This window comes from Nonomuraea sp. NPDC049129 (assembly GCF_040648495.1).
Classification (GTDB): domain Bacteria; phylum Actinomycetota; class Actinomycetes; order Streptosporangiales; family Streptosporangiaceae; genus Nonomuraea.
The window spans coordinates 112,125-169,624 of record NZ_JBEZDU010000004.1 but is presented as its reverse complement, the minus strand read 5'-3'; the positions used below and the strand labels follow the sequence as shown (position 1 = coordinate 169,624).

The 57,500-nt window shown below is 69.5% G+C and carries 51 protein-coding genes and 1 pseudogene (2 of these 52 cut by a window edge); 27 read left to right on the top strand and 25 right to left on the bottom strand.

Annotated features, from left to right (window positions below):
• Both AB0B64_RS13660 and AB0B64_RS13655 read left to right on the top strand, forming a co-directional pair.
• Positions 1 to 397: the end of a HAMP domain-containing protein gene (locus AB0B64_RS13660; RefSeq protein WP_358177211.1), read on the top strand. 3,866 nt of this gene lie to the left of the window's left edge; 397 of the gene's 4,263 nt are visible here — the last part of the coding sequence; the start codon falls outside the window, past its left edge; its stop codon occupies positions 395 to 397.
• 45 nt (positions 398 to 442) lie between these two features.
• The gene (locus tag AB0B64_RS13655; protein WP_358177208.1) at positions 443 to 2,809 is read left to right on the top strand and encodes a SpoIIE family protein phosphatase; all 2,367 of its coding nucleotides are present in this window, start codon (positions 443 to 445) and stop codon (positions 2,807 to 2,809) included.
• A 78-nt stretch (positions 2,810 to 2,887) separates the two neighbouring features.
• On the opposite strand, the gene AB0B64_RS13650 is transcribed toward AB0B64_RS13655, so the two are convergent.
• Complete coding sequence (locus AB0B64_RS13650; RefSeq protein ID WP_357941879.1) at positions 2,888 to 3,679, bottom strand: SigB/SigF/SigG family RNA polymerase sigma factor; 792 nt, start codon at positions 3,677 to 3,679, stop codon at positions 2,888 to 2,890.
• A 178-nt stretch (positions 3,680 to 3,857) separates the two neighbouring features.
• A complete protein-coding gene (locus AB0B64_RS13645; protein ID WP_358177205.1) occupies positions 3,858 to 4,634 on the bottom strand; it encodes a phosphotransferase in 777 nt (258 codons plus the stop codon).
• 227 nt (positions 4,635 to 4,861) lie between these two features.
• Between AB0B64_RS13645 and AB0B64_RS13640 the strand changes: the two genes are divergently transcribed.
• From AB0B64_RS13640 to AB0B64_RS13625, 4 genes are all read left to right on the top strand, one after another.
• On the top strand, positions 4,862 to 5,374 hold the full coding sequence (locus AB0B64_RS13640; protein ID WP_357941875.1) for a hypothetical protein: 513 nt from the start codon (positions 4,862 to 4,864) through the stop codon (positions 5,372 to 5,374).
• Positions 5,375 to 5,444: 70 nt separating this feature from the next.
• The gene (locus AB0B64_RS13635) at positions 5,445 to 6,239 is read left to right on the top strand and encodes a hypothetical protein (RefSeq protein ID WP_358177203.1); all 795 of its coding nucleotides are present in this window, start codon (positions 5,445 to 5,447) and stop codon (positions 6,237 to 6,239) included.
• A complete protein-coding gene (locus tag AB0B64_RS13630) occupies positions 6,236 to 6,634 on the top strand; it encodes a YbaB/EbfC family nucleoid-associated protein (RefSeq protein ID WP_358177200.1) in 399 nt (132 codons plus the stop codon). The genes AB0B64_RS13635 and AB0B64_RS13630 overlap by 4 nt, the downstream gene beginning before the upstream one ends.
• Before the next feature lie 3 nt (positions 6,635 to 6,637).
• A complete protein-coding gene (locus AB0B64_RS13625) occupies positions 6,638 to 6,952 on the top strand; it encodes a YbaB/EbfC family nucleoid-associated protein (protein WP_358177197.1) in 315 nt (104 codons plus the stop codon).
• A 61-nt stretch (positions 6,953 to 7,013) separates the two neighbouring features.
• On the opposite strand, the gene AB0B64_RS13620 is transcribed toward AB0B64_RS13625, so the two are convergent.
• Positions 7,014 to 7,487, bottom strand: a complete 474-nt coding sequence (locus AB0B64_RS13620; RefSeq protein ID WP_357941866.1) for an Rrf2 family transcriptional regulator — start codon at positions 7,485 to 7,487, stop codon at positions 7,014 to 7,016.
• Positions 7,488 to 7,571: 84 nt separating this feature from the next.
• On the opposite strand from AB0B64_RS13620, the gene AB0B64_RS13615 reads away from it, so the two are divergent.
• Complete coding sequence (locus tag AB0B64_RS13615) at positions 7,572 to 8,315, top strand: NAD(P)H-binding protein (protein WP_358177194.1); 744 nt, start codon at positions 7,572 to 7,574, stop codon at positions 8,313 to 8,315.
• Here AB0B64_RS13615 and AB0B64_RS13610 read toward each other — a convergent pair.
• Together AB0B64_RS13610 and AB0B64_RS13605 are read right to left on the bottom strand one after the other, a co-directional pair.
• Entirely contained in the window at positions 8,312 to 9,217 is a 906-nt protein-coding gene (locus AB0B64_RS13610; RefSeq protein WP_358177191.1) for a hypothetical protein, read from the bottom strand. The genes AB0B64_RS13615 and AB0B64_RS13610 overlap by 4 nt on opposite strands.
• Before the next feature lie 54 nt (positions 9,218 to 9,271).
• Positions 9,272 to 9,967 (bottom strand): SDR family NAD(P)-dependent oxidoreductase, encoded by a 696-nt coding sequence (locus AB0B64_RS13605; RefSeq protein WP_357941860.1) that lies wholly within the window; start codon positions 9,965 to 9,967, stop codon positions 9,272 to 9,274.
• A gap of 101 nt (positions 9,968 to 10,068) precedes the next feature.
• On the opposite strand from AB0B64_RS13605, the gene AB0B64_RS13600 reads away from it, so the two are divergent.
• Positions 10,069 to 10,911, top strand: a complete 843-nt coding sequence (locus tag AB0B64_RS13600; protein ID WP_358177188.1) for a helix-turn-helix transcriptional regulator — start codon at positions 10,069 to 10,071, stop codon at positions 10,909 to 10,911.
• Between the two features lie 216 nt (positions 10,912 to 11,127).
• On the top strand, positions 11,128 to 12,102 hold the full coding sequence (locus tag AB0B64_RS13595) for a rhomboid family intramembrane serine protease (RefSeq protein WP_358177185.1): 975 nt from the start codon (positions 11,128 to 11,130) through the stop codon (positions 12,100 to 12,102).
• A 60-nt stretch (positions 12,103 to 12,162) separates the two neighbouring features.
• On the opposite strand, the gene AB0B64_RS13590 is transcribed toward AB0B64_RS13595, so the two are convergent.
• Positions 12,163 to 12,372, bottom strand: coding sequence for a DUF397 domain-containing protein (locus AB0B64_RS13590; RefSeq protein WP_358177182.1), 210 nt, complete (start codon positions 12,370 to 12,372; stop codon positions 12,163 to 12,165).
• On the bottom strand, positions 12,362 to 13,309 hold the full coding sequence (locus AB0B64_RS13585; protein WP_358177180.1) for a DUF5753 domain-containing protein: 948 nt from the start codon (positions 13,307 to 13,309) through the stop codon (positions 12,362 to 12,364). The genes AB0B64_RS13590 and AB0B64_RS13585 overlap by 11 nt, the downstream gene beginning before the upstream one ends.
• Positions 13,310 to 13,342: 33 nt before the next feature.
• Here AB0B64_RS13585 and AB0B64_RS13580 point away from each other — a divergent pair, with 33 nt between their 5' ends.
• The 3 genes from AB0B64_RS13580 (at position 13,343) to AB0B64_RS13570 (ending at position 15,215) form a co-directional block, all read left to right on the top strand.
• Positions 13,343 to 13,756, top strand: a complete 414-nt coding sequence (locus AB0B64_RS13580) for an ATP-binding protein (protein ID WP_357941848.1) — start codon at positions 13,343 to 13,345, stop codon at positions 13,754 to 13,756.
• Positions 13,757 to 13,984: 228 nt separating this feature from the next.
• Positions 13,985 to 14,743: an SDR family oxidoreductase gene (locus AB0B64_RS13575; protein ID WP_358177177.1), complete on the top strand. Its 759-nt coding sequence runs from the start codon at positions 13,985 to 13,987 to the stop codon at positions 14,741 to 14,743.
• 16 nt (positions 14,744 to 14,759) lie between these two features.
• Positions 14,760 to 15,215 (top strand): MerR family transcriptional regulator, encoded by a 456-nt coding sequence (locus AB0B64_RS13570; protein ID WP_357941844.1) that lies wholly within the window; start codon positions 14,760 to 14,762, stop codon positions 15,213 to 15,215.
• On the opposite strand, the gene AB0B64_RS13565 is transcribed toward AB0B64_RS13570, so the two are convergent.
• The 3 genes from AB0B64_RS13565 to AB0B64_RS13555 all read right to left on the bottom strand — a co-directional run bounded on the left by AB0B64_RS13565 (position 15,200) and on the right by AB0B64_RS13555 (position 18,210).
• Positions 15,200 to 16,309: a hypothetical protein gene (locus tag AB0B64_RS13565; RefSeq protein WP_358177174.1), complete on the bottom strand. Its 1,110-nt coding sequence runs from the start codon at positions 16,307 to 16,309 to the stop codon at positions 15,200 to 15,202. The two genes, AB0B64_RS13570 and AB0B64_RS13565, sit on opposite strands and share 16 nt — an antisense overlap.
• A gap of 149 nt (positions 16,310 to 16,458) precedes the next feature.
• On the bottom strand, positions 16,459 to 16,782 hold the full coding sequence (locus AB0B64_RS13560; RefSeq protein WP_357943098.1) for a peptidase inhibitor family I36 protein: 324 nt from the start codon (positions 16,780 to 16,782) through the stop codon (positions 16,459 to 16,461).
• A 180-nt stretch (positions 16,783 to 16,962) separates the two neighbouring features.
• The gene (locus AB0B64_RS13555; protein WP_358177171.1) at positions 16,963 to 18,210 is read right to left on the bottom strand and encodes a hypothetical protein; all 1,248 of its coding nucleotides are present in this window, start codon (positions 18,208 to 18,210) and stop codon (positions 16,963 to 16,965) included.
• A 121-nt stretch (positions 18,211 to 18,331) separates the two neighbouring features.
• Between AB0B64_RS13555 and AB0B64_RS13550 the strand changes: the two genes are divergently transcribed.
• Positions 18,332 to 18,826, top strand: coding sequence for a DUF1772 domain-containing protein (locus tag AB0B64_RS13550; protein WP_357941838.1), 495 nt, complete (start codon positions 18,332 to 18,334; stop codon positions 18,824 to 18,826).
• 78 nt (positions 18,827 to 18,904) lie between these two features.
• The gene (locus tag AB0B64_RS13545; RefSeq protein WP_358177168.1) at positions 18,905 to 19,846 is read left to right on the top strand and encodes a hypothetical protein; all 942 of its coding nucleotides are present in this window, start codon (positions 18,905 to 18,907) and stop codon (positions 19,844 to 19,846) included.
• Between the two features lie 60 nt (positions 19,847 to 19,906).
• Here AB0B64_RS13545 and AB0B64_RS13540 read toward each other — a convergent pair whose 3' ends face one another.
• Positions 19,907 to 21,247, bottom strand: coding sequence for a 6-phospho-beta-glucosidase (locus AB0B64_RS13540; RefSeq protein ID WP_358177165.1), 1,341 nt, complete (start codon positions 21,245 to 21,247; stop codon positions 19,907 to 19,909).
• Between the two features lie 10 nt (positions 21,248 to 21,257).
• Positions 21,258 to 22,016: a DeoR/GlpR family DNA-binding transcription regulator gene (locus tag AB0B64_RS13535; protein WP_357941832.1), complete on the bottom strand. Its 759-nt coding sequence runs from the start codon at positions 22,014 to 22,016 to the stop codon at positions 21,258 to 21,260.
• Positions 22,017 to 22,147: 131 nt separating this feature from the next.
• On the opposite strand from AB0B64_RS13535, the gene AB0B64_RS13530 reads away from it, so the two are divergent.
• From AB0B64_RS13530 to AB0B64_RS13510, 5 genes are read left to right on the top strand one after another with little or no spacing between them, the layout of a single operon-like run.
• On the top strand, positions 22,148 to 23,401 hold the full coding sequence (locus AB0B64_RS13530; protein ID WP_357941830.1) for a PfkB family carbohydrate kinase: 1,254 nt from the start codon (positions 22,148 to 22,150) through the stop codon (positions 23,399 to 23,401).
• Positions 23,402 to 23,405: 4 nt separating this feature from the next.
• Positions 23,406 to 24,776: an extracellular solute-binding protein gene (locus AB0B64_RS13525; RefSeq protein WP_358177162.1), complete on the top strand. Its 1,371-nt coding sequence runs from the start codon at positions 23,406 to 23,408 to the stop codon at positions 24,774 to 24,776.
• Entirely contained in the window at positions 24,773 to 25,657 is an 885-nt protein-coding gene (locus AB0B64_RS13520; RefSeq protein WP_358177159.1) for a sugar ABC transporter permease, read from the top strand. Before AB0B64_RS13525 ends, AB0B64_RS13520 begins: the two co-directional genes overlap by 4 nt.
• Positions 25,654 to 26,481 carry a carbohydrate ABC transporter permease gene (locus AB0B64_RS13515; RefSeq protein ID WP_357941824.1) on the top strand — a complete coding sequence of 276 codons (828 nt, stop codon included), beginning with the start codon at positions 25,654 to 25,656 and terminating at the stop codon, positions 26,479 to 26,481. The genes AB0B64_RS13520 and AB0B64_RS13515 overlap by 4 nt, the downstream gene beginning before the upstream one ends.
• A 16-nt stretch (positions 26,482 to 26,497) precedes the next feature.
• Positions 26,498 to 29,179, top strand: coding sequence for a sugar-binding protein (locus AB0B64_RS13510; RefSeq protein ID WP_358177156.1), 2,682 nt, complete (start codon positions 26,498 to 26,500; stop codon positions 29,177 to 29,179).
• An 88-nt stretch (positions 29,180 to 29,267) separates the two neighbouring features.
• Here the strand turns inward: AB0B64_RS13510 and AB0B64_RS13505 are convergent, their stop codons facing one another.
• A complete protein-coding gene (locus tag AB0B64_RS13505) occupies positions 29,268 to 29,888 on the bottom strand; it encodes a hypothetical protein (protein ID WP_357941819.1) in 621 nt (206 codons plus the stop codon).
• Positions 29,889 to 30,310: 422 nt separating this feature from the next.
• Here AB0B64_RS13505 and AB0B64_RS13500 point away from each other — a divergent pair, with 422 nt between their 5' ends.
• Positions 30,311 to 32,008, top strand: a complete 1,698-nt coding sequence (locus AB0B64_RS13500) for a hypothetical protein (RefSeq protein WP_358177153.1) — start codon at positions 30,311 to 30,313, stop codon at positions 32,006 to 32,008.
• A gap of 13 nt (positions 32,009 to 32,021) precedes the next feature.
• Positions 32,022 to 32,363 carry a hypothetical protein gene (locus AB0B64_RS13495; RefSeq protein WP_358177150.1) on the top strand — a complete coding sequence of 114 codons (342 nt, stop codon included), beginning with the start codon at positions 32,022 to 32,024 and terminating at the stop codon, positions 32,361 to 32,363.
• Positions 32,364 to 32,479: 116 nt separating this feature from the next.
• Here AB0B64_RS13495 and AB0B64_RS13490 read toward each other — a convergent pair whose 3' ends face one another.
• From AB0B64_RS13490 to AB0B64_RS13480, 3 genes and pseudogenes are all read right to left on the bottom strand, one after another.
• Positions 32,480 to 33,676, bottom strand: coding sequence for a cellulase family glycosylhydrolase (locus AB0B64_RS13490; RefSeq protein ID WP_357943096.1), 1,197 nt, complete (start codon positions 33,674 to 33,676; stop codon positions 32,480 to 32,482).
• A gap of 66 nt (positions 33,677 to 33,742) precedes the next feature.
• Positions 33,743 to 34,594: pseudogene (locus tag AB0B64_RS13485) on the bottom strand (CBM35 domain-containing protein); the annotation flags it as partial.
• A 266-nt stretch (positions 34,595 to 34,860) separates the two neighbouring features.
• Complete coding sequence (locus tag AB0B64_RS13480) at positions 34,861 to 35,400, bottom strand: hypothetical protein (protein WP_358177148.1); 540 nt, start codon at positions 35,398 to 35,400, stop codon at positions 34,861 to 34,863.
• Between the two features lie 306 nt (positions 35,401 to 35,706).
• Here AB0B64_RS13480 and AB0B64_RS13475 point away from each other — a divergent pair, with 306 nt between their 5' ends.
• A complete protein-coding gene (locus AB0B64_RS13475; protein WP_358177146.1) occupies positions 35,707 to 38,616 on the top strand; it encodes a BTAD domain-containing putative transcriptional regulator in 2,910 nt (969 codons plus the stop codon).
• Here AB0B64_RS13475 and AB0B64_RS13470 read toward each other — a convergent pair.
• Positions 38,605 to 40,884 carry a hypothetical protein gene (locus tag AB0B64_RS13470; protein ID WP_358177143.1) on the bottom strand — a complete coding sequence of 760 codons (2,280 nt, stop codon included), beginning with the start codon at positions 40,882 to 40,884 and terminating at the stop codon, positions 38,605 to 38,607. The two genes, AB0B64_RS13475 and AB0B64_RS13470, sit on opposite strands and share 12 nt — an antisense overlap.
• A gap of 289 nt (positions 40,885 to 41,173) precedes the next feature.
• On the opposite strand from AB0B64_RS13470, the gene AB0B64_RS13465 reads away from it, so the two are divergent.
• Entirely contained in the window at positions 41,174 to 41,971 is a 798-nt protein-coding gene (locus AB0B64_RS13465; RefSeq protein WP_358177140.1) for a hypothetical protein, read from the top strand.
• 81 nt (positions 41,972 to 42,052) lie between these two features.
• Here the strand turns inward: AB0B64_RS13465 and AB0B64_RS13460 are convergent, their stop codons facing one another.
• The 4 genes from AB0B64_RS13460 to AB0B64_RS13445 form a co-directional block, all read right to left on the bottom strand.
• Positions 42,053 to 43,666, bottom strand: coding sequence for an AbfB domain-containing protein (locus AB0B64_RS13460; protein ID WP_358177138.1), 1,614 nt, complete (start codon positions 43,664 to 43,666; stop codon positions 42,053 to 42,055).
• Between the two features lie 68 nt (positions 43,667 to 43,734).
• A complete protein-coding gene (locus AB0B64_RS13455) occupies positions 43,735 to 45,477 on the bottom strand; it encodes a sigma-70 family RNA polymerase sigma factor (RefSeq protein WP_357941803.1) in 1,743 nt (580 codons plus the stop codon).
• 201 nt (positions 45,478 to 45,678) lie between these two features.
• Positions 45,679 to 46,338 (bottom strand): response regulator transcription factor, encoded by a 660-nt coding sequence (locus AB0B64_RS13450; RefSeq protein WP_357941801.1) that lies wholly within the window; start codon positions 46,336 to 46,338, stop codon positions 45,679 to 45,681.
• Complete coding sequence (locus AB0B64_RS13445) at positions 46,335 to 47,576, bottom strand: histidine kinase (RefSeq protein ID WP_357941799.1); 1,242 nt, start codon at positions 47,574 to 47,576, stop codon at positions 46,335 to 46,337. The genes AB0B64_RS13450 and AB0B64_RS13445 overlap by 4 nt, the downstream gene beginning before the upstream one ends.
• A 184-nt stretch (positions 47,577 to 47,760) precedes the next feature.
• On the opposite strand from AB0B64_RS13445, the gene AB0B64_RS13440 reads away from it, so the two are divergent.
• The 4 genes from AB0B64_RS13440 (at position 47,761) to AB0B64_RS13425 (ending at position 53,892) form a co-directional block, all read left to right on the top strand.
• A complete protein-coding gene (locus tag AB0B64_RS13440) occupies positions 47,761 to 48,468 on the top strand; it encodes a hypothetical protein (RefSeq protein WP_357941797.1) in 708 nt (235 codons plus the stop codon).
• A gap of 137 nt (positions 48,469 to 48,605) precedes the next feature.
• On the top strand, positions 48,606 to 49,631 hold the full coding sequence (locus AB0B64_RS13435; protein ID WP_357941795.1) for a permease: 1,026 nt from the start codon (positions 48,606 to 48,608) through the stop codon (positions 49,629 to 49,631).
• On the top strand, positions 49,628 to 50,332 hold the full coding sequence (locus AB0B64_RS13430) for a TIGR03943 family protein (protein ID WP_357941793.1): 705 nt from the start codon (positions 49,628 to 49,630) through the stop codon (positions 50,330 to 50,332). Before AB0B64_RS13435 ends, AB0B64_RS13430 begins: the two co-directional genes overlap by 4 nt.
• A gap of 218 nt (positions 50,333 to 50,550) precedes the next feature.
• A complete protein-coding gene (locus AB0B64_RS13425; RefSeq protein WP_358177135.1) occupies positions 50,551 to 53,892 on the top strand; it encodes a S8 family serine peptidase in 3,342 nt (1,113 codons plus the stop codon).
• Between the two features lie 166 nt (positions 53,893 to 54,058).
• Here the strand turns inward: AB0B64_RS13425 and AB0B64_RS13420 are convergent, their stop codons facing one another.
• From AB0B64_RS13420 to AB0B64_RS13405, 4 genes are all read right to left on the bottom strand, one after another.
• Positions 54,059 to 54,994: a methyltransferase gene (locus AB0B64_RS13420; protein WP_358177132.1), complete on the bottom strand. Its 936-nt coding sequence runs from the start codon at positions 54,992 to 54,994 to the stop codon at positions 54,059 to 54,061.
• A gap of 108 nt (positions 54,995 to 55,102) precedes the next feature.
• On the bottom strand, positions 55,103 to 55,882 hold the full coding sequence (locus AB0B64_RS13415) for an ABC transporter permease (protein WP_358177129.1): 780 nt from the start codon (positions 55,880 to 55,882) through the stop codon (positions 55,103 to 55,105).
• Positions 55,879 to 56,652: an ABC transporter permease subunit gene (locus tag AB0B64_RS13410; protein WP_358177126.1), complete on the bottom strand. Its 774-nt coding sequence runs from the start codon at positions 56,650 to 56,652 to the stop codon at positions 55,879 to 55,881. The genes AB0B64_RS13415 and AB0B64_RS13410 overlap by 4 nt, the downstream gene beginning before the upstream one ends.
• Positions 56,649 to 57,500, bottom strand: the 3' portion of a protein-coding gene (locus AB0B64_RS13405) for an ABC transporter substrate-binding protein (protein ID WP_357941783.1). The gene runs 135 nt beyond the window's last position; 852 of the gene's 987 nt are visible here — the last part of the coding sequence; the start codon falls outside the window, past its right edge; it ends in the stop codon at positions 56,649 to 56,651. Before AB0B64_RS13405 ends, AB0B64_RS13410 begins: the two co-directional genes overlap by 4 nt.

Here is a 57,500-nt window from a genome sequence, read left to right as displayed (position 1 = left end):
CGGGCGGGAGGTCGACGACACGCTGGCCGGGCGTACGGTGCTGGTGGTCGACGACGACGCCAGGAACCTGTTCGCGCTCACCAGCATGCTGGAGATTCACGGCATGAACGTGCTGCACGCGGAGAACGGCCGCAAGGGCATCGACATGCTCATCGCCCACCCGGAGACCGACCTCATCCTGATGGACGTGATGATGCCGGAGATGGATGGCTATGCCGCCACGGAGGCGATCCGGGCCATGCCTCAATACGTCGGCCTGCCCATCATCGCGGTGACGGCCAAGGCCATGCCGGGCGACCAGGAGAAGTCGCTCGCGGCGGGAGCGAGCGACTACGTCACCAAGCCGGTCGACTCCGACCATCTCATCGAGGTGATCCAGCGCTGGATGACCTCCTAGCGCAGTCCCCCGGGCAAGCCCGTGTCCATCCCCAGGAGTCCCACCTTGCAACCAGCACAGCAGCCCGGCACCGCCCATGCGGAGGCTTCAGCCGATGACGCGAACGTCGGGCGGCTGGCCGCCACGATCGAACGGCTGCGCAAGGAGATCCAGGACGCCCACCTGGCCGCCGACGGACGCGCCCTGATCGAGCTGGCCAAGGGCGTCCTGGTCGAGCGGCTGCGCTGCGGCCCCGCCCAAGCCGCCCGCCAGCTCACCACGCTCGCCGAGCAGGCCGGGATGTCGCAGCTGGAGCTGGCCTCGGTCATCATCGACCAGGCGGCGCAGGACCGCATCAGCGAGACGGCCGGCGAGTTCCTGCGCTTGGCGACGACGGACCACGACCGTGCGCGCCACTCCGTCTCCCTGCGGCTGCGCGCCGCCGAGAGCGGCGCGCTCGGCGCGAGCGACACCCAGGCGGTCGCCGGGTCGCTCCTGGAGCACGCGCTGGTGCCGCTCGGCGCGACGACGGTCGCCGTGTGGGCCGCCGGTCCCGACGCCTCGCTCAGCCTGGCCGGCTACGCGGGGCTCAGCGCCGAGGAGGCCATGCGGTGGCGGTACGTCCCTCCGGGGGTGGCCACCCCGGCTCGTCAGGCTCTCTCGGAGCGCCGGACCGTCTGGTTCCCGGCCCTGCGCGAGGCCGGGCTGCCCACCATCGGACACCGGCCGGCGGCCGAGGGCGGGCGGGTGACGGTGCCCGCCGGTACGGGCGGCCGCATCCTGGGTGTCCTGGAGATCGGCTGGCCGCATGACCTGGAGCCGCAGCCGCCGCAGATAGAGCGGCAGATCGAGGCGCTGGCGGACCTGTGCGCCCATACCCTGGACACGTTCGCGCCGGACGGGCCCGTGTCGCCCGACCCGGCCTTCTCCGAGCTCGTCGACCTGGCCGACGGACTGCATGATCCCGCCCTGGTGCTCTGCCCGCACCTCGACAGCCGCGGCAGACTGACCGATTTCCGCATCGTGCACGCCAACGGCCGGTTCGCCGACCCGGCCGGGCGCCCGCACCACCGGGTCACCGGGGCGCTGCTGCTGGAGGCGTACCCGCTGGCGGCCGAGAACGGCGGCCTGTTCGCCAAGGTCGAGCACGTACACGCGACCGGCGAGCCGTTCCGCACCGACCGCATGACCCTCGACACCCTGGTGGACCAGGTACGGCTGAGCACCGAGGCCGGCGTCAGCGCCACCCGCCACGGCGACTGCGTGCTGCTCATCTGGCGGCCGCAGGACGAACGGGCGCGGCTGGCCGGCATCCTGCAGCACGCCCAGCGCCTGGGCCGCATCGGCGGCTTCGAGGAGAACGCGCTCACCGGCCGGGTCACCTGGAACGACCAGCTCTTCGCCCTGTACGGCCTGTCTCCCGGCGACGAGCCGATCCCCCTCGAACGGCTGCGCGAGCACGCCCATCCCGACGACGAGACCGGTATCGGCCGGTTCTTGCGCACCGTGCTGCACCATCGGCGCTCGGCTTCGACGGCGTTCCGGCTCCAGCGGCCCGACGGGATCGCCCGGCACATCCGCGTGGTGGCGGAGCCGGTTTTCGGGGCCGACGACCGGTTGCTGGCCGTACGCGGTGCTTATCAGGACATTTCCTCACAGCACTGGACCGAGGTGGCGCTCGCCGCGACCCGCGACCAGCTCGCCCACAGCGAGCAGCAGACCGCCGAGCGCAACCGCCTCGCCCTGCAACTGCAGCGGGCCATCATGCCGTCGACGCACGCGACGACGGACGCCTTCGGGCTGCGGATCGCCGTCCGCTACCGGCCCGCCGAGGAGGAACACCTGGTCGGCGGCGACTGGTACGACGCCGTCGTACTGCCGTCCAAGCAGGTGCTCCTGTCCGTGGGCGACGTGGCCGGACACGGCATCCAGGCGGCCACCGGCATGGTCGTGCTGCGCAACGCCCTGCGCGGCCTGGCCGCCACCGGCGCGGGGCCCGGCCAGCTGCTGACCTGGCTCAACCTGGTCGCCCACCACCTCACCGACAGCGTGACCGCGACCGCGATCTGCGGCCTGTACGACCCGCGGACCAAGGTCCTGCGCTGGGCCCGCGCCGGGCACCTGCCGCCGCTCCTGGTCCGGGGGACCAACGCGTCGGAGCTGCCGATGGTCCAGGGACTGCTGCTCGGCGCGGTGTCGGAGGCGGCGTACGAGGAGGGGCAACTGCAGCTCGAAGCCGGCGACACCCTGATGATGTACACGGACGGGCTCATCGAACGCCGGGACCGCGCCCTGCAGCACGCCCAGAACCACCTGCTGGTCATCGCCGGGCAGCCGGCTCGTACCCTCGACCTGCGGCTGGACCACCTGCTGACGCACTGCAACTCCGACACCGACGACGACACGTGCCTGATCGGTGTCGAGTTGCGGTGACGCCTGTTGTGGCGCCTGTGGTGACGCCGCTTCGGCCGGCGCGATGTGGCGCCGGCCGAAGCGGTGCGGCCGCGGACCTCAGTCCGACAGGCCCTTGCGCAGGTCGTCGAGGACCTTGCGCAGGATGCGCGAGACGTGCATCTGCGAGATCCCGAACTCCGCGGCGATCTCGGCCTGCGTCATGTTGCCGTAGAAGCGCAGCAACAGGATCTTCTTCTCCCGTACGGGCAGCGCGTCGATGAGCGGCTTGACGGCGTGCTTGTCGACCAGGGAGTCGAGCGATTCGTCGTGTTCGGGGATGACGTCGCCGAGGGAGGCGGAGTCGTCGTCGACACCCGTCGGGGCGTCGAGCGAGAGCGTGCTGTAGGCCGCCGAGGCGTCCATCGTGAGCAGCACGTCCTCCTGGGAGATCTTCATCTTCTCGGCCAGCTCGGCGACCGTGGGGGCGCGCCCGAGGGTCTGGCTGAGGTCGGAGACGAGCTTGTTGAGCTCGGAGCGGCGCTCCTGGTAGACGCGCGGCACCCGGATGGCCCAGGTACGGTCCCGGAAGTGGCGCTTGACCTCGCCGGTCATGGTGACGACCGCGTAGCCCCTGAAGTCGTGGCCGAGCTCGGCGTCGAAGCCGTTGATCGCCTTCATGAGGCCGACGTAGGCGGCCTGGCGCAGGTCTTCGATGGGCTCGCCGCGGTAGCGGTAGCGGCGGGTGATGTCGTTGGCCAGCCACTCGTGCATTGCTACGAGACGCTCGCGGATCCGTACCCTGTCGAGCTCGGAGGTCTCCGGCTTGACCATTTCGACCAGGAGTTGTTCGGCGGTCATCTCGTCGAGCACGAGTGCCTGAGGCTGAGCGTGAGCCTGCTGGACGGTCATTCCTGCTCCTCATATCTACTGCAGGCGGTCCCGTCCAAAGACAAAAGCCCAGACAGAGACACGCCTCGATAACACGAGACGAAGCCCTCTGCTGGACTTCGCTTTCATTATCTCCTATTTTCCGGAGATGTCACGCCCGCGGGATCACAAAAAGGTCACGCATCCCGCGGGCGGCCCCTCAGCCGCGCTCCCAGAAGGCCTCCGGCAGCGCCTCGATCTCGACCACGGCCTGTTCGAGGTTCGCGGCGAACGGCAGTAGCGCCTGGTAGACCGGCTCACCGCCCTCGGCGAGCCGGCGGATGACCTCGGCGTTCATCCGCGCCCGGTCGACCACCTCGGAGCGGAACGCCGTACGGTCGCCCTCGTAGCCGTAGGCGTCGAGCAGCAGGTGCAGCCGCCGGGAGCGATCCTCGAACGCCGTGAACCCCTGCTCCGTGACGACCCGCCGAGCGTGCAGCGGAACCCACGTCAACGCGCTGTAGGCCAGATCGCGCTCCCGCGAGGACGGCCCGGCCGTGTCCCAGTCGACGAACCCGACCAGGTCGTCCTCCTGCCATACCGCGTTGTAAGGAGAGGCGTCGTGGTGCCCGATGACCAGCCCCGGCCGCCAGGGACGCCCGGTGAACCAGACCGCGTCCGGCTCGGGCACGAACGTCGCCGTCGCGTCGTGCAGCCGCCGCATCCAGGCCCCGACCTGCTTGAGCGCGCTGTCCGACCAGGGCCACGCGGGCCAGGGAGCCTGCTCCCCGATCGTGTCGCCCGGGAGGTAGGTCAGCACCTCGCGCCCTCGCTCGTCGAACCCGAGGACCCGCGGCGCCCCCTCGAACCCGGCCGCCTCCAGATGGTTCAGCACGGTGTGGACGGTGCGCGTCCAGGGGTTGGCGGGCCGATGGACGGTATCGCCGATGCGTACGCCGCCGACATGTCTGCCACCCGGCAGGGGCTGCTCGTCCATGACGCCGTTTCTACTCCCGGCCCGCCGGTCGCCGCACCTGGTTTTCCGGCCTGGCCGGGGACGAGCCTGGTCAACTGGTCCGCGTATCTCGTCCCAGCTCGTCATGGCAGGGACCATAGAGATCACTACCGACACAAATCCCCCCACCCCGCGGAAACGGGGGCTCGCGCGGACAATTACCATGATCGTGGTAAAAATGTCCCGTGTCGTCCGATAAACCTTTATCCATGGCCAGTCAACCGCCCGGCAACCTTTCGCCGACCACCTCTCCGGGCTCGCCGGCGTTCGGGACGCCCGGCCCCTCGCCGTCGCTGGTAAGCCCGTGTCCGCACGTCCCCGCGTGCCCGCCGCCCCTGTGCCTCCCGTCGCGGCTACGCGCGCAGCCGGTGCAGGCCTCACTGGCCAAGTCCGCGCCACTGCTCGAGGACACCGACGGCCCCGCGAAAGGCTACGAGACCGACGCGGGGTACGTGCGGAAGTTCGCCGGCACCATGGACGACTCGGCCACCGGCGTGGACACCGTCAAGCAGTGGACTCCTCGCTTCGAGGGCTGGAATCTGGCCCCCATGGCCGGAGTGCCCATTGTCGGGCTGATGTTCGTCAACCGGTTGAACACCATCGCCGACACCTGGCGGGACAGCGCGGGCATCCTCTCCGAAGTGCTGCGCACCGACAGCGGCAAGATTGACAAAGCCGCGGACAACTACGTCGCCGCCGCGCGGGCCAGCACCGCCGAGTGAGGAGAGATTCGCGATGTCGACTCCGTCTGGAGAACCGCCGAAGCTGATCGTGCCGGGCAGCACCACCCCTGTGGCCAATCAGCAGCTCTATATCTCCAACGCCAGCGGCACCGTACAGCGGACCGTCACAGTCGCTCCCAAGCCGCGCACCGACCCCGGCTTCTACAAGCGGCTGATCACGGAGCTGAATCCGCTGCGCCAGTCCAACAGGGCCGCGATGGCTGTTTCGGGGCTCGGCGTCGCCGCGCTCGCGCTGGACGTGGCGGCCACCCTCAACCTGGGCAACCCGTTCCTGTTCTACGATCGGCGTGAGCAGTGGAAGAGCATGGCCGGACTGCTGGAAGGCAGCCGGTCCGACTTGTGGCGTGCCTTTTTTGATGACATCTCCCCCAACTGGAAGGGTCAAGCGAGGGATACGCTCCAGCAGTACGTCCGCTTTAACGTCAACGGCTTGTACGGCCAGCTTGGCAAGATCACTGACGAGATGAGCGGCGCCATGCACGGCCAGTACAAAGAGGTACTGGAGTACGACCTGTCGGTGTTCGGGCTCTACGCCACTTCGGCCCCCATACTGCGCGCCGTCGCCGCCATGAGCGCACACCCGGTGGGGAGGGTCGCCCTGATGACCCAGGTCGGCCTGTTCATGAGCGCGGCAGGAAATCTGGTCAAGCAGTTCGCCGACGTGTACAACTCCTACGAGGGCACCCTCAACAAGCTCGAACTCAAGCTCAACGATCTGAGGGGCGCCTTCTACCGGTCCGGCAACCCGGCGCTGGGGCCACGCGATCTCCACCTCACTCCTGCGATCGCGGACCCCACCCAGCTGGAAAACTACTGGGTTCCCATGTCGAAGGAAGCCTCATGAGGCGTGTCGAGGCGTTCGCCGGGGGTCGGCAGGACGACGTCGACGGACTGCTGCGCGAGACGGACGGCTGGGCGCGCACCCTGGCCGGGGCGCTGGGCGAGTTGGAGGAGGAACGGCTGGCGGGGGCCGACCCGTCCGAGGTCGTCCGCGCCGAGGTGTCCGGCACTGGCCGCCTGCGCGGGTTGTCCATCGACCCGCGCGGGCTGCGCGGCCTGGACCACGTCCAGCTCGCCCAGGCCGTTTGTGAGGCGATCGCCGCGGCCCACCTCGCGATGGGGGAGCGGCTGACTCAGGTCGTCCAGGATCTGACGGGACAAGCGCCTGACACCGCGAGCGCAGAGGGCGCCGCCGACCCGCTCGACGGCCACATCCGCAACGTGCTGCGAGGAGAGTGAGCGATGGAGGGCATGGAGGAGGCGCAGGCGCGGCTGGAGGCGTTGATCGCCGCCGCCGAGCAGGCGGAGGCGAGGGTGGAGGAGTGGAGTGCCGCCGAGTTCGCCGGCGTGGCCGACGAGGGTGGGATTGTGGCCGTCACCGACGCGCTCGGCACCATCACGCGGTTGGAGATCTCCCCGCGGAGCAGGAGGCGACTGGACGCGACGAGCTTGGCCGCCGCCATCCTCGCGGCGATCACGACAGCCGAGGAGGCCGCGGCGGCCTCCAGGGACGCGCTGCTAGGGAGTTTGCCCGCCGCTTCGGGCACGATCGCCTAGCCCTTCACCTGCGCTTTGAGATTGTTGAGCTTGCGCCGGCTCGCCGTCCTGCGGGGGCGGCCTACGCCGTCCCCGCCAGGAGCCGCCGGGTGCGGGCCGGCGCCGAAGGGGGCAGCTCGGCGAGGATGTCGGCGAGGGTGACCCCGGCAAGGCTGCCTCGCCATGCCTCGTGCGCGTCGGCCATCTTCTCGGCGAGGACGCAGGTGCGGCGGCAGTCCTCGGCAGGCAGCGCGCCCCGTCCTCGTTGGCGGATCTCACGGCACTCGTACGGAGGGGACGTGCCGTCGACGGCCTCGACGATCCGCAGGAGCGTAATCTCGGAAGGGGGCAGCGCGAGCCGGAACCCGCCTCGCGGACCTGTGGTCGCGCCCAGCAGGCCGGCCCTGACAAGTGCCTTCAGCTGCTTGGTGAGATAGGGCGCCGGAAGGTCGTAGTACTGCGCGAGCTGTGCCGCCGACGCACTGGCTCCCGCATCGAGCTGCGCCAGCGTCGTGGCGCAGTGCAGAACCCATTCAGTGCTCACCGGCAGCTTCACGCCTCCGAGCCTATCGCAGATATTATGGACCTGTTTAGTCCGTGATAGCGCTCTCGCGGGTCAGCCAGAGAAAGAGAGATCATCATGCGGATCGCGATCGCCGGTGCGACCGGGAACATCGGAGCCCTCACCGTCGCCGCCCTCGAACGCGGCGGGCACGAGGTCGTCCGGATCAGCCGCTCGCTGGGCGTGGACCTGGTGACCGGTGACGGACTCGACGACGCACTGGCCGGCGTCGAGGCGGTCATCGACGCCACCAACGGACCGGCGACCAACGAGGCCGAGACGGTGGCCTACTTCGGCGCCGCCACGCGAAACCTGCTCGCCGCCGAGGAACGAGCCGGCGTCCGTCACCATGTGCTGCTCTCGATCGTCGGGATCCATGGCATCGAGGGCAACGCTCACTACGCCGGCAAGCGGGAGCAGGAGCGCCTCGTGTCCGAGGGAGCGGTGCCGTGGACGATCGTCCCGGCCACGCAGTTTCACGACTTCGCCGCGCTGCTGACGAGCTGGACCGAGCAGGACGGTGTCGCGACGATCCCGCCGCTGCTCGTACAGCCGATCGCGCCCGCGGACGTGGCCGACATCCTCGCCGAGATCGCGGTGGGCGAGCCGCGGGGTCGTTACGTCGACGTCGCCGGTCCCGACCCACAGGACCTGGTGGACATGGCCCGGCGCACCAACGAGGCGCGCGGCCGTACGGTGAAGCTCGTGCCCACGTGGTCGGCGGCACTCGGCCCGGAGGCGGCCGGCAACGCGCTGCTGCCCGGCAAGGACGCCCGCATCGCGCCGACCACCTTCGACGAGTGGCTCGCGCAACAGCGCTAGCCCGGCGGGGCAAGACGGATGATCTGGTCGCGGAGGGCATCATCAAGGGCCGCATTGAGAAACCCGTTGTCGATGCCATGATCACAGCCCAGCACGATCGACACCCGGACAGGTGGCCCTTCCGCGTATCCGAACAGGAGATCGAACCAGTCGGCCGGGTTGCAGCTGATCTCATTAAGGATCTCCTTCCCCCCAGCGTCCAGGGCGTTCAGCGTTTCCGCCAGAGGTCCTGCCGTCCGACTGCCGTGCTCACGCCGCGGATCCCTCTCACCAGCCCTGGTCGCACGCCTGCACACCAGAACGGAGATGGGCTCGTCGGGCACCATCCGCTCGTCCTGGCCCCGGCGCTCGCCGGGCATCTGGCAGGGGTCGTCGGGGTGTACGAGCCGCCATGTTCCGGTCCGGTAGGCGGCGGTGAGGCTCCGGCCTACGTACGAGCGGGATTGGACCGTGCCGTTCGTGGTCCGGACGCAGCCGTTGGCCTCCTCGGCGCTGCCCACCCAGAGCCCTCCGCCGCCAGGGTAGGCGAACCGGATGAGGTAGTTGGTCATCGGGCCGCCCATCAGCGTGCATATGACATCGCGCTCCTCCGTGCTGACCGGAAGGTAGCCGAGGTCGCGGGCCATGGCCTCGGCGTCCCCGGTCAGGGTCCGCGTTCCGGCCAGCCGCTCGCCGCCCATGCGGGTGTTGTCGCCCGGGTACGCGCAGATCATCGCGGTGACCGGCCTGCCAGGCACGAGGTAGTCGCCGACCTCGTCGATCTGCCCGGCGGCAGGCACCCAGCCACCGGCGTGGTGGCCTCCCCACTGTCGCGGGCACGACGTCGGGACGGTTGGCGGGCTGCTCGCCGAGGATGTTGTCAGGACGGTGACCGCGCAGATCGCTGTGACGACGACGGCCACGTGACGGAGATTCACAAAGGTGAGACGTCACCTGCCCGCCGACCGGTTCAGGCGTTACCAGGGTGCCACTCCGGCGGGGTCGAAGAACGCGCCGGTGGGCCCGTCGGCGCCGAGCAGCGCGGCTCGTACGATCGGGGCCGCGCCTTCCTGGACGGTCTGGGTCCCGCTGAAGCCGTTGAGATCGGTGGCGGTGTAGCCGGGGTCGACCACGTTGACCCGCAGCTCGGGGCAGAGCCTCGCGTACTGGACGGTCAGCATGGCGAGCGCGGCCTTGGAGGCGGTGTAGGCCAAGGCGGGCACCTTGGACTCGATGCGCTCGGGGTCGTGGACCCGGGAGAACGAACCGAGGCCGCTGCCGACGTTGACCACGACTCCATGCCCGCCGCGCAGCAGCAGCGGCAGGAACGCGTGGGTCACCCGGACGACGCCCACGACATTGGTGTTCAGGACGGTCTCCAGGTCCGCCCCGGTGAACTCGCTCGCCGGAGGCGCACCACCGGCGATGCCCGCATTGTTGACCAGGACGTCCAGGCCGCCCTGCTCCTTGTCCACGAGTTCCGCGGCCGCCTGGACCGACGCCTCGTCGGTGACGTCGATGAGCAGCGGCAACGCGCCCAGCTCCTTCGCCGCCCGCCGGGCGTTGTCCTCGTTGCGTGCGCCGATGTAGACGGTATGGCCCGCTGCGACGAGTTGGCGGGCGGTCTCGAAGCCGAGGCCCTTGTTGGCCCCGGTGATCACTGTTGTTGTCATGACTCCAGCCTCACACCGTCGTCGCAGGTCGTACCAGCGAAGGGTCTTCCTGGGAACACCCGTACCAGGCACGAGCGGCGGGGTGGTGCGACGATGAGGGGGTGAGTGGCAACGGCGAACTGGCGACGATCCTGCGAGTCTGGCGCGAGCGACTGCCCCCCGCACAGGCGGGCCTGCCCGCCAACGGACAACGGCGCACGCGGGGCCTGCGGCGCGAGGAGCTCGCGATGCTGGCGGGCGTGTCGGCCGACTACATCGTGCGCCTTGAGCAGGGCCGCGCCTCGACGCCGTCGGCGCAGGTGTGCGCCGCGCTGGCGCGGGCGCTGCAACTGGACGACGCCGAACAGACCCATCTCTTCCTGCTGGCCGGCCACGCGGTCGGCAGCGGGCGGATCGGCCAGTTGATCCCGGCGAGCGTACGCAGGCTGCTGAACCGGCTCGATGACCACCCGATCGCCGTGTACGACGCGATGTGGACGCTCATCCTCTGGAACCGGCCATGGGCGGCGCTGATGGGCGACCCGTCGGCCCTCGACGAGCAGGAACGCCATGTGCTCTGGCTCGCCTTCACCGGCCAGCCGCACCGGATCATCATGACACCCGCCGAGTGGACGGACTTCGAGCGCTCGATGGTCGCCGACCTCCGGCGGACCGCCGCCCGCTATCCCGACGACCCGCGGCTGCACGCGTTCGTCCAGCAGCTCCGCGAACACAGCGACTCCTTCCGCACGCTGTGGGACGCCCATCTGGTCTCCGACCGCCACCAACCAACCAAGAGCGTCGACCACCCCGAGGTGGGCAGAATCGACCTGGACTGCGACATCCTCACCAGCCAGCACGGCGACCTGCGGATCGTGATCTACACGGCGCAGCCGGGCAGCGAATCGGAGACCAAACTCGCCCTGCTCGGCACCATCGGCACCCAGACCATGACCCCCGGCTAGCCTCTTACCCTCCTCCAGGACAGGACGGGCCCACTCCGCAAGGATCTTGACCCGTGGTCATGGCCGCGGACAAGATGCGCGACGCCCACGCAAGGAGGCCGAACGACCGAACTCGGGGCCGAATCGGATCACAATCGATTTGATCAATAAAACGCCTATATACCGGTAATTCGATACTCTCGCTCTCCGCCGGAACCGTCGAAGGTGTGGAGTGACGTGGAAGAGCAGATTTCCGAGGTGCCGACCTGCTACAGGCACTCCAAGAGCGAGACCTATGTCCGCTGCACGCGCTGCGACCGCTACATTTGCCCTGACTGTATGCGGGACGCGGCCGTGGGTCATCAGTGCGTCGAATGCGTACGTGAGGGCAACAAGTCGGTACGGCAGGCCAGGACCGTCTTCGGTGGCAAAGTGTCCGCCGTTCCGGTGGTCACCTACGCTCTGATCGTCATCATCGTCCTGGCCTACGCCGGGGAAATCGCCATGCCCTCGCTCGTGGACCGGCTGGACGGCCTGGGCATCGGACTGCTGGGCGCGGACGGACAGTACTACGTTTACGAGAGCGACACCGGCCTGACGCCCATTGGTGTGGCCGCCGGCGAGTGGTATCGGCTCATCACGGCCAATTTCCTGCACCTGCAACCCACTGAGGGCGGTTTCGGCATCCTGCACATCGTCTTCAACCTGTACTGGTTGTGGACCCTGGGCCGGGCGGTCGAGGAGATGCTGGGCAGGCTGCGCTTCGTCGGGCTCTACCTGCTGGCGGCCGTGGGCAGTTCGGTCTTTGAGTACCTCATCTCCCCTGACACGGAAGCGGTCGGCGCGTCGGGAGCGATCTTCGGGTTGGCGGCTGCGTACTTCGTTTTCAGCCGGCGGCTTGGCCACGACCCGCTCGGGGGCGGTCGGCTCATGATGTTCTTCCTGATCTGGCTGGTGATCTCGGCCGGGTTCACCTCCTGGGAGGGACATCTCGGTGGGCTCATCGTGGGTGGCGCCACCGCGCTCGCTCTGGCTTATCTGCCGCGCAAATACCACCTTGCCGCGATGGGTGCGATGCTCGTTCTGCTCGCTGTCTTGGTGGCGGTGAAGACCCACGACCTCGGCTTGTTCTGGCCCAGCGGCAGTTCATTGAATCAAGGCGATGTGGAAGCGTATGTGCGGGGGCTTCCAGGTGAAGTAGCCAAGCAATGACGAAGTCCAAGCCGTGCCCACAAGGGGCCCACCCGACCGGGCAGGCCCCCGCCGGTCCGACTAGAAGTCGAACTCTCCCTTGGACATCCCATCCCGGAAGGCATCCCATTCAGCCTGCGTGTAGACCAGGACAGGACCTTCCGGATGCCGACTGTGCCGCACCCCTACGCGTCCACCGCTCAGGGGGGCGACCTCGACGCAGTTGCCTCCATTACCGCCGCTGGCCGTCGCCTTTCGCCAGGCAGCGGTGACCAACTCCCTATCGGTCATGACTTTCCATCACCCTCTGAATGATCTTCTCGGTCTCGTAGATGGGCTGCGCAAGAGCGGACAGCACCTCCCATCGCTCGCCTAGCTTCCGGATCATTTCTGTCTGGTGCGTAACCTCGCCGCTCTCGGCGCTGTCGATGTAGCCAGTCTGCGTACCGTCGTCAGTGTCGGCTATCGCGAATGCGCTAACCAATCCAGCCGTAGCCCCTGATGCCAGGGGAATCACCCGAACCGTAATGCATGGACGGGCCATCAGAGCAAGCAGATTTGCCAGCTGCGCTCTCATCACCTCACGTCCGCCGACCTCCCGCCGCAAGACGCTCTCATCCAGGATGACGGAGAGGGTAGGCGGAGAGACCCGAGACAAGATCGCCTGGCGTTGGAGCCGAACCTTGACCTCCTCTTCTACGTCGGCGGGTAGGGCCCCCGGTTCGCCCTGAAAGATCGCCTTGGCGTAGTCGGCGGTCTGGAGGAGGCCGGGGATCAACGCCAGTTCGTAGACCCGGATGAATCGCGCCGCTTGCTCGGCTGCCGGCCATTTCCTGAACCACTTCTGGCCCAAGCCTCTGATCGGGGGCAGCAGCTCCAGCAGCTCGCCATGCAGCCCCAATGCCTTTTCGAGCTGCCGGGTGAACGGTTCGGTGGGCAGCCGGGTGCCTCGCTCAACCGCGCCTATCAAACTCTCACTGCAGGGAAGGAGCGGTGCGAGACGGGCGTGAGTGAGATCCTTTGCTGTTCGATACTTCAGCATTCGTGCCCGGTATTCCTCGCTGGCGTTTCTCGCAGCTTTATTCCCATCTTCCGACATATCACACCCTTTCACCGCCGCGTGCACACCCGTACGCACAAAGACAACCACAGGTTGTGAAGCTTTTGGAGGGGGATTCCGGAAGACATCCGCATTGACCATGGCCATGCTTGGGATCTGCAACCGCACAATCGCAAGAGATCCGTACGTTCCGAGGTGGCCATGCGAGCAGCTGTGTCTAACCCCCCGTACGCAGGTGTCAAGGTATGGACGACGGGCGAGACGGAATCCCGCCGGATTCCCTCGTTGGCCCGCCGAGAACTCGTGGAATGGGTGGGCCCGGACCATCCCACCCTTCTCGACCTTCAGGAAATAGCCTCAGAACTGCTCACCAACGCCATCATTCACGCGAACGCCATATGGGTCCGAATGCACCTAACCCCCGAGTCGGGGTTTTGGCGATTGACCATCACCGACCCCGGCAACTCCGGCGAAACTCCACGCGCGCGCCGGCCTCGACCGAACGAGACCGGAGGCCGCGGACTCCTGGTCGTGGACGCCCTCACCAACGGCCAATGGGATACCCACCGCAGTCCGGTTGGCGAGCGCGTCGTGTGGGCGCTGCTGCCTCGCTAGACCTCCCCACGGTCGGTACGACGGTGCCTCTACCTGCCGTGGGGTGCAGACCTCCCTTGCCCCCAGGGAGGAGAAGGCCCCCAGACGCGCATCCGCCGCAGCGTTCCGTCTGAGGGCCTTTCCCAGCCGCCCGCGTCGTAACTCGAGGACGGAGCCCCCATTTTGACCTTGACCCCCAGGTCAGCCTTTAGCGTCGCGGTCACTCACCTGTGGAGAGAGAGGACACTCATGGACGGCCTGGCAGGCAAGGGCGTGGTCATCACCGGAGGCGGCACGGGGATCGGCCGTGCCACGGCTCACCAGTTCGCCGCCGAGGGCGCGCGAGTGCTCGTGGTCGGTCGCACCGCCGCGCGTCTGGAGGAGACCGCTGCCGCGTACCCCTCGATCAGTACCTTCGTCGCGGACGGCGCGGCAGCCGATGGGCCCGAGCGCATCGTCGCGGCGGCGGTGGAGCGCCTGGGCAGGATCGATGTCCTGGTCAACAATGCCGCGATCACTCGGCCCGCCGCGCTCGGGACGATCGATCGCCACACCGCTGAAGAGCAGATCGCCACGAACCTCCTCACGCCCCTCTTCCTGGCCCAGGCCGCCCTGCCGTACCTGGCCGCCGCGAAGGGGACGATCGTGAATGTGTCCTCCAACCCGCCCTCGTACGGCTGGCCGGACAACTCCGTCTACGGATCGACCAAGGTCGCCCTCGACTTCCTGACGGCCACCTGGGCGGTCGAGCTCGCGCCCAAGGGTGTGCGGGTCGTGTCCGTGGCGCCTGGCATCACCGCCACGCCCGTGCTGGCGCACGCCGGGTTCACCCAGGAGCAGATCGCCGCCGCGGGCGAAGGACTTGTCGGACGCATTCCGCTCGGTCGCATCGCCCAGCCCGGTGAGATCGCCTGGTGGATCGTGAACGTGACGCGGCCCGAGGCCGGGTACCTCACCGGCACGGTGGTTCGCGTCGACGGCGGCCTCTCCGTGGCAGCGGGAGCATAAGGCATAAACTGCAGTAGTGCTGATCGGGGAGCTGGCGCGCGCGAGCGGCGTCACCGTCCGGGCCTTGCGCTATTACGAGCAGCAGGGCCTGCTTGAGCCGGAACGGGCCGTCAACGGGTACCGGCATTACGACGGCAGCGCGGTGGCCAAGGTACGCAACATTCAGCTCCTGCTGTCGAACGGCTTCACCGCCCAGGACGTACGCGGCTTCCTGCCCTGCCTGGACGACGGCGAGGTGTCGCTGGGACCGGCCTGTCCGCCCAGTGTGGAAGCGGTGAGCAGGAAAGTCGCGGCTCTGGAGGAGCGGATCGCCGAGCTGAGCGCCGTACGAGATCGGCTCGTGCAGGCTCTGACCGGCAACGCGACGCCTCGGCAAGCGGCTCTGAACGGCAACGCGACGACGCGGCAACCCGGCACCATCGCTCGCCACCCCGCCTACACCCGCCGCACTCACGATCAGGAGACCAGCTGAGGTGACGGGCGGTCGGCGCCTTGGCCGCAGTGGCGGCACTGGCCCCGGCGGCGCAGGTGGTAGGCGAGGGCCGCCGCTGCCAGCGCTCCTCCCCAGACCGGCCACAACGTCTCCGGCAGCCAGGCGCCCCACTCCGACATGGAGAACCGGCCCGCGATCGCCCCACGGATGTACGTCATGCCGGCCACCGTGATGATGATCGCGACCAGCGTCGCCGGGATGATGGCGAGCAGCGGCGGCACCCGCCTGCCCCTCAGGCCGAGGATCCAGCGCGGGAACACCTCGCCCCAGCGCTGCGCCAGCCCGAGGGTGAGCACGCCGCCGCCCGCCCCGAAGGTGGCGAGGTAGGCACCGGCCAGCCAGATGCCGGGAGCATCGCGTGCGCCTTCAACGAGGAACTCCTTGCTCACCCCCAGCGGGACGCCGAGCGCCCAGCACCACCGGGTCGCGCAGTAGACCAGCGGCACGGTGGCGGCGATGTAGACGGCCCGGCGCCCCCACCGAGCCGCCGCCTCGGGCGCGGTCCAGCCGTCCTGGCCGGTACGCCCGCACGTACGGCAGGCGTCACGGCGACGCCGCTGATAGGCGAGCGCCGCGGCGGCCAGCAGCAGTCCGCCCAGCACGCACACGAGCTGGTTGACCACCGGCCACGGCCAGGCATCGGCCAGGGTGGTGCCGCCCACGTTCAGGTCGAAGAGCGGCGCGGCAACCAGCAGCGGTGAATAGGCCACGCCCATCATGAGGCGGGAGTCGGGGATCACGACGATCAGTACTGCCGCCATGGGCCAGGCCAGGAGCAGGGGTGTGAGAGAGGCCGGACCGCGTCCGCGTCCGGTACGGGTCAGTGTCAGTGCGAGGATCGCGCCGAGCGCGCCGAACGCGGCGATCCACCAGCCGCCGGGCCGTGGGGTGGCGCCGGCGAGGATGGACAGCTTCCCGTCGAGATCGGGGTCGGAGGCGCCCCAGGGGAAGCCGGGCGCGCCGAGCGCCCAGGCCGCGCCGAGCAGGCCGTAGCTCAGAGACCACAGGGCCGCCGCGTAGGCCGACCACGCGGGCCAGCGCGAGATCAGGGATCGTGGGGTTGTCGTTGCCATACGACCAGCCTGCTGGCCTGGGTCGACGCGGCCCATGTGCCGTTCGGCCGATCTTTTCCCTGTTCGGGGGTTGCGGGTATGCCATTCGGCAGAGGTGGGCGCCGTAATGCCCAGAACCGCCATCGTACAGAGGCTGGTGGAGCTCGTGTTCAGGCCCTCGACGCGTAGTGAGCGTCGAATCCGATGTCGGTAACCCTTTCGCCTGGACCGACGTGGATGCTTTCCCCCTCACATCCGCTTTCTCGCCAAATGTTGTGTGCGAACAATGTGTTGTTGATCACCGATCTGGCGGCGAATGAGCTACCGAGGCAAAGGTGAAGTGGAACTGACCGATTAACATCCAAAGTTCCGTTGAAGTCGGTGTCGTCGTAGAAGCACAGCCTGGACTGGGGACATGCTGCAGCGGTACGCGGCGAGGGGGCCGCCGTTGACACCGCCGAAGCGGACGACGTGATGCAGAGCCCGCCGAGCATGGTGACGACGGGCAGGAGCACCAACATCGTGGATCTGCGCATCTTGCTCTCCAATGCAGTCCCGGGGGTCATCCGCCGAACTGGCGGTGATCCGCCCTGTCAGCCCCCACAGTCACCCGGGCAGCGTGCGCGACGGCATCCCCAAACCTCGGGGTTGCCGCGGAAGACCCCAACCGCGGTTCAGCGGCGGTCTCGGCGCATTTCGTGGCGTTGCCGCAGATAGAGGCCGAGCAGCAGCCCCACCCCGACCGCCACCACGGCCACCGTCAAGCCGTAGATCCCCCAGTATCGGCCGGCGAACATCGACACCCGCGCATCCACCTCATGCGCGTTCACCCCGAAAAAGGTGAGCACCAGGGTCACCGGTATCGCCACCGTGGACACGAACCCGACCGCCACCGTCCACCGCAGCCGCCGGTCCTCGTCCGCCCGCCGCTCCAGGCTCTCGATCGAGGTCAGCTCGGCCCTGATCGCCCGGGCGAGCCGTTCGAGCATGCGTGCCACGTTCTCCGCCTTGCCCACCAGCCCCATCGTCGCGTACAGGGCCTCGTGGTAGCCCGCCACCCGCAACGACGGCACCATCATCCCGAGGTCGGCCGTCGCCTCGACGCTGTAGCTGAGGTCCAGCTCCAGGTCGCCGAGCTGGTCGGTCAGTGACTCCAGGCTCCGCCGCCGCTCCCGCGTGTCCTGCCAGCCCCGGTCGCGGCCGCGGAACGCCTCGACCGCCTGGTAGGCCACCGACCGGATCTCCCGCAGCCGCGCCGCGCTCGCCACGCCCTGCACGGCGGAGAGGAAGATGCCGTCCTCCACGTACTTCGGCTGACCGCAGAGCACGCTGACGTACGGGCCCACGGCGGCGGTCGTCTCCGGGCGCCGGTTCAGCTCGCTCGGGTACGTGATCGTGCTGAACTCTTCGCGCTCCGGGAGATCACCACGGTAGATCACCCGCTTGACCAGGTCGTCGGACGTCTCGGGCGGAAGCTGGGAGCTGAAGGCGAGCTGGTGGCGTTCGGGGAAGAACCCGCCGGTGCCGCCCGCCAGCTCCGCGGCCACCTCCTCCAGCGAGCGGCCGTCGATCTTCAGGTCGGCGTAGAAGCAGTCCTCCAGCAGATCGACCGTGTCGGCCAGCTCGTCCTCGACGTCCAGGGTCAGCACGGCCACGATCTGCGTGGACGGCACCGCGAACAGCCACAACCGGGCACCCGCGAGCGGCCGGTCCCAGCTCTCGAACTCGACCTTGTGATGGTCGAGAGCCAGCTTGTGCAGGACCTGAGGGGTCGCCGAGCCGGTGAAGTAGGTTTCCGGCCGCCCGAGCCGTGGCCGCTCGCCCGCCGACGCCGCCTCCGCGCCGTCCGTCACGTGCCAGGGTGTGGCGAAGATATTGGTGAGTCGTACGCCCTGTTCTGGACGGATGCCGAACAACGTCACGATCTCGAGGGTATCGCGGGGTTCAGCCGCCCCCCACGACAGCCGCGCGACAGGGGCGCGACAGAGACCGCTTGTTATCCTCAACGAGCCACAAACCCCCCGTCTCCCCAGGAGTAGCACCATGGACGTGTTGCGGGTTGTCTCGCTGATGGCCGCCACGATGACGATGGGGCTGGTGGCCGGTGTCTTCGGCCTTTACGCGCACACCGTCATGCCCGGCCTGGCCAAGACCGACGACCGCACCTTCGTCGGCGCGTTCCAGGCCATGGACCGGGCCATCATCAACCCGTGGTTCATGGGCGGCGGCTTCCTGGGCGCGCTGATCTTCACCGTGGTCGCCACGATCACCCACATCGGGCGGCCCGAGCTGCCGTGGGTCGCGGTCGCGCTCGTCCTCTACATCGTCACGTTCGTCATCACGATCGCGATCAACGTGCCGCTCAACGACGCGCTCAAGGCGGCCGGCGACCCCGACTCCATCGCCGACCTCGCCGCGGTCCGCGCGCGGTTCGACGAGGCCCGGTGGGTGGGCTGGAACCTCGTCCGCGTCCTCGGCTCCACGACCGCCTTCGGCCTGCTGGCCTGGGCGCTCGTCGTACACGGCAAGTCGAGCTGATCAAAGCGGAATCCGCCCTGAGCGGCGGTGCCCGAGAGTAATCTTCCGGCAACAGCCAGTTGCCAGGAGGCCCCCACCGTGTACTCCTCCCCCGCCCGGCAGCCGTTGACCGACGAGTCGATCGATCGGCTTCTCGAGGGCGTGGCCGAGATCGCCGAGCATGCCGTGACCGACCACGCCACCGCGGAAAAGCACTACCGCGACTCCTACAGCCTCGCCGAACGGGTGCGCCAGCAAGACTCCTCGTCCGGCCGGGTGGTCGGCGGGACGAGGCTCGAACCGCTGGTGTCGCTCATCGTCCAACGAGTGCTCCTCGCCGAAAGCATGGTCGACGAGCACGAGGAGGCCGCCCAGAAGTTCATCGCCTGGTGGGTCGACCTCGCGGTCTGCGCGGTGATGGCGCTGCTCACCGGCGTTCCGCTGACCCGTGGACGCGCGGCGGCCGGCGATCCGAGCTCGTGCATGTGCCCGGCCGAACTCGCCTGTCTGCCCCCCATACCCGAAGACGACCGCCGGCTGGCCGAGCTCGCCGGCAGCATGGATCAGTGCTGGACGCCGGAGGGCATCCCGGTCGGCGGCAAGGCGTTCGCGGCGGAGCTCGGGCTGATCCTCCAGCGTGACCATGAGGGAAATCCGATGCTCGTCGAGGACGGGACTCCGGAGGGGCGGCGACAGCGCCTGTGGGGCGAGATGTGGCGTAAGCACCGGATGCCGCTCCTGCCGGAGACCGACGACCTCGTCCAGGCCCTGACCGCCGCCGGTGTCGCTCCGCCCATGGTGGACAACGTCCGCTTCGCCTCCAGGGCCGTGGAGATCGCCGTCGCGGCCAAGGAACGCGCCTGGGAGCTGTCCGATGAATGGGACGGTGCCCAATCGTCAGAAGAGAGCGACCTCGTCGACTCCCTGTGGGAGCAGGCGGATGAATTGCCCCATCTGCTCACCGCCTACGCCCGCGTCCTGACCGCGCTCCTGCCCACGCTCCGCGCGCTCGGAAACGTGCCCGAAGAGCGCCGCGACTGACCGAAGAAGGGGCGGGTGTCTGAAGAAGGGGCGGGCGAGTGCTACATGTGCGGGCGAGTGCTACCCACGAAGGACGGCGGCCAGTTCCGGGATGCGGGCCCGGTAGCCGTCGAGCAGCTTGCGCGCCGTCCCGACCGAGTCGACCAGGGGGTGCAGGGCGAACGCCTCGACGGCCAGGCGGGACGAGCCCGACAGGGCGGCCTCGATGGTCGTCTGCTCGACCGCCTTCACCTGCTGGACGAGCCCGAGGAAACGGCCGGGCAGCGGGCGGGTGGCCAGGGGCCGGACTCCGGAGCCGTCCACCGCGCAGGGGATCTCGACGACCGCCTCCGCGGGCAGCCCGGCCACCGCGCCGCCATTGCGGACGTTGAGGATCATGGTGGAGGGCTCGCCACGCGCGATGGCGCCCACCAGGGCGAGCGCGATGCCTTCGTAGCCGCCCGCCTCCAGGTCGACGGCGTCGCGCTCACCGGCGTCGGTGATCTCCCGCGTATCCGCCATGTACGACTCGTCGCGCTCCTTGCGTGTCCTGCCCCACTCGGCGAGGGCCTGCTCGGGCCGGGCGCGTACGGCCTCGTAGAAGCGATCCTGCTGCCCGAGCAGAGACTCGCCACGGGTCTGCCCGGACATGGCGGCGACGGATTCGCGGGTGAAGTAGTAGTAGTACAGATACTCGTTGGGCAGCGCCTCCAAGGTCCGTACCCAGTCGCCGCCGAAGATCCGGGCCTCCTCGACCCGCCCCAGCGCCGCGTCGTCGGCGAGCAGCTCGGGCAGCACGTCACGGCCCTGGTAGGTGAGCCCGCGCAGCCAGCCGAGGTGGTTCAGCCCTACATAGTCGGGCGACACGCGGGACGGGTCGAGCCCGAGGGCGGCGGCGGCCCGGCGGACCAGCCCGATGGGCGAGTCGCAGATGCCGATCACGCGGTCGCCGAGCACGCTCCGCATGGCTTCGGTGATCATGCCGGCCGGGTTGGTGAAGTTGATCACCCATGCCTGGGGCGCGAGGGCGGCCACCCGTTCGGCCACCCGTACGGCGACCGGAATCGTGCGCAGGCCGTAGGCGATGCCGCCGGGCCCGGTCGTCTCCTGACCGAGCAGGCCCAGCTCCAGGGCCACCCGCTCATCCGCGGTGCGGCCCGCCAGCCCGCCGACGCGCATCGCCGAGAAGACGAAGGTGGAATCGCGCAGCGCGGTGTCCAGGTCTGTAGTGGTCAGCACCTCGGGCGGGTCGTCGTGCCCGGCGGCGAGCTGCTGGAGCACGTGCCGGATGGCCGCCAGGCGGTCGGCCGACACGTCGTACAGCATCACCTGCTCCACGCGCGGCTTCGCGGTGTCGCGCAGCAGCGCGCCGTAGACCAGCGGGACCCGGAAGCCGCCACCACCGAGCACGGTCAGTCTCATGGAAACCCCTTCACACGACCTGCACTTCGGCACCTGCGGCCGCGCAGTTGCGCAGCGTCGTCTCGTCGGCGCCCGCGTTCGTGACCAGCACGTCGATATCCTCCGGACCGCACACCCGCAGCGCGCCGGTGCCGGGGAACTTGTGCCGGTCCACGAGTAACACCACCTGGCCCGCCGCCGCGATCATGGCGCGCTTCAGCGGCACCTCGGCGAGCGTGGTGTCGACGAGCTGGCCGTCCGGACGTACGCCGCTCACGCCCAGGAACACCCGGTCGGCGCACACCTGGCGCAGCGCCTCCTCGGTCAGCACGCCCACCAGCGAGTGGTACGGCCGGCGGACCATGCCGCCGAGCAGCAGCAGCTCGACCGCCGGGTCGGCGCGGAGGACGTCGAGGACGGCGAGGCTGGAGGTGACCACGGTGACGCGGCGGCCACGCAGCCGGCGGGCCAGTTGCATGGTCGTCGTCCCGATGTCGAGCAGGACCACGTCGCCGTCGCGGACGAGCTGCGCGGCGCGCCCGGCCACCGCCTCCTTGTCCCGCTCGTCGACCACCGCCACCTCGGCGAAGGGCCGGTCGGCGTCGGCGTCGACCTCGGCGAGAGCGCCGCCGCGCACCCGCCGCAGCGTGCCGTCGCGGTCGAGCACCTCAAGGTCGCGGCGGATGGTCGACGGACTCACGCCGAGCTGGCTGGCCAGATCGCTCACGCTCGTGGCGCCTGAGAGGCGGACCCGGCGCATGATCTCGGCATGCCTGAGGCGCTGAAGCACGCGGGAATCGTATCAGTCATATCTGTTCATGTGTGAGCATCATTGACCAAAACCTCGCGCAAAACACTTGAAGTGCGCGAGCAAACATGCAAGATTGCGCACATCTCGCTCTGCCGAGGAGGACTTGTTCTGTGTCTGCCCAGGCGTATGACCCTCTAGCCGATCAGCGAACCCCGGAGGGGCCGCAGTTCGACGTCTTCTTAGCGGGCACGGTCTTCCTCGACATCGTGTTCACCGGGCTGCCCGCCATGCCCGCGGCCGGCACGGAGATCTGGGCCGACGGCATGGGTTCATGTCCGGGTGGCATCGCCAACCTGGCCATCGCGACCAGCCGGCTGGGCCTGCGCACCTCGCTGGCCGCCGCGTTCGGGGACGACGACTACGCCGACTTCTGCTGGCGTACGCTCGCGGAGCAAGAATCGGTTGACCTGTCCAGGTCCCGGCGCTTCGAGAACTGGCACTCGCCGGTGACGGTCTCCATGGCCGTCGACCGCGACCGCAGCATGGTCACCCACGGCCACTCCGCTCCCATGGCCGCCTCGGACATGATCGGCGCCCCGCCCCGCTCCAGGGCGGCGATCGTGACGCTGTCGGCCGAGGAGCCGCTCGGCATGCCCGGCAAGTGCAACTGGGCCGAGAAGGCGCAGCTCGACGGCGCCCTCATCTTCGCCGACGTGGGCTGGGATCCGTCCGGCACCTGGTCGGCCGCCCTGCTGGAGCAGCTCGCGGTCTGTCACGCGTTCATGCCCAACGCGGTCGAGGCCATGGCCTACACCGGCACCGACAGCCCGCGGGACGCGCTGTACGCGATCGCCGACCGGGTCCCCCTCGCCGTGGTCACCGACGGGGCGAACGGCGCCATGGCCATCGACTCCCTGACGGGTGAGGAGGCGTTCGTCCCGGCTCCGCGGGTGACCGCGCTGGACCCGACCGGCGCGGGAGACGTCTTCGGCGCGGGCCTCGTGCTCGGCACCCTGTGCGGCTGGCCGCTGGCCGACCGGCTGGCGTTCGCCGGGGTCTGCTCGGCGCTGGCCGTACAGCAGTTCGGCGGCTCGCTGGCCGCGCCCGGCTGGGGGGACATCGCCGACTGGTGGCACGAGGTGCGGGCGGCGGCCGGCCACAGCGGCGCCTACGGCGACTCGCTGGCCCGCCGCTACGGCTTCCTCGACAAGCTGGTGCCCACCGACCCGGTGGGCGCGGTACGCCGGGCGGCCGCCACCATCGCCCGGCAGGCCGACGTGGGAATGGCGCCGCGGACGCCGGGTAAGCCACCGGCCAGGACCGCCGCCGAGGCGTCCGGCGGGCCTGAGGGCGCCACGGCCGACGGTCCACCCGACGAGCCCGAGGGTCCGAGCACGTCCCGCGTGCCTGCGCAAAAGGAGTAACGCCATGATCCCCCCAACGCCTCGCACGCGTGCCGTACTCGCCGCCACCGCCGTGGCCCTCGCCGCGACCGCGTGCGCGCCCGGCTCCTCGGCTCCACCGCCGGCCGCCTCGTCGGCCGCGCCCAGCGCGGTGCGCACCGACGCCGCGGCGCTCGGCAACGTGACGCTCACCATCTGGGACCAGGAGGTACGCGGCGGGCAGGCCGCCCAGATGAAGCAGCTCAACGCCGCGTTCGAGGCGAAATACCCCAACATCAAGCTCAAGCGGGTCTCCCGCTCCTTCGACGACCTCAACACCACCCTGCGCCTGGCGCTGAGCGGCAACGAACCGCCGGACGTGGTGGAGGCCAACAACGGCCGGTCCTCGATGGGCGCGTTCGTCAAGGCCGGCCAGCTCCGCCCGCTGAACGCCTACGCCGAGGCGTACGGCTGGAAGAAGCGCTATCCGGACTCCGTCCTGCGCTATTCGAGCTACAGCGCCGACGGCAAGGTGTTCGGCGAGGGCAACCTGTACGGCCTGCCGCAGGTCGGCGAGGTCGTCGGCATCTACTACAACGCCGCCAAGCTGACCAGCCTGGGCCTGCAGCCGCCCAAGACCTGGGAGGAGTTCCAGGCCGCGCTGGCCAAGGCCAAGGGCGCCGGCGAGGTGCCCATGCAGCTGGGCAACCTCGACAAGTGGCCGGCCATCCACGTGTTCGGCACCGTGCAGGGCCGTAACGTTCCGGCCGCCCAGATCAGCACGCTGGCCTTCGGCCGCAAGGGCGCCTCCTGGAACACCCCCGAGAACACCAAGGCCGCCCAGCAACTCGTCGACTGGGTCGACAAGGGCTACTTCAACAAGGGCTTCAACGGCCAGGGCTACGACCCGGCGTGGCAGGCGTTCAGCAAGGGGACGGGCGTCTTCCTGATCGGCGGCACCTGGCTGATGGCCGACATGGAGAAGGTCCTGGGCAAGAACCTCGGCTTCATCCTGCCGCCCGGCGCCACACCCGACGCGCCGCCCGTCGCGACCGGCGGCACGGGCCTGCCGTTCGCCATCACCGCCAAGAGCCCCAACCCCGACGCGGCCGCCGCGTACATCGACTTCATCACCAACGCCGACGCCATGAAGGTGCTCACCGCCACCGGCAACCTGCCAGTGGCCGACACGGACCAGCAGAGCGTGCCGGCGGGTGCACAGCAGGACGTCTTCAAGGCGTTCGGCACCGCGACCAAGAACGACGGCCTGGTGCCCTACCTCGACTACGCGACGCCGACCTTCGCCGACACGCTGGGCGCGGCGCTGCAGGACCTGCTGGCCAAGAAGGCGACGCCGCAGGAGTTCCTGGCCACGCTGGAGAAGGACTACAAGACCTTCGCGGAGAGCAACGGGTGAGCGTGGGCCGACCTCCCGGGGAGCCCAGACGCGTCGCCTACCTCTACATACTTCCGGCATTCGTCATATACGCGGCGTTCCTCCTTTATCCAATCGGCCGGGCGGTACAGCTGTCGCTGTACAACTGGGACGGGCTGTCCGTCGGCACCTGGGCTGGATTGTCCAACTACGCGGCGATCGTCGCGGACGAAGGGCTGCGCGACGCCTTCGTCCACGCCCTGGTCCTCGTCGGGTTCTACGCCCTGGCGCCGCTGGCCATCGGGCTGATGCTGGCCGCGATACTCAACCACGCCAAGGTGCGCGGGCTCGGGTTCTTCCGGACGGTGGTGTTCCTGCCGCAGGTGGTCGCCATGGTCGTGGTGGCCGTCGCCTGGCGGCGCGTGTACGCCCCGGACGGCACACTCAACGGCCTGCTCGGCGCGCTCGGACTCGACTCGCTCACCAGGGGCTGGCTGGGCGACTACACCTTCGCGCTGCCGGCGGTCGGCGTGGTCGGCACGTGGTTCGAGACCGGCCTGGTGACCGTGCTGCTGCTGGCCGGGATGAGCCGCATCCCTTCGGAGCTGTACGAGGCGGCGCGGCTCGACGGGGCCGGGGCGGTCAAGGAGTTCTTCGCGGTCACGCTGCCCTCGGTGCGCGGGGAGATCGCGGTCGCGCTGACGCTGACCGTGATCGCCGCGCTGCGGACCTTCGACCTGGTCTACATCACCACGCGCGGCGGGCCCGGCACCTCGACCTCGGTGCCGTCGTACGAGGTCTACCACCGCGCCTTCGGGCTCAGCCAGATCGGCTCGGCGGCGGCGATCGGGGTCACCCTGACGGTCGTCATCTTCGCGATCTCGTTCATGATCAACCGCTTCGCGGACAGGGGGGCCTCGTGATCTCACGCGGGGAGCGGCTGGCCAACTACGTCATCCTGTCGGCGTTCGCCGCGTTCGCGCTCTTCCCCATCCTGTCGATCCTGTTCGCCGCGCTCGGCCCCGACGACAGCGCCGACGCCACCGGGCAGGGGCTCAGCGTGGCGGGGTTGCACGTGGGCAACTTCTCGGCGGCGTGGGAGATCGGGCGGTTCGGCACTTACCTGCGTACCAGCCTGATGGTGTCGGCGTTCGTCGTGGTCGTCAGCGTCGTGCTGTCCATCATGAGCGGGTACGCCTTCGGCACCATGCGCTTCCGCGGCCAGTCGGTGCTCTTCTACCTGTTCATGCTCGGGATCATGATGCCGAGTGAGGCCATCGCGGTGCCGCTCTACTTCGACCTGCGTTCGCTCGGCCTCATCGACACCTTCTGGTCGGTCGCGCTGCCGCAGGTCGCGCTGTCGGTGGCGTTCGGCACGTTCTGGATGCGGGCGTACTTCCGCGCCAGCAGCCGGGCGATCGTCGAGGCCGCCCGCATCGACGGCGCCTCGACCTGGCGCATCCTGTGGCAGGTGCTGGTGCCCCCGGCCCGGCCCGCCGTCGTGACCCTGACCGTCCTGGTCTTCATGTGGACGTGGAACGAGTTCCTCATCCCGTTGATCATGGTGACCAGCGAGTCGCTGCGGACCGCGCCGCTGGGGCTGGCCTTCTTCCAGGGCCAGTACACCTCCGGCTTCACCCTCCTCGCCGCCGGGTCGGTCATCGTCGCGACCCCGGTCGTGATCTTCTACCTGTTCCTCCAGCGTCACTTCGTCCGCGGACTGCTCCAGGGGGCGGTCCGCGAATAACCCCCCGGAGGTTCCCTTGAAGAGGTCGCTCTACGCGCTGGTAGCGGTGGCCGCCGCGCTGGCTTTCGTACCGGCGGCGCCCGCGCTGGCCGAACATGCCCCCGCTCCCCCGATTGACCTCGACGCGCTGTTCGTCGGCGCCCATCCCGACGACGAGGCGTTCAGCCTGTCCACGCTCGGCCAGTGGAACGAGGACCACCGGGTCCGCACCGGCGTCGTCACCGTCACCCGGGGCGAGGGCGGCGGCAACGCCGTCGGGCCGGAGGAAGGCCCGGCGCTCGGCCTGCTGCGGGAGGCCGAGGAGCGGACCGCGGTCGGCAAGGCCGGTGTGCGGGAGGTGTTCAACCTCGACGACGTCGACTTCTACTACACGGTCAGCGCCCCGCTCACCGACCAGATCTGGGGGGACGACACCCTGGAGAAGGTCGTACGGGTCGTCCGCCAGACCCGGCCCGAGGTCATGCTGACCATGGACCCCGCCCCCTCCCCCGGCAACCACGGCAATCACCAGCAGGCCGCCCGGCTGGCCGTCGAGGCGTTCTACGCGGCGGCCGACCCGAAGGCGTTCCCCGAGCAGCTCACCCGTGAGGGGCTGCGGCCCTTCGCACCCGCCCGGCTGTTCCTCGGCGGCGGGCGCGGCACCTCCCAGGTCGGTCCGGCCTGCGCCGCGACGTTCCGCCCCACCAACCCGGCCCAGAACGTGTACGGCGTGTGGAGCGGACGCCCCTCCCAGAGCCAGGGCGGCAAGACCTGGGCCACCATCGAGCGCGAGGCCCAGCGCTCGTACGCCTCCCAGGGCTGGGCCGTCTTCCCCGACGTGCCGTCCGACCCGGCTCAGCTGGGCTGCGACTTCTTCACCCAGGTGGACTCGCGGGTACCCTTCCCCGAGCCGGGGAGCGCGGCGGCGGCCGCGCCGACGGCGATCCTCGACGGGGCGCTGACCCGCGCGGCCGGCACCGTGCCGCTCGGCACCCTGCTCGACCTGCGGCCCAGTACGTTCGACGTCCGCCCGCGAACGGCCTTCACCGTCAAGGTCACCGCGACCGCCCCATCCGGCGAACCGCTCGGCCGATCGTCCGCCGCGCTGCGCGCCCCCCAGGGCTGGGTGGTCAGCGGCTCCGGTGACCTCGGCAGGATCGCCCAGGGGCGTACCGGATCCGCGACCTTCACGGTGACGCCGCCCCAGGGCGTGAGCGCCGGTGACCGGGTTCGCCTGGCGGCCACGCTGACCACCGAGCATGGACGCGGTTACACCGACCGGCAGGTCGAGGTCAGCCCGGCCGTACGAGGTGGGCAGCAATTGCTCCCCCAGGTCGCCCAGTACGAGAAGTGGACCGCCGAACTCGGCGTACCGCAGCTGCGTGGCCTGGTCACGCCCGTGCTCACCCTCCCGTCCGGCGGCTCCCGCCAGGTGGGCGTCGTGGTCACCAACGTGAGCGGCACCACCCAGTCCGGCACCGTACGGCTGGACCTGCCCGCGGGCTTCACCGCCGACCGAGCCGAGGCGCCCTACAGCGGGCTGGCGGCCGGGGCCTCGACGACGGTGCCGTTCACCGTCACCAACTCCGACCCCGCGCTGAAGACCTCGAACCAGGGCGGCGACTACGCGTACACCATCACCACCACCAGCGCGGACGGATCGTCGGTGAGCAAGCCCGCGCTCGAACTGGTCCCGGCGGCGGCCATCCCGCAGGCCACGGCGGCGCCGGCCGTCGACGGCGTGGAGGGCGACGGCGAATACGCCGGCCCCGCCCTCGACATCTCCCGCCTGTGGGAGGGCACCGCGTGCTCGTCGGCCGCGGACTGCTCCGGCACGGCCAAGGTGACCTGGCGGGACGACACGCTGTTCCTGATGGTCCACGTGAAGGACGACGTCGTCGGCACCCGCCTGCCCGCCTCCGACTGCAAGCGGCACTGGCGTACCGACTCGGTGGAGGTGACCCTCGACCCGCGCGGCACGTCGGAGAACACCTCCACGACGTTCAAGGCCGCGGTGCTGCCGGTGACGGCCGAGGGCCCGCCCTGCGCGCTGCGCGACGCCGACAACCACCAGGGACCCGCCACCGGCATGCGAGTGGCCTCGAAGGTCTCCGCCGGGGCGTACGACGTGGAGATGGCCATCCCGATGGAGACCCTGCCGGGTGCGGTCGATCCCGCGCATCTCGGGCTCAACATCCTGGTGTACGACTCCGACACCCAGGACAAGACCGGCCAGACCCGGATCGGCTGGTCGACCTGGGGCGGCGTCCAGGGTGACCCGTACCGGTGGGGCGTCGCGACACTGCCCGGCTACCAGCCGCCGGCCGATCGGCCGACCACCCCACCAGACCCGGTGATCCCCGACACCGGGCTGTCCAGCCTGGACTCGCCGCAGTCACTGGAGCAGGCGGTCCGCGTCCACCTCCCGCTCGCCGGCGGTCCCGCGGCGAAGGAGTCGGAGAGCGGCCGGGTGGTCTCCGCCACGAGCGGACGGAACGCGGTGAAGGTGACGCTGCGCGCCAACGCCGCCGGCAAGGCGCACCTGTTCGTCCGCGACGACCAGGGCACGGCGGGCGGCCGCGTCGTCACCGTCTCCGGTAAGGGCACCACGACCGTGACCGTACCCCTGACCCGTGCGACGGGCGGCCACCCGACAGTGGTGGCGGGATGGCAGGCCACGAGCGGCGGCACGCTGGCCTCACAGGTCCGCGTGCGCTGACGACTCCGGCGTCCGCATCGTCGAACCCCTCGTCTCGACGATGCGGACGCCGGGCTTCGGGACGGTCCTCTGCCCCTTTAGATGTCGTCTAGATGTCGTCGGCCTTCCAGTGGGTCAGGCCGTAGGTTTCCGCGATGGGGCGCCACGCCTCGACGAATCGGGCCTTCGCCGTCTGGGCGTCGCCCGATTTGTCGAGTCCGCGCTGGTAGTCGGGATCCGCGGCGATGGGTCCTGTGCAGCCCTTCGCCAGGTGGCGCCGGGACCAGGTGAGGAAGGCGGCGTCGGCGGAGTAGGAGGCGTGGAGCGCGGCGACGAGGGACTCCTTGAGCGCCGGTCCCTCCGGCAGGGCGGTCAGGTCGAGTGCCTGGGCCATGGTCAGCTGGTCGCGCCGGTTGACGGTGATGTTCTGGATGGCGTTCACGCCGCTCCGCTCGCATTTGCTCGCGCGGGCGATGGCGCCCGACAGGCTGGCGCGGGTCGAGTGGCTGTTGGTCAGCAGATCATCCAGACCGGTGGCCTGCCGGGCGGCCTGGTCGGTGTCGGCCGCCGGTGCTCCGGTGTCGGTCGCCGGTGCTGAGGTCGCGCCGGTGGCATCGGTGAGCACGGGCACCTCGTCCTGCCGCGCCTGGGTGTCTCCTTCACCGGAGGGCCAGGGGAGGCCGGAGGCGAGCCACCAGACCAGCCCGAGGGCGAGCGCCGGCAGGATCAAGCCGAGGAAGACCAGCGACGTCCAGGGCCGCGGCCGATCCCAGGGGTCCCATTCCCCACCGTCCGCTGGCGCCGGTGGCTCCGCGAGGGCCGCTCCACACCTCGGGCACCGGTCGAGGTTCCCGGCGTCGGCCCCGCATCGCCCACAAAGGCGGCCGGAGCCCGATTCATCCACCAATGCACCTCTCCCTAATTAATCCCGAAAAACCAGGACAAATGCTTTATTGCTGATTCGTCGTGTCGACAGCCGCCCGCATTACCGAAAGAAGACTATTTGATAACGAGCCACTCTTGAGATATTCGCCCACTATAGGCTCACCGCCACGCACGAATGAGCGGGAGGCGGCCACGATGCTCAACAGCTCCGGAACGGATTCCCCGCACACGCGGACCGCGAATGTGAAAACGTCTCGCATGGGCAATGTGACGCGTTACCTTTGCGGCGCCGCCTACCTGGATAGCGGCTTCCGCGACAAAGTTCTGGTCGAGCTGCTGTTCGACCAGTATCGGGCGATCCCTCCCTCTTACGGGGGTTTCGACCTGATGCCGGTGATCTATCACTGCCGACGATCCCGGACGATGCTCGTGGTCCGCGACGCCCTGATCACCGGGTTTTTCGCCATCGGCTGTTTCATCGCCCCTTTGAGCACATTCGCATGGGTGACGGCCCTCATCCCGTTCGCCCTTCTCACCGTGGACGGGATCCGGCGCGGGCCGCTGTACTTGCGGGCGCTGATCTGGCTCTGGGCCGGCTACTCGGCCTTCTCGCTGCTCTTTCTAGCGATCTTCAGCGCGCTCTTCTCCGCGGCTACGGGGTTGCTCACCTCACGCCGCTCATCATTTCCCGATATATACGGAATTGAGCCTGCTGCTCCGGATGTCGTGAGCGACAGCACCGGCTCCCTGTTGCAGGCGCTCATGGTTCCGGCCGTCACGCTCGGCGTCGCGCTCGTGTACCGGATCGCGATCTACCTGACCCTCGTCGGGAGCCTCAAGCCGGGCGCGCCGGAACCCATCATCAGAACCACGCACCCCAAGCTGGCCCGCCGCCTCGACTACATCCGCGGCGCGCAGTGGGGAAACATCACCATGTACGCGAACGAGGACGCGTTCCTCGGCGCCGGGACGATCCAGCGGAACTGGTCCATCGCCGTCGAACTCGACCGCGTACGCGAGAATCACCGGCCGGCACGACGGGCGGACCCCGTCGACATCGACCCGGTCGAGCTGCACGGCTTCGTCCGCAGCCGCCTCATCGACATGCGTGACCGCGTACTCCGGCCCAACGAGGGCATCCAGCGGCTCGACATCGGAGACCACGTGGTGACGCGCGGGATCTTCACCGTCGCCGACGGGCAGCGCGACCGCGCGGCCGGGCCGCATCCGATGATCGACCGCAACGGCCTGCCCCGCTACCTGGCCACCCCCGAGGAGATCGCGGCAATCGCCCGCCATCCGCAGGGCGGCGTTCGGTACTACCAGCGCGTCACCATCAACAACGCCGGCCAGGAGATCCGCGACCTCAACGGCAACCTGGTCGCGCCGGCCGAGGACCAGGAGGCGCTGACATCCGCGTTCATCTACCTCGCCGTCGAAGGCCGAATGCTCTACACGCAGTTCGTGGTCACCGTGCTCCCGCCGGCCCACGACCTCTATCACGTAGTCGACAGCCTGCCCGCCATGACCAGCGGGCGGATCACCTGGGAGGCGGTCAAGGTCCTGAAGCTCCAGCTGCTGCGCGACGTGCTGGCGGCTCCGGTCCGGGTCGTCCGGACGATCGTGCAGAGCGTACGGCAGAGCTCGATGACGCCGAACCCCCGCGACCACATCGTCTATCCGTACGGGGCCCGCTTCAGCGTCCGCGAACTGGGCGCCAGCGAGCGCCTCCAGACCCACATCCAGGTGCTCGACGTCACGAAGTACATCAAGATGATCGAGCAGCGGCTCACCGAGGCGGTCCTCGACTTCCTGGAGGAGCGGAAGGTGGAGACCGGCGCCTACCGGCTGCAGGCGGCCAGCGTGACCTCGTACTCGATGTCGGTGGGGCCCGGCGGCACGGTGAACGGGCCGATCGCGTTCGGCGAGCACGCGTCGGCGACCTACGGCCAGACACGTGACTAGCGGGGAGGATTCGATGGGAACGGAATACGGCCTGCACATCACCGGTGGGCAGGTCAATGGGCCCATCGCGATGGGCGCGCACGCCCGCGCCACCGTCAACCACCTGGGCTCTTCGGGGCCTGGTACGGCCGAGATGCTGCTGGATCAGTTGGAGAGTCTGCTCGGCGAGCACGAGTCGGTCGTGGACGAGCCGGGAAAGGCGCGGCGGGACGCGGCTGACGTCCGGCGGGAGCTGGCCGAGGCCGAGCCGGACCGGTCGCGCATCCTCGACGCCCTGAAGCGGCTCTCGCTCAGGGCTGGCGAGGTGTCGGTCATCGTCGAGGTCATCGGCAAGATCCGCGAGCTGTTCTCCTAGGACCCCGGCTGTCTCGTCATCCGACCGTCTCGATCCGTGTGACGGTCCGTGGTGGCTGGGGTCCTTTGAGAGATACCCCCTTCGGGGGAGAGAAAAGGGAAGCGGTCTGACGTGGGTCAGAAGTCGTCGGGGGTGCGGATTCGGTCGCGGACCCACACGCCGGCCGCCTTGAGGCGAGAAGTGCCGGTGAAGGGGCCGTTGGGGCAGGTGCCTTCGGTGAAGACGGCGCCGGAGCGTTCGTCGTCCGAGTAGTTCCAGTTCGTCCAGCTGATCTTCTTCTGGGCCATCAGGTCGAGGTACTGCTGCGACCTCGTGAAGTTGTTCGACCCGTCGCCGGAGGAGGTCTGGGTGCCGAACTCCGTGACGAACATCGGGAGCTTGTCGGCGGCCCTCGACAGGGTGTTGAGGTATTCGGTGCCGTGGGAGGCCGCGTAGAAGTGGAAGGTGTACATGATGTTGGTCGCGTTGACCGGGTTGTTGACGACCTCGGTCTCGCTCGCGCCGTCGGAGACGCCGAGGGAGGACCAGGCGCGGGTGCCGACCAGGATCGGGGTTTCGGGGTCGTACTGCCTGATGACGGGGATGAGTTGCTGGGCGTAGTTCCTGATCGTGGACCAGGAGACGCCGCTGGGCTCGTTGGCGATCTCGTAGAGCAGGTTGTTCTTGCCGTTGTGCCGCTGGGCGATCTCGGTGAAGAACGTCTTGGCGCGGGCCAGGTTGTAGTTGGGGTCGCCGGGGGTGAGCATGTGCCAGTCGACGATCGCGTACATGCCTCTGGCCGTCGCCTGCTCGATCAGGTTGTGCACCCGGTCGGTGAACAGGCGGGGGTTGGTCTCGTAGCCGTCCTCCTGGATGTACATGGAGATGCGCAGCACGTCGGCCTTCCAGTCGTCGGCCAGCGCGTTCAGTGACGCGGTGTTGAGGCACTGGTAGTACCACTGCAGGCCGTGCGAGCTCATGCCGCGGAGCTGGATCTCCTTGCCGTGCTCGTTGCAGAGCCTGACCCCGCAGACGTGCAGTTGGCCGTTGGCCGCGACGGGGGTGCCGGTGCCGCCCGCCTGGGTGGTGGCCGTGACGGCGGCGCTGCGGTCCGACTCGTTGTCCGACGGGTCGCGGGCGGTGACCGTATAGGTGTGCGTGCTGCTGGGCGCCAGTCCGGTGATCTGGGCGGTGGCGGCCGTGACGGTGGCCACGACGGTATCGCCCTCGCGTACGCGGTAGTCCTTGATGGTGCCGCTGTTGTCCGTGGCGGCGTCCCAGGCGAGCGTGATGGAGGCGGACGTGGTGCCCGTGGCGCGCGGGTTGCCCGGCACGGACGGCTTCTCGGCGCCAGGTGGTCCGATGACTGAGGTGCTCAGCCGGTCGAGGTTCGGCCCGCCGTTCGCGGTGGTGGACGTGGCGCGGACGGTGTTGGCGCCCGCGCTCAACGCGGCCGCGACCCTGACCTCCTGCCAGGTCGTCCAGGCGCCGGTGCCGGGAAAGTCCCGGTTCACGGTCGTGCCGTTGACCGCGATGGCCATCGGGCGGTTGACCGTGGTGCCGTTGGCGAAGCGCAGGGCCAGCGTGGCGTTGCCGGCGGTGGCCGCGTTCACGGTGAACTCGACGTACGAGCCGACGACGTTGTCGAGGTTGACGAAGCCCGTGCCGGTGTAGCCGGCGTGGTTCGACTCGACCACGCCCTGCGAGATCGTGGCGTTCTCCGCCTGGTAGTCGTTCGACGGCGCGGCCACGTCGGCGTCGATGTAGTCGAGGTTGGGCCCGCCGTTGGCGGTCGTCGCCGTGGCCCTGACGGTGTTGGCGCCCGCGTTGACCGGCGCCGTGATCGTGACGTCCTGCCAGGTCGTCCAGTCACCGGTGCTCGGGAAGTCCCGGTTGACCGTGGTGCCGTTGACCGCGATGGCCATCGGGCGGTTGACCGTGGTGCCGTTGGCGAAACGCAGCGTGATCGAGGCGGTGCCCGCGCTCGGGGCGTTGATCGTGGTCTCGACGTAGCTGCCGGTCAGGTTGTCGTAGTTGACGAATCCTGTCCCGCTGAATCCGGCATGGTTGGACTCGACCACACCCTGCGAGATCGTGGCGCTCTCCGCCTCGTATCGGGTGGGGGCGACGGCTCGGGTGGTGGGGGCGGCCTGGGCGGGGGCGGCCTGGACGGCGGCGGTTTGGGCGGGGGTGACGGGTAAGAGGGCGGCGGCGAGCGCGGCCAGCGCGACGAGCCGGATGGATCGGTGCATCGGGGGGGTGCTCCTACTCGTTTTATTAGGAAAGTTAACTAACGAGTAATGTGGAGCGTAGATCGGAGGTCTTCCGGCGAGCAAGACCCAAATCTGACCGCCCCAGTCAGACTCAGGTCTTGCTCACCGAGGACCGCGTGCGGTGTCCCTATCCAGGGCCATCGCCGGGCCCCTGCGGTGCGGCCACCGAGGGCCGCACCGGCTCAGCCGCCGAGAGCCGCGTCCTGGCCGATGGGTGCGATGCGGTGGCCAGGACGCGGTCCCTGTCACCAGGGGGCGGTGCAGATGGCCCGGCTGCCGGGCACGCCCCTCGGTGCCCCGCAGGCGCGGAACTGCAGGTTCGGATCGCTCGAGGTGCGCGCGGCGGGAGTGGTCACGATGTCCCCGTCCCAACGGGCCTCGAACGGACCGCAGTAGCCCCAGGTACGGCCCCCGTCGCTGGTCACGTCAAGGGTGACCCAGTCGCCCTGCTTGGCGCCGGACAGCTGGGCCCAACCGTGCTGGATGCCCTGGATCTTGCCGTACATGAGGTTGAACTGCGGGCGTCCGTTGGTGCCGCCCCAGCGGACCATACGGGCGGACTTCGGGTCGTTGCCCGTGAAGTGCCACCATCCACTGCAGTCGATGGGATCGGCCGCAGCCACCGCCGGACGCGCCGCCGCCGCCGCTGCCACCGCTGCGTCGCCCGCCGGACGTGCCATCGCGGACACAGACGCCGCCCCCGCCGGACGTGCCGTCACGGACGCGGGCGCCGCCGACGCGCTCGGCGCGGACACAACGGCGCCGGCGAGTAGAATGGCCGACACCGCAGCCACCCCGAGATGTCTTTTCTGCATGTTTCTCCCCCTGCTCTACGTGAAATTCCTGACCCCTTGTCGTCATCACGGTAAACAGCTGCCCTGTCAAAAGGCTGACGTCATCCTTTCGGCAACCTGTCGCCCCAGCGCGGGGCGGCCGTATTAAGGATGGCTACGAAGTAGAACTCCGGACAGGATGTATTCCGGGACACGCGGAAACCGTCCTTCCTTGCTGCATGGTGGAGAGTGCGAACAGGTGATCGTGTCATTGGGGATGGCGCGCACACCGACGGGAGATCGCGGAAAGGTCCACGGATGGAAACGGGTACGGGGATCCGGTTCAGTGTGCTGGGACCACTGGAGATAACACGCGGCGGCCGGCCGGTACGGCTCTCGGCGGCCAAGCAGCGCATCGCGCTGGCGACATTGCTGGTGAACGCCAACCACCACGTACCGCCCGACAAACTCATCGAGTACGTGTGGGGCGACGATGTGCCCAAGCAGGCGCGCGCGGCCCTGCACACCCAGATGACCAGGCTGCGCCGGGCACTGGACGACGGCGCCGACGGGCGGCCGCTGATCGAGACCATGGGGGCGGGATACATCCTGCGGGCCGACGCCGACACCCTCGATGTCGAGCGGTTCCGCGAGCTGGCCGGACAGGCGACGCTGGCGGCCGGGGCGGGCGACCAGGCGGGAGAGTCCGGTCTGCTGCGTGAGGCGCTCGGGTTGTGGCGGGGCCCGGTGCTGGTCGACGTGGTGTCGGAGTCGCTGCACCGCGACGAGGTGCCCCGGCTGGGAGAGGAGCGGATGCGGCTGCTGGAGCGCTGGTTCGACCTCGGGCTGCGGACCGGCCGCCACGAGGAGATCATCGCGGACCTCAAGGCCGCCACCGCCGAGCACCCGCTGCGCGAGCGGCTCTGGGAACAACTGGTGCTGGCCCTCCATCTCGCCGAGCGCCGGGCCGAGGCGCTCGAGGTCTACCGCCACGTCGCCGCCCTGCTGCGCGAGGAGCTCGGCATCGATCCCGGCAGTGAGCTGCGACGTCTCCAGCAGGCCGTGTTGAACGGCATTCCCTTGACGACGCCGGAGGCGCCCGCCGAGCTCGAGACCTATCCCCCGGCCCCGGTGCCGCGCCAGCTGCCGTCCGATCTCGCCCGGTTCACCGGCCGCCACACGGACCTGGCGAAGCTGTACGACTTACTTCCGGAAGAAGGGGAGCATCGGCCCATCGTCATCGCGGCGATCGGTGGCGCGGGCGGGGTCGGAAAGACCGCGCTGGCCGTGCACTGGGCCCACCAGGTGCGGGAGCGCTTCCCCGACGGGCAACTGCACATCGACCTGCGCGGGTTCGGCCCCGGCGAGCCGATGGCGCCCGCCACCGCCCTGGAGATGATGCTGCGGTCCCTGAACGTACCCGCCGACCAGATCCCCACGGCGGTCGAGGCCCGCTCCGCGCTGCTGCGCAGCACGCTGGCCGGTCGGCGGGTGCTGGTGCTGCTGGACAATGCCCGCAACACCGCCCAGGTACGACCTCTGCTCCCCGGGTCTGACTGCCTGGTGCTGGTGACCAGCCGCACCCGCCTGGCCGGGCTGGCCGTACACGATGACGCGCGGCACGTCTTCCTCAGCAGGCTGCCTGAGGCGGAGTCGTACACGCTCCTGGGCAAGATCCTCGGCGCCGGGCGCGTGTCCGCCGAGGCCGAGGCCGCGGCCGAGCTGGCCCGGCTGTGCGCCCACCTTCCGCTGGCGCTGGCGATCAGCGCCGAGCACGTGACCCGGCGGTCCGGCGCGCGGCTGGCGGACCTGGTCGCCCAGTTGCGCGACGAGCGGTCCCGCCTCGACCTGCTCGACGTGGACGACGATCCGCAGATGAGCCTGCGGGCGGTGTTCTCGTGGTCGTACCAGGCGCTCGATCCGCGGGCCGCGCGGGCGTTCCGGCTGCTCGGGCTGCACAGCGGGACGGAGTTCGGGGTCGGCGCCGCCGCGGCGCTGATCGGGGTCCCGCCCGCCGAGGCACGGCGGCTGGCCGAGATCCTGACCGACCGGTGCCTGCTGGAGACGGGCGGCGTCGAGCGGTATCGCATGCACGACCTGATGCGCGTCTACGCCGGCGAACGGGTCGAGGCGGAGGAGTCCGACGCCGACCGGCTGGCCGCGGTCAAGCGCCTGCTGTCGTGGTACCTCCACACCGTCGACCAGGCCGACCAGGTGCTCAACCCCCAGCATCAGGGCCTGCCGCTCCCGCCGCTGGAGCCGTCGTGCGAGCCGTACACCTTCTCCGGCTACGACGCCGCGCTGTGCTGGCTCCAGACCGAGCACGCCAACCTCATGGCCGCCGTACGGCGGGCCTTCACGCTCGGCCAGTACGGCGTGGCATGGCAGCTGCCGTGCGCGCTGTGGAGCTTCTTCAACCTGCGCAAGCACTGGGACTCCTGGATCTCCAGCAACGAGATCGGCCTGGAGGCCGCGCTGCTGCTGGGCGACGCGCACGCCGAAGCCACGATCCGCACCAGCCTCGCGCTGGCTCACTGGGACCGCCGGCAGTTCAAGGACGCGCTCCCGCACGCCGAGATCGCGCTGGCGCTCCAGCGTGATCTCGGCGACCGCTGGGGCCAGGGCAACGCGCTGAACACGCTCGGCCTGGTGCACCGGGACCTGGACGCGGCGGAGGCGGCCGTCGTGTGCCACCGGGAGGCGCTGGCCATCTTCACCGACCTCGGCTATCACTGGGGTCAGGCCATCGCCTCGGCCGGGCTCGGCCGGGCGCTGCTCGCTCTCGGCCAGCCGCGTACAGCACTCCAGCACCATCTGTCCGCGCTCGCCGCCTTCCGCGCGATCGACAATCTCTGGGGCGAGGGCATCGCGCTGACCGACATGTGCATCACGTACGCCGCGCTGGGCGACCACGAGGAGACGATCCGCTGGTGCTTCCGCTCGCTCGACCGCAGCCGTGAGATCGGCGACTGCAACACCGAGGCCCGCACCCTGCACATCCTCGGCCAGGCCCTGGCGGCGACCGGCTGCCCGGTGCTGGCCGTCGAGACCTGGCGGCGGTCCCTGACCATCTTCGACCACCTGGCCGACAGCGAGGCGGCACAGGTGCGCGCCGACATCGCCGAGGTGGAGGCGGAGACCGGCTTCTCCACGGAATCCATGCTCGAACCGGAGAAAGCCTGGCTCTCGGACATCGTCGCCTCATCCCGCGTCATCTCATCCCGCTGAGTCCTGCGGGCTCCACCGGCTCAGCACGGATCGCGCGAAGCCGGTGAGGAGATGGGTCTCGCCATAGATCCGGGCCGCGTCCTCGGCCGCTCGCGCGCCGCGCCGCACCGCGGCTTCGGGGTCGCCGAGCCTGCCGAGCTGGTGCGCGAGGATGACCTCCCCTGCGAGGACATGCGCGTCACCGGCGCCGAACACGCTCCGGCCCACCTCCAGGGCCCATTCGGCGATCTCTCTGGCCCGCTCGTGATCTCCCGCCCCGTCCATCCGGCCGCCCACCCACCAGGCCAGGTTGGTGAACAGCGTCATGGCGCCCCAGCCGTCCAGCGCCCCCTCCTGGAGCACACGTTCACCCAGTTCGTCGAGCCAGGCGACGGCATCCGCGTCAAGCCGCGGGTCGCCGATCTCCTCGAGGGCGGCCTCGATGTTGTCCAGGCTGTCGGCGATCTCGCTGTCACCGATCGCGACCTTGTCGGCGGCGAGCTCCCGCCAGAGCTCGACCGCCCGGCGGGGATTCCCGCCCCACCGGGTCCAGATCGCGATCTCGAAGCGCCCACCGTGCACGATGCCGCTGTCCGCCCCGTGCACCCGCGTACCGACCTCGACCAGCTCCTCCGCCAGCGCGAGCGCCTCTTCCGTGCGGCCCACCGCGCCGATCTGGCGGGCCAGCGTCAGGCGGCACGCCAACGTCTGCGCGTGCTCCGCGCCCAGGAGGCGTTCGCTCTCTTCCGCGGCCGCCCGCGCCAGGTCGAGCGCCCGGGCGGGATCTCCGCTCTGGTGAAAGCGCGCCCCGATCCACCAGGCCACCCGGTCTCGGAGGGCGATCACCTCCTCCGGCGGGGCGCCGCTCTCGGCCGCCCTGGCCAGGGCTCGTTCCAGCCAGCTCACCACGTCCTCATCGCGGCCGGCCGAACTCATCATGTGGGCGAAGTCCAGCGCCGCCTCGAGAAGCCCCGCGTCGAACGCCTGGTGAAGGGCACGCTCGGCGATATCCGTACGGTTCCGGAAATATGCCGACCAGCCGACCTCCACGACATCACTCGCGGTGACGAAGGAGACGACCGCCTCCCAGGTCTGTCCCGGCACCTCGGGCAGGCCCTGGGCCTCGTCCAGAGCGTCGGCCAGATAGTCGAACGCCACATACTGCTCGTCCTCGGCCGGAACGAGCAGGCTGCTGGTCGAGTGCAGCGGTTGGGTCGCCCAGTCCAGTGCCTGCTCCCACGATTCCGGGCGAACACCGGGCCGCAGGTAGCCCTCGTGTAACTCGCGCAGCAACGACAGCGGCACCGGCCGCTGCACCCCCGCCCGCCGTACATCGACCGCCGCGCTCACCAGCGCGGCGCCGCGCGGCCGGCCCTCCGGCCAGGAGCCCTGAGCGTCCAGCCATTCCTGGAACAGCTGCGGGCCGGCGGCCAGATACTGGCTCACGCCGTACTGGTCGCCATGCTCGAGCGCCTGGCGGATCCGATGATCGTCGACGTCGGCCGCCGCCCGCCGCTCGTCCGGCGACCACAGGCGCTCGATCCGGATCTCCAGCGCCTGCTTCAGCACGGCTCCCGCCAACCGGTGCGCCTGCCGGTCGCTGTCGCTCAGACCCGAGCTCGCCCGAGGGCTGTAGCGAGCCCGCTCGTGCGACCTCATCGTGGCCAGGACCACGCAATGACGGTCCGGGGCGGCGATCAGTGGGCTGATCATCTCCGCCGTCAGGCCGTCCACGCCCAGGTACAGGTCCAGGTCGTCCAGCCAGACGACGCTCTTGCTCCGGCGCCGCGCCAGGTCCAGGGCCTGCGGCAGGTCCGGCTTGCCCACCGGGCGGATGAACGTGTGGTCCGGCAGGCACGCGCGCATCGCCTCGTAGGCGGCTCTGGTCTTGCCGGCCGTCGACTCGCCCACGACCAGGACGAACCTGCTCACGGCCAGCGCCCGCTCCAGGTCGTCGCTCCGGTCGCGGCGGGTGTACGGCGGGCATCGGTCGATCGTGCCGTCGGGCCCGGTCAGCGGGGGCGCCAGGTGGACCCCGAGGCTGAGCGGGTCTTCGATGTCGCGCACCTGGAGCGGCTTTCGGCGTTCGCCGGTGTAGAGCTGCGGCTGCGTGGCCGCGTTCCGGTCGATCGCGCGCTCGGCTCGTACGGTGAGGACCGCGGCCCCGCCGCTGACCGCCCCCACCAGCACGGAGCCGACCAGCGCGGGCATGGACGAAGCCAGGAGGGAGACGACCGCGCTGGCCGTCGCCGCGATCACCAAGAGCCACCAGCCGCGCAGCCGCCTCACGTATCCGCCGCCCTCCGTCGCCCCATATGCAGCAGAGTATGACTCAGATGTACATGATCTTGCATGGGAATCGGCGCGATATTCGACGGCGAACGCCTCCCGGCTACGGCGTTCCATTCCGTTCCACTCGGTTCCATTGTCGGGACGAATATCGACCGCGCGGCCCCGCCACCAGGCAATATGCATAATTGTCCGCGCCATAAAGAATATGCGCCCTTTTACCTGTCCCGGGACCGTGCGCATACCCTCTAATTGCGGCACATCCCCTTCAGAGAGGTGTGCACCACACATGAGAAAGATTCTGTCCATCCTGGCGTTGGCCGCGACCATGGCCGGTGTTCAAGCGGTCTTCGCCTTACCGTCCCGCGCGGACACGTTGGCGGCCCTCTTCGGTAACAACCTCCAAGTGGTGGCGGCCCAGGGCAAGGTGAACAACATCACCGTCTCCACCGACGCCTCCGGCAACGTACTGGTCTCCGACACCGGCGACGTGGTCCGCGCCGACGGCGGCGCCTGCGCACAGGTCACGGCCAACCAGGTACGGTGCCAGGGCGTCATCGTCATCCGGATCTTCGCCGGCGACCTGGACGACACCATCACCAACAACTCCGCGGTGACCACGCAGCAGTTCGGCGAGGCCGGCCGGGACACCCTCAGGGGCGGCAGCGCGGGCGACACCCTCTCCGGCGGCCTGGGCGACGACACCGCGTTCGGCAACGGCGGTGACGACATCTACCAGGCCGACAGCATCGATGGCCGGGACAGCTTCTCCGGCGGTCCCGGATCGGACCTGGCGGCGTACAACAACCGGGGCGCCGCCCAGACCATCACCCTGGACGGGGTGGCCAACGACGGCACGGCCGGCGAGGGCGACAACGTCGGCGGCGACGTGGAGCGGGTGTTCGGCGGCGCGGGCGCCGACCGGATCACCGGCAACGCCGCGGCCAACGAGATCCGGGGCGGCAACGGCGACGACGTCATCAACACCGTCGACGGGATCGGCGGCAACGACACCATCAGCGCCGACGGCGGCACCGACACGTGCGACTCCGACAGAGGCGACACCGAGCTCAACTGCGAGATCTGACGAAAGGTGCCCGGGCGGCGCGGTCACACCGCCGCCCGGGCACTCGGGTCAGGTGGTCGGGCTGAAGGAGCCGTCGCCAGGTCAGGCGGTCGGCTTGAAGGAGCTGTCGCCGCGGAACAGCGTCGTGTCCTCTGCCTTGTCCAGGCGGAGGGCATCATCGCGGTGGCGGACGAACCGACCAGGGTAGTTGGCCGACTCCAGCCGCACCGAGCCGTCCACCGTGCCCTGGCGAGCGTGGAAGGTCGCGTCGCGTTTGAACAGCGCGGTGCCGTCGTTGGAGTCGAACCGGATTAGGAAGTTCTTGTGCCGCAGGTATCGGCCCTCGGAGTCGACGAAGGAGTATCCCTTGGCGTCGGACAGGCCGGGCACGATGCGCAGCGCGAGCGCGGTCGCCCCGATGCGGCCCACGGCACCTGCGGCCTGGATGTACGCCTTCGGGCGATTGACCGACTGGAAGGCCCGCGAGACGCCCGTCGGCAGCAGCCCGCCCCCGCCCGCGGCCGTGGCCCTGGTGAAGGTCAGCGTGCCGAAGCCGAGGTTGTCATACTTGCTGCCGCCGTAGTCCCCGCCTCCCCCTTCAGGGGCGAGCCGCTTGCCGTACGCCTCGATGTGGGGCACCGGCAGGCCCCGGCGGACCCCGTAGTGGTTGTAGAGCACCGCCCAGACCGGGTCGTTCATGCCGCGCCCCGCCGCGCTGACCTCCGTCTGCTCACGGGGTGCGCAGTTCTGTCCGGTCCCCCACTTGTACGTGGTGAACGGCACGCTCTCGCCGAGGTTGTATTTGGCGACATACTGGGCGCCCTTCATGAACCGGTCGTCGGCGTAGCCGTACAGGTCGATGCCCTGGTTCCAGGCCATCTCGCACAGCACGCCCATCAGCCCGATGCCCAGGCTGGCATGGCCCTGGTCGCGGCCGCTCTCCTGCCACTGGCCGAGGCCGCCGGGGTGGAGGAACGGCACCGCGTTCATGATGGCGCCGTTGCCCTTGCCGTGCTTGAAGTACTCCACGGCCTGGTCGACCTTGGCCTGGTCGTCGCAGAGAATGCCGATGGCCAGGATGGAGGCCATGGCGCACAGGTCCCAGTTGGCCCAGTAGTTGGTGATGCAGGCGTCGTTGTGCCCCCGCAGGAACCGGTCGTTCAGCGGGTAGAAGACGGTGAGCATCATCTTCTTGAAGCGGTCGAGGTCGAAACCCGGGTAGCCGCGCATGATCTCGCCGACGTTGGCCAGTTGCCAGCCCTGGATGCCCGCCGCGAGGAAACGGTCGGCGTTGCCCGTCACCGCCTTCAGCGCGGCCGACCAGGCGTTGAGGATGTCGCGGGCGGCGTCGCCGTGGGCCTTGTCGCCGCTGATCTTCCAGCGCAGCGCGTTCTGGTAGGCGGCGGCCACGTCGATGGCGAGCTGCACGTGGTTCGCCCCCGTACCGCCTCTGACGACCGTCTCCACCGGGCGAGCCTTCCAGGTGCTCTTGGAGCGGCTGTTGGCCACCAGCTTGTCCCAGCCCGCCTTCCACGGCTGGGCTCCGGCGTTCACCTGGGCCCGCATCCGGTCGAAATCCGGCTGCGTGTGCAGCATGCCGGGGTGCCTGAGCGCCGCGGCCGAGGCGCCGGCGGGCAGGGCGGGGAGTACGGCGGCGCCCGCGCCCACGGTCACGGCCGCCTTCAGCAGGCTCCGGCGGGAGGGCTGCGTGGTCATGGAAGTCCTTTCCCAGGGGTCACTCTTGTCACAGGAGACGGAGCCGCCTGCCGCTGATAACAGAAATTTCAGGATGAGACCCGACTGCGCTGGGGCACCGTCGCGGGGTCGGCGGGCCGCGCCCTGGTGACGTACTGCGGGACGGGGGCACGGTCGTCACCGGTGTCGCGAGTCAGGCCGTAACGGACGATTCCCCTGGCGGGGTCGAGCCCGGTGGAGATGTCCCGCCAGACCTCGCTCCAGGTCCGGGGCGCCACGTTGAGGTCGATGTCCGTGCCGCTCTCGTTGTTGTGGATGGTGACCCGGCCGTCCAGGTAGTAGAACTCGTTCTGCCACATCTGCTGCTGACCGGGAGGCAGCCGGACGAAGCCGGTCTCGGGAGCGCCCATCCAGGTGACGCCCGGCGCCTGCTCGTCGTCCATCCGCCGCCCACCGCCAGACGCGACGTGGAACAGTTTGCCCTTCAGCCCGGTCCAGGTGGCGGCCCGGAAGTCGCCGAGCCGGCTGCGGTAGAGGATGCCCCAGCGGACCTCGAAGTAGCCCTTGCCGGTGATGGTGATGTAGTCGCCCCGGTGCGTTATCTGGGGGGCGCCGCCATACCTCGAGTAGCCGTGTTTCCCGCCGATGGCCAGCGTGCCCGCGGCGCGCCGGGGCAGCGGGGCGGGACGCCGAGCCTTGGGCGGCGCCTGGTCCACCGTGTCGACGGTGCGCCCGTACAGGCCCGCCGGACGGCTCCGCGTCGGCGTCGGCTTCGGCGTCGGCTTCGGTGTCGGCTTCGACTTCCGCAAGGGGCGCGGGGAGGAGGCGGAGACGGAGGTCGCGATCACCGGCGCGGCCTGCCGGGGCGGCGGCTCGGGCTGGAGGTTCTGGACGATCACCGCACCACCGGCGATCAGCGCGGTGCCGACCGCCGCGATCGCGACGGGCTTGGCCGCCAGCGAGGAACCCACCGCGCCGGCCGCCACCTTCCCCTTCGCCACCAGGCCGCCCTTCAGCACTGGTACGGCTGCCGTCCGCGCCATCTCCAGCAGGCCCACCGCGAACCCCGCCGGGACGGCCACCAGGCCCAGCCCCGCCAGCAGCCGGTCGGCCGGAACCAGGTCTGACAGACGATCCGCGCAGATCCGGCACTCGCGTACATGCCGCGACAGCCGCTTGCGCCACAGGGGTGACGGCGTGCCCGTCCAGCCATCGGCCACGTACGCCAGCCCGGCGCAGGGGGGACGGGCCGAGAGGGCCCGCACCACCGCGCGGGCCGACTCCAGCCGCCGCTTGACCCGCTGCACGCGGACGGCCGCGTGTCTCTCCTTCAGGTCCAGGCCGGCTGCCAGCTCCGCCCGGGTGATCTCGTTCGCGGCCTCCAGCCACCACAGCGTGAGCACCTCACGGTCGTCGGCGTCGAGCCAGCGACTGGCCTCCACCGTCTCCTTGCGCTGCCCGGAAAGGCCGAGCCGGGTGACGGTGAGACCGGCGAAGTCGGCACTGGCGTCCGCCATGCCCAGCGCCTCGTCGAGGGCGGCGGTGTTGGTGGTGGCGGCGGCGGCCCGCCGCCACTCCCGCACCTGGTTCAGGGCGATGGCGACCAGCCAGGATCGGAAGCTCCTGGGATCGCGCAGTCCGGACAACCCGGTCACGACCCTGGCCATGGTCTCCTGCACGACGTCGTCCACGTCCGGGTGGCCGTTCATGGCGCGGCCGGCGATGTTGTACACGAGCTGCAGATGGCTCCTCACCAGCTCGTCGACCGCTCCGTGGTCGCCCGCCCCGGCCGCCAGCACCGTTTCGACCTCGTACGTCGAGCGCGCGTACATCCATCACCCCGATCCGGAACTCCGATGCTCCGACCAGGAGACGGGAACATCACCACTGAGATAACACAAAACACAAATTTGTCGCTTATATGCCTGTTGGTGGCGTGGTGCGCACGATGAGGTCGTGGACATGCGACGAGGTGAGTGGTGGTGGGGGTGTCGCCGGGCAGCGCTGTCGTGCTCGGACAGGAGCGTCGTGGGTCAGTTGCCGGCGCGGATGAGGCCGTGTTCGTAGGCGTACACGACGGCCTGGACGCGGTCGCGGAGGGCGAGTTTGGTGAGCATCCGGGCGACGTGGGTCTTGACGGTGGCTTCGCTGACGTACAGACGGGCCCCGATCTCCGCGTTGGACAGGCCGCGCGCGACCAGGTGCAGGACCTCGAGCTCGCGTGCGGTCAAGCTGGCGACCTGCGGTGGCGGCGGGAGTGGTGCGGGGGTGCGGGCGAACTCCTCGATCACCCGCCGGGTGACGGCCGGGTCGAGCAACCCCGCGCCGGAGGCGACGACGCGGATGGCGTGGACGAGGTCTTCCGGGGGCGCGTTCTTGAGCAGGAAGCCACTCGCCCCCGCCCGAAGCGCCTCGTAGACGTACGAGTCGATGTCGAACGTGGTCAGGACGATGACGCGGGTCGGCGGCGGGGTGTCGGCGAAGAGGCGTTGGGTGGCTTGGATGCCGTCCAGCCTGGGCATGCGGATGTCCATGAGTGTCACGTCCGGGCGGAGCCTGCGTGCTGCGGTCACCGCGCCGAGCCCGTCACCGGCCTCGCCCACCACCTGGATGTCGGGCTCCGCCGAGATGATCAGGCGCAGCCCGGCGCGGATCATCTGCTGGTCGTCGGCCAGAAGCACGCGGATCGTCATGAGCCCTGCCCGGACTGCCTGGACTGCCCGGACTGACCGGTCAGCCGGAGGACGGCGGTGACACGGTAGCCGCAGCCCGGCTGCGGACCGGCCTCCAGTGTCCCGTCGTAGAGCGCGACCCGTTCGCGCATCCCGACAAGTCCGTGGCCGCTCCAAGGCGTCGGCCCGTCGGCTGGTGGTGACCTGCCGTCCGTCCGTGCTGACCTGCCGTCAGTCCGTGGTGACCCACCGTCCGCCTGCGGTGGCCTGCCGTCGTCGAGGACATCGAGGCGTAGCGTCTTGTCGCCGTAGTGGATCACGCAGTCGATCCGGGTGGCGTCGGCATGCTTGCCCACGTTGGTGATTGCCTCCTGCAAGATCCGGTACGCCGACAGGTCGATGCTGGGCGGCAGCGGTAAGGGAGTGCCCTCAACCCGCAGCTCGGCCCTCAGGCCGCCCGCCCGGAGCGGTTCGAGCAGGTCACCGGCGTCGGCCAGCCGTGGCAGGGAGGTGTGCGACACGGGTGCGTCCGGTTCGCGGAGCAGGGCGAGGAGCCGGTGCATCTCGGTCAGCGCTTGACGCCCGGTCTGCTCGGCCACCAGGAGCGCCTCCCGCTCGGCCTGCTGTTCGGGCCGCAGGAGCCGGCGGATCCCGCCGACGTGCAGCGCCATCGCCGCCATGCTGTTGGCCACCACGTCGTGTAGCTCGCGGGCGATCCGGGCGCGCTCCTGGTTGACCGCGGCCGCCGCCTGCCAGTCGGCTTCGCGCTTGATCTGCGCGGCCCGCTGTTCGGACAGCTCGGCGCGGATTTGTCTGATGCTCACCGCGTGACCGGCCAGCCACACACCGGTCACGAACACACCCGCGTAGAGCAGGTCGGCGGGCGAGGGTCCCTTCTCGATCAGCACCGCCACCGCGGCCAGGCCCAGTGACACGGGCAGGACCGCCATGAGGTGCCGCGCGTGGAAGGCCGCCGAGAAGACCGCGATGACCAGGGCGAACAGCGTCGAGAAGCCGCTGTTGGAGTCCACGCCGAGCGAGGCCTGAACGATCTGGCCGCCGAACACGATCACCAGCACCACCGTCGGGGCCCGTCTGCTCCATGCCAGTGCCAGGCCCGTCACCAGCACGGTGGCGGCCACCGCCGGCCGGGAGCCGCCCACGACGGCGCCGGACCACACCTCCGCCTGGGCGAGGCCGGCGATGCCCAGCGCCAGGAGCACGTCGCGCCGGTGCGGCGATGCGGTAAGCCTGACCATGGGTTGACGATAAGCCTGCGGGGAGCTGCGGCGAGTCAGCCTGGGGGACGACGTTTTCAGGTGCTGCCGTCATCCCGTGGGCGGACCCGGATCGAGCCGTACTACTGACGACCGCGGTGGCGTCCCGGCAGGACATTGAGGCGTCGGCCGCCATCGAGGCGGTCGCGACCACGGGAGGGACATCATGTCCGCTTTCTCCGACGCCCGGCGTCTCCGCCGCATCGCGGCGGGGCTCAGCCTGATCGGGCTCGGCACGCTGCTGGTAGCCCAAGACCCACTCGACCCGACCGGCGGAACCGGTTTCTACGGCGCCGCGGTCGGCCGACCGGGACTGATGACCGCCTCGGCGCTGACACTGCTGGCATCGGCGGTGCTCACCGTGCCCGCGATCGGCGGCATCGTCCACCAGGCTCGCGACCGCGGCTCACTGCTCGCCCACCTGGGAGGACTGTGCACCCTGCTCGGCGCGCTGGGACACATGGGACTCGCCACGGTGTACCTCGTCATGCGGTCACTGGCCGGCGGCGATCCGGCGCAGATGCGGGCCTTCGAGGACAGGCTCAACGCCGACCCGGCGCTCGTGACCTTCTTCGTCCTGCTGACCAGCTTCGGCATCGGCATAGCGCTGCTGACCTGGGCGGCCTGGCGAGCCGGGCTGATCGGCTGGTGGGCCCCGGCGCTGATCACCGCCGTCGTGATCGTACACAACGTGTTACCCGATGACCCGCCGGCCGCGGTGGAGCTCGCCGCGCTCGGCGCGATCGCGGTGGTGTTCGGCCGGCTGGGCGTACGCACGCTCAGGCTGTCCGACACCGACTGGGACGTCACCGCCACGCCCGCACCACGGCCGGCCACGACGGCCCCCACCGTCCCCCGAACGTCCGAAGCCTGAGCGCCTTGGGCGAAGGAGGGCTCCCCGGGACAGTGACAACCGGGCACCCTTGGTTTCGGCCTGCGGCAAGGACACCGCGGAACCCGCTAATCTGCTGCTCGCGTGTCATCAGAACCGAGCGCTGGGCAGGGAGGACGATGACACAGAGAACCCCGCTGGATTGGCCCGAGGCGGAAGATCATCTCCCACCGGACTCGTGGGGGCGCAGACCCGCCCATGAGTCGTGGCTGCCGTGGTCGTTCGTCGGCCTGGTCGCGCTGCTGGTGGCGGGCCGGTTCCTGCTGGCGCCCTACCTCACGGCTCCTGTGCTGCAGACATGGGCCACCATCTTCGTGGCAGTGTGTGTGCAGGCGCTGCCGTTCCTGGTGTTCGGGGTGGCGTTGTCGGCGGCCATCACCGCGTTCGTGCCCGCCTCGTTCTGGACCAGGGCCCTGCCGCGTCAGACCTACGCGGCGGTGCCGGTGGCCGGGGTGGCGGGCGCGGTGCTGCCCGGGTGCGAATGCGCCTCGGTGCCGGTGGCCTCGGGGCTGATGGCGCGTGGTGTGGCGCCCGCCGCGGCGCTGGCGTTCCTGCTCGCCTCGCCGGCGATCAACCCGGTTGTGCTGGTGGCCACGGCGGTGGCCTTTCCCGGCGACCCGGCGATGGTGGTCGCGCGGTTCGGCGCCTCGCTGGCCGTGGCCGTGCTGGCCGGCTGGATCTGGGCGCGGTTCGGGCGCACCGAGTGGCTGCCGGTGCCCCGCCGTACCGCGGCGCCGGGGCATGGCAAGTGGGGCGCGTTCGTGGACGCGATGTGCCACGACCTGCTGCATACCGGCGGGTTCCTGGTCGTCGGCGGGCTGACGGCGGCGACGCTCAACGTGGTGGTCCCCCGCTCGTGGCTCACCTCCGTGGCCGGGATTCCAGTGCTGTCCGTGCTGGTGCTGGCGCTGCTGGCGGTGCTGTTGTCGATCTGCTCGGAGGCCGACGCGTTCGTGGCCGCCTCCCTGACCGCCTTCTCGCCCACGGCCAAGCTCGCCTTCCTGGTGGTGGGGCCGATGGTCGACCTGAAACTGATCGCGTTGCAGGCGGGTACGTTCGGGCGGCCCTTCGCCTGGCGCTTCGTGCCACTCACGCTGACGCTGGCGATCGGCGTCAGCTTCGTCACCGGATGGGTGCTGCTGTGAAACGCCAGACGCAGAGTCTGATGCTGCTGATCCTCGGCGGGGCGCTGCTGAACATCTCCGCCTTCTCCACTACGTACGTCAACTACGTCAAACCGGGTTTCCGGCCGTTACTCGTCGGAGCCGGGGTGGTGCTGGCGATCCTCGCCCTGGTGTCCCTGGTCAGGCAGTGGCGCGGGCAGGGTGATGGGCACGACCACGGTCACGACCACGGGTCACGGGTGGCGTGGCTGCTGGCCGTGCCGGTGTTCGCCATCGTGCTGATCGCACCTCCCGCGCTGGGCTCGTTCGCGGCAGGCGGCGAGGACGACGCGCCCGCGCCGCGCCCGCCCGCCCCCGCGGCCTTTCGTAAGCTCTCCGACGGCGCGCCCCAGCTGGCGCTCGGCGAGTTCATCGGGCGCGCCTACGACCCCGCCGGCACGTCGCTCGCGGGCCGGCAGGTCAAGCTGACCGGCTTCGTGGTGCCGTCGAAGAAGAAGAATCTCTGGTACGTCACCAGGATGCAGATGAGTTGCTGCGCCGCCGACGCCCTCGCCTTGAAGGTGGCGGTCCGGGGCGTACCGGCTCCGAGGGAGAACTCCTGGGTACAGGTCACCGGCTCATGGATCCCGTGGAAAGGCAAGATCCCCAACGGCTACGTAATCCCTGACATGACCGCTACCGACGTAGTGAAGATCGATCAGCCGGCCGAGCCGTACGAATAGCCAAATTGCCCGCCGGATTATGGCAACTCAGTGGGGTTCTCGGCCGGGTGATCGCTGGTTACACTCCGGTCGGTACCGAGCCGCCCCACCGGGCGACTCATACGGCTTGTCACCCACCGGGGAGGGTTCAGTGATCTCTCCGGTGTGCCTCGACGCAGGGTGACCTGACGCCTCCTTGGCGCGTGGTGAGTCCATGCAGCCTCGACGAGGAGGAACTTGTGTTATCCAGTCCCCGCTTATCCCGTGCGCGGCGGCTCGCGTCGGTGGTCATCGGCCTGAGCATGGTGGCGGTGATGAGCCCGGCAGCGGCGCGGGCCACCCCCACCCCCTCTCCCGCGAACGGGAAGTGGCAGGCCACCCCCGTCACCGGCGCCCAGCTCGTCGAGGGCGCCAAGTCCCCGACGGGCAAGCTCGCCAAGAGTGACCAGGCGCTGTTACGGACCACGTCGCCGGCGCCGATCAACATCATGGTCAAGCTGGACTACGACTCGCTCGCCGCCTATCGGGGCGGGCTGCCCGGTCTGCCGGGCACCAGTCCCGCCGTCACCGGCAAGGCACTCGACACCAGGAGTGCCGAGGCCAAGAAGTACGGCCAGCACATCGAGAGCGTGGAGAAGGCGTTCCTCGACCAGCTGGCCGGCAAGGTCCCAGGGGCCGTGGTGGGCCAGCGGGTCAGGACCGTCTATGGCGGCATCGCGCTCCGGATCCCGGGCAACAAGGCGGCCGAGGTGTTGAAGCTGCCCGGCGCCGTCGCCGTACAGGAGGACAAGCCCCAGCAGCTCCTCACCGACTCCAGCCCGGAGTTCATCGGCGCCAACACCATCTACAACCAGCTCGGGGGCAGCAACTCCGCGGGCAAGGGCGTGATCGTGGGCGTGCTGGACTCAGGCGCCTGGCCCGAGCACCCCCAGTTCGCCGCCCCGACCGGCCTGCCCGCGCCCGGTCCGACCAAGGACGGCACGCCCCGGGTCTGCGACTTCGGCGACAACCCGCTGACCCCGGCCAACGATCCCTTCACCTGCAACAACAAGCTGATCGGCGGGCAGCCGTTCCTGGAGACCTACAACGCGGTCTTCGGTGGCGAGGTCTACCCCGACAGCGCCCGTGACTCCAACGGGCACGGCACCCACACCGCCACCACGTCGGCCGGCGGCCCGGTGGCCGACGCGAACCCGATGGGGATCAGCCGCGGCCCGATCCACGGCATCGCGCCCGCCGCCGAGGTCTCGGTCTACAAGGTGTGCGGCGCGCAGGGCTGCTTCCCGTCCGACTCGGCGCAGGCGGTGGCACGTGCCATTCTGGACGGCGTCCGGGTCATCAACTTCTCGATCTCCGGTGGCTCCGACCCCTACAGCGACCCGGTCGAGCTGGCCTTCCTCGACGCGTACGCGGCGGGCGTGCTGGTCTCGGCGTCGGCGGGCAACTCGGGGCCCGGCGCCAACACCACCGACCACCGCAGCCCGTGGGTGACCACGGTGGCCGCGTCCACGCAGACCAGAACGTTCCAGTCCACGATCACGCTGTCCGGCGGTGGCGCCACGGCGACGATCAAGGGCGCGTCCGTCACCTCCGGGCTCGCCTCGCCGCTGCCGGTGGTGCTGGCGTCCGCTCCGCCGTACTCCAACTCCTTGTGTGACACCCCGGCGCCGGCCGGGATCTTCACCGGGAAGATCGTCGCCTGCGAGCGCGGCCCGAACCGGGTGCTGAAGAGCTTCAACGTCAAGCAGGGCGGCGCGGCGGGGATGATCCTCTACAACGCCTTCCCGTTCGACGTCTTCACCGACGCCCACTGGGTCCCGTCGGTGCACGTCAACAAGCCCGAGACCGACGTACTCATGAGCTTCCTGTCCGCGCATCCGGGCGCGACGGCGTCGTTCACCCAGGGGGTCAAGGCCAGCTGGCAGGGCGACGTGATGACTTACTTCTCCTCGCGCGGTCCCGGCGGGGACTTCCTCAAGCCCGACGTCACCGGGCCCGGCCTGCACATCCTGGCGGGCATGACCCCGACTCCCGAGTCACCGCTCGAAGGGCCGCCCGGCAACCTGTACCAGGTCATCCAGGGCACGTCCATGTCGGCGCCGCACGTGACCGGCTCGGCCGCGCTCGTGTTCGCCCTGCATCCGACCTGGACACCGGGACAGGTGAAGTCGGCTCTGGAGACCACGGCCAAGACCGCGGTCACCAAGCAGGACCGCGTCACCCCCGCGGACCCGTTCGACATGGGCGGCGGGCGCATCGACCTGACCAAGGCCGGTGACCCCGGACTGACCCTGGACGAGAGCGCGGCCAACTTCATCGCCTCGGCCACCGACCCGCTCAACAGGATCGACCTCAACCTGCCCTCGGTGAACGCGCCGACCATGCCCGGCCTGATCACCGCCAAGCGCACGGTCACGAACACCACCAGCAAGTCGCTCACGTTCTCCGCCTCGGCCACGACCGTCAGCGGCGCCAACATCACGGTGCTGCCGGCCAGCTTCACCGTCGCACCGGGCAAGAGCACGAAGCTGACGGTGGTCATCACCGCGCCGGACCTGCCCGACGGGCAGTACTTCGGCCAGGTGAACCTCAAGCAGGTCGGCGGCTCGCGGGCACTGCACCTGCCGGTGGCCTTCTTCCGCCAGGAAGGCATCGTGCCGGTCGACCAGACCTGCGCGCCGGCCACCATCCCGAGGAACACCGGTGAGTCCACCTGCACGGTCACCGTGCAGAACAACAGCCTGTCCAGCACCGAGGTGACCGCGCTGAGCACACTCGACGCACGCCTGCGGCTGAACAGCGTGACCGGGGCCACCAAGATCGGGACCCAGATCGCGACGGCCAAGGCGACACTGCCCGGCCGCCAGCCCGACAAGCCGACCATCGCGCCGGGTGCGGGTCCTGCCGGATATCTTCCGCTGGACGCCTTCGGCATCACACCGACGCCGATCGGGGACGAGCAGGCGCTGAACTTCACGGTGCCCGCCTTTACCTTCGCCGGTAAGACCTACACCAGGATCGGCGTGGTCTCCAACGGCTACAGCGTCGCCGGCGGAACCAACGGCGCCGACGACATCGCCTTCCTCCCGCAGACACTGCCCGACCCGGCGCGGCCGAACGCCGTGCTCGCCTCCTACTGGACCGACCTCGACGGCACCGGCGCCCCCGGCGTCTTCGCCGGGACGCTGACCGACGGCGTCAGCCGCTGGCTGGTGCTGGAATGGCGGGTCCACACCTTCGGTACGAGCAGCCTCAAGGTGTTCCAGCAGTGGATCGGGCTCAACGGCGTGGAGGACATCAGCTACGCCTACGACCCGGCCAACCTGCCGGGCGACGCCCCCGCGGGCGCGGGACTGACCGTGGGCGCGGAGAACGACGAGGGTACGGCGGGCGACCAGATCTCCGGGCCGCCCACCCAGGACCTCGTGGTCACGAGCACACCCGGCGCGCCCGGCGGTGCCCTGACCTACTCGATGAAGATCAAGGGGGTCAGCCCGGGCGTCGGCAACGTGACGACGGCCACCTCGACCCCGCAGGTCAAGGGGATCACCGTCGAAGTGGACAAGATCACCGTCCAGTGATCCGGTAGCGCCGCGGGCGGCTCGCCCGCCCGCGGCGTCACCGCCCGAGGCGTCACCGTCTGCGGCGTCACCGCCCGACGCGTCACCGCCCGCGGCGTCACCCTCCGATGGCCATATCGGTCATATCGGGTAGCGAACGGCCGCGGATCCGCTCAGGACGCCTGCCTCAGACGGGCCTGGCCTCAAGGAGGCTCGCTCCCGCACCCAGCTCGATGACCTCCGCCAACTCCAGGTCGGCCTGCTCGAACAGTGTCGCGTACTCCTCCCGGCTGCGCTCAAGGCCGCCGTTGAAGATGGCCAGCATGCGCAGATCGAGATCCTTGCCCAGATGCGGCGCCTCGTCGTCGGGCAGTGCCACCTCCAGCACCAGCACCCGCCCGCCGGGGTTCATCGCGCGGCGGACATTGCGCAGAATCCGCAGGGCGTCGCCGTCGTCCCAGTTGTGCAGGATGCTCGCCAGTAGATAGGCGTCCGCGCCCGCCGGAACCGAGGCGAAGAAGTCGCCGGCCACGACCTCGTACCGATCGGCCAGGCCCTCGGTGGCCAGCAGGTTCCTGGCCCGGGCCGCCACCTGGTCGAGATCGAAGAGGATGCCGCGCATGCCCGGATTGGCGTGCAGGACCGTGGCCATAATGTGGCCACTGCCCCCGGCGACGTCCACCATGGTCTCGATGCCCGCGAAGTCGTACCGCTTGACCAGGCCGTCCGTGAACGTGATCGCCCTGGTGGCCATGTAGTCGTCGAATATGCGGCCCACATCAGGATTTTTCGCCAGATGCTCGTACAACTTCCCGTACTTCGCGACGAATGCTGAGCTGCCCTGGCGCACCGTGTCCGGCAGCTTGCCCATCGCGTACCAGAAGCCTTCCTCGCCCAGCGCGCGGATCGAGGAACGGATCGAGCCGGGGACGTCGGAGCGGAGCGTGGTGCCCATGTCGGTCAGGCCGTAGCCGTCGGCGCCGACTGTGTGGACGACCCCCATGCTCGCCAGCTCACGCAGGACCCGGCGGAGCGAGGGGGCGTGCGCCCCGCACCTCTTGGCCAGTTCATCGGTGTCGAGCGGGCCGTCCGCCAAATGGTCGGCGACGCCCAGCTCCGCCATGGTCAACAAAGCCGCGAATCGCGAAATTTCGGAAACAGATCTCCAGAGGAGGCTGTCAGAGTGTGGCATGTGTCCCTTCCAAAAGGTTCCAAGGGGTTCCAAGAGAGTTCATGGCGTCTGGGTGGCCTGCCTGTGCCATACCAGCACCCGGCGCTCCGCCACCACGAAAAGCGCGTTCACGATGAAGCCGAGCATCCCCAGCAGCGCGATCGTCGCCCACACCGCGGGTGTGTCGAAGCTGCGCTGTGCCGTCAGCAGCTGGTAGCCGATGCCGTCCGTGCTGCCGAGCACCTCAGAGATCACCATGAGGATCAGCGCGAGCGACAGGCTCAGCCGCAGGCCCGCGAAGATCTTGGGTGAGGCGGCGGGGATGACGATCCGGCCCAGGCGCTGCGCCCTCGACAGCCCGAAGACGGTGGCGGTCTCGGTGTAGGTCCGGTCCACCGACCTGGCCCCGTCCATCGAGTTGAGCAGCACCGGCCAGATCACACCGGACACGATCACGGCGAGCTGTATCCGCAGGCCCGCCTGGAACAACACGATGAACAGCGGCAGCAGCAACGGCGGCGGAATGGCGCGGCCGAACTCGATCAGCACGCTCACGTAGTCGGTCGCCACCCGCGAGCGCCCCAGGAGCACTCCCAGCACCACTCCGATGAGCGAGGCCAGGATCCACCCGGAGAACATGCGTCCGAGGCTGGGCAGGATGTTGGCCAACGCGTCGTCTGTGAGGAACAGCCGGGCGGCCGGGCCGGAGAACCACAGCTCGTACATGCGGGAGACGATCGTGGTGGGCGGCGGGAAGTCCGTGTCCTCGAGCCGCCGCGCGACGAGCTCCCAGAAGACGATGACGGCGAGGATCACCCAGGACCTGGCGAGCGACTTCACGACACCGCCCCCGTCCGCACCAGGCGCCAGCGGAACAGGCGGCGCTCCGCCGCCTGTAACGCCACGTTGGCCAGCAGGCCGAACGCGCCGGCCCAGAACGTGGCCGCCATGATGAGGTCGGTCCTGTTCCCGCTTCCCGCCTGGACCACGAAGACCCCCAGGCCCGCGACGCCTCCGGCGAGCAGCTCGGCGCTGACGGCGATGATCAGCGCGATCCCGGCGGCGATCCGGATGCCGGTGGCGACGAAGGGCGCGGCACTGGGCAGGCTCACCCTGCCGAGCACGGCCAGCCTCCCGAATCCGAAGCTGCGCAGGGACTCCTTGGCCAGCGGGTCGACGTCGTGCATGCCGTACAACGTGTTGATCAGTATCGGCCAGACGGACGCGTAGACGATGACGGAGACCTTCATCAGCTCGTCCTCCGGGATCAGCAGGATCGCCAGCGGAATGATCGCGACAGAGGGGATGGGTCGCAGGAACTCCAGCAGCGGCCGGAGGGCGCGCTCCATCGGGGTCAGCGCGCCGAGCAGGACGCCCGCCGGGACGGCCACCGCCACCGCGACCAGCAGGCCGAGCGCCCAGTTCGTGAGCGTCGTGAGCGCTCCCGTCAGGAAGTCTCGGTCGGCCAGGAGGAGCACCGCCTCGTACAGGATGGCCGAAGGCGGCGGGAAGACCAGGTCGCGGCTCAGCCCGAACCGGATGACCAGCTCGCCGACGGCGAGAAAGCCCGCGGCGCCCATGACGCCGCGGAGCAGTTGTGCACGGGTCATCCGCTCGACGGTGCCGCGATGATCGACTTCACGTCGAAAGCACTGGTGAGGTACTTGTAGTCGAGCATGAGATCGGCCACTTTCTGCAGTCGGGTGGCGCTCAGCTCGCTCGGAAAAGTGCCCAGCGTGATGACCGAGGCGGTCTTCGCGTCGATCTTCGTGTACGTGGGCAGTATCGCTTCGATCTCCTTGCGGTTACTCGACGCGAGACTCTGAGCCTTGCCGATCGCCCGTTGGAAGGCGGCCAGCGTCTTCGGGTTCTTCTTCGCCCACTCGTCGGTGGCCATCCAGCCCGCGATCGGCAGGTCCTCGGTCTCGCCCGTCATGGTGTCGGCCAGCTTGCGGAAGCCCAGCTTGCTCTGGTTGGCGGTGATGAACGGCTCGGTGATCCAGCAGGCGTCAGCCTGCCCGCTGGTAATCGCGTTGCCCATGTCGGGGAACGGCTTCTCGGCGAACTTGACGTCGTTCTCGGTAAGTCCCGCCACCTTGAGTTGCGTAGTCACAGCCAGCGTGGCGATGTTCCGGAGATTGTTGACCAGGACGGTCTTTCCCTTGAGGTCAGCGACCGTTTTGATCGGTGAATCCTTCGGAACCATGATGTTGAAGGTGTTCGGACCGGCCTGGTACGCGTCCGCGACCAGCTTGAGCTTCTCACCCTTACTGACGGCCAGGAAGGTCGAGGCGTAGTTGGTTTGAGAGATGTCCAGTGCGCCGCTCTTGACCTGCGGAATCGCCGCCGCTCCGCCAGTGATGGTGACCGGCTGGACCGTCAGGCCCTCTTCCTTGAAAAAGCCCTTGGCGTTGGCGATATAGAGCGACACAGCGTCAGGAATCGGTAGCGCACCGAC

Excerpts from the sequence above, each read along its gene's own strand:
- AB0B64_RS13650 (WP_357941879.1), bottom strand. The coding sequence starts at position 3,679 with ATGACCGTCCAGCAGGCTCACGCTCAGCCTCAGGCACTCGTGCTCGAC.
- AB0B64_RS13645 (WP_358177205.1), bottom strand. The coding sequence starts at position 4,634 with ATGGACGAGCAGCCCCTGCCGGGTGGCAGACATGTCGGCGGCGTACGC.
- AB0B64_RS13640 (WP_357941875.1), top strand. The coding sequence starts at position 4,862 with ATGGCCAGTCAACCGCCCGGCAACCTTTCGCCGACCACCTCTCCGGGC.
- AB0B64_RS13630 (WP_358177200.1), top strand. The coding sequence starts at position 6,236 with ATGAGGCGTGTCGAGGCGTTCGCCGGGGGTCGGCAGGACGACGTCGAC.
- AB0B64_RS13625 (WP_358177197.1), top strand. The coding sequence starts at position 6,638 with ATGGAGGGCATGGAGGAGGCGCAGGCGCGGCTGGAGGCGTTGATCGCC.
- AB0B64_RS13615 (WP_358177194.1), top strand. The coding sequence starts at position 7,572 with ATGCGGATCGCGATCGCCGGTGCGACCGGGAACATCGGAGCCCTCACC.
- AB0B64_RS13605 (WP_357941860.1), bottom strand. The coding sequence starts at position 9,967 with ATGACAACAACAGTGATCACCGGGGCCAACAAGGGCCTCGGCTTCGAG.
- AB0B64_RS13590 (WP_358177182.1), bottom strand. The coding sequence starts at position 12,372 with ATGACCGATAGGGAGTTGGTCACCGCTGCCTGGCGAAAGGCGACGGCC.
- AB0B64_RS13580 (WP_357941848.1), top strand. The coding sequence starts at position 13,343 with ATGCGAGCAGCTGTGTCTAACCCCCCGTACGCAGGTGTCAAGGTATGG.
- AB0B64_RS13575 (WP_358177177.1), top strand. The coding sequence starts at position 13,985 with ATGGACGGCCTGGCAGGCAAGGGCGTGGTCATCACCGGAGGCGGCACG.
- AB0B64_RS13565 (WP_358177174.1), bottom strand. The coding sequence starts at position 16,309 with ATGGCAACGACAACCCCACGATCCCTGATCTCGCGCTGGCCCGCGTGG.
- AB0B64_RS13560 (WP_357943098.1), bottom strand. The coding sequence starts at position 16,782 with ATGCTCGGCGGGCTCTGCATCACGTCGTCCGCTTCGGCGGTGTCAACG.
- AB0B64_RS13550 (WP_357941838.1), top strand. The coding sequence starts at position 18,332 with ATGGACGTGTTGCGGGTTGTCTCGCTGATGGCCGCCACGATGACGATG.
- AB0B64_RS13540 (WP_358177165.1), bottom strand. The coding sequence starts at position 21,247 with ATGAGACTGACCGTGCTCGGTGGTGGCGGCTTCCGGGTCCCGCTGGTC.
- AB0B64_RS13525 (WP_358177162.1), top strand. The coding sequence starts at position 23,406 with ATGATCCCCCCAACGCCTCGCACGCGTGCCGTACTCGCCGCCACCGCC.
- AB0B64_RS13495 (WP_358177150.1), top strand. The coding sequence starts at position 32,022 with ATGGGAACGGAATACGGCCTGCACATCACCGGTGGGCAGGTCAATGGG.
- AB0B64_RS13475 (WP_358177146.1), top strand. The coding sequence starts at position 35,707 with ATGGAAACGGGTACGGGGATCCGGTTCAGTGTGCTGGGACCACTGGAG.
- AB0B64_RS13465 (WP_358177140.1), top strand. The coding sequence starts at position 41,174 with ATGAGAAAGATTCTGTCCATCCTGGCGTTGGCCGCGACCATGGCCGGT.
- AB0B64_RS13460 (WP_358177138.1), bottom strand. The coding sequence starts at position 43,666 with ATGACCACGCAGCCCTCCCGCCGGAGCCTGCTGAAGGCGGCCGTGACC.
- AB0B64_RS13455 (WP_357941803.1), bottom strand. The coding sequence starts at position 45,477 with ATGTACGCGCGCTCGACGTACGAGGTCGAAACGGTGCTGGCGGCCGGG.
- AB0B64_RS13450 (WP_357941801.1), bottom strand. The coding sequence starts at position 46,338 with ATGACGATCCGCGTGCTTCTGGCCGACGACCAGCAGATGATCCGCGCC.
- AB0B64_RS13445 (WP_357941799.1), bottom strand. The coding sequence starts at position 47,576 with ATGGTCAGGCTTACCGCATCGCCGCACCGGCGCGACGTGCTCCTGGCG.
- AB0B64_RS13440 (WP_357941797.1), top strand. The coding sequence starts at position 47,761 with ATGTCCGCTTTCTCCGACGCCCGGCGTCTCCGCCGCATCGCGGCGGGG.
- AB0B64_RS13435 (WP_357941795.1), top strand. The coding sequence starts at position 48,606 with ATGACACAGAGAACCCCGCTGGATTGGCCCGAGGCGGAAGATCATCTC.
- AB0B64_RS13420 (WP_358177132.1), bottom strand. The coding sequence starts at position 54,994 with ATGGCGGAGCTGGGCGTCGCCGACCATTTGGCGGACGGCCCGCTCGAC.
- AB0B64_RS13410 (WP_358177126.1), bottom strand. The coding sequence starts at position 56,652 with ATGACCCGTGCACAACTGCTCCGCGGCGTCATGGGCGCCGCGGGCTTT.